The following is a 50,736-nucleotide window of genomic DNA, read 5'->3' on the forward strand; positions in this document are numbered from 1 at the left end:
GTCGACGCCGGTCAGGCGTTTCTGCCGCTTCTTGACGATCTTCGGCTCGAAGGAGCCGTCGCGGTCGCGGGGCACGGTCATCTTTACCGGTCCGACGTCGGTCAGCACTGTCTTGGAGCGTGTGCCGTTGCGGGAGTTGCCACCGTTCCTGCCCGCCGGGTCGTGCTTGTGNCACCAGCTCGTCGATCAACTGGTCGTCCACGGCCTTCACCGACGCAGCCTTCGTGGGCTCGACGGTCTCGGATCGGACACGTTCTCACTGGTCATCGATGCATCTTCCACGATCGGGAGTTACACCGAACGATTTACAGTCCCGAACTCGGACGGGTGGCGCGGAGGTTCGCCCGGCAGGCCGAGCGCGGCGAAGAGTTCGTGGCGTACTGCGCGGGCGGTGGGGCGGGCGCGGAAGGTGATCCGGCAGACCTGCTCGCCGCGGGTGCGTTCGACTTCGCGCAGGCAGACGTTGACGGCGAGGGTCTTTCCGACGCCGGCTGGGCCGTGGAGGCACATCATGGCCCTGGCCTCGATGGTGTCGGCGATGTTCTCGCTGGCGGTCAGCAGGGAGCGGGTTGTCACCACTGCGGTGTCGGGGAGCTGCGTGTAGTGGTCGGTCTGCCGTGGTGGCAGCTGGCTGGTCATCGCGTGTCTTCCGCGCTGGGCCGGGTCCGGTGTGCGGGGGGCAGGCTGGGCGGGGTGTTCCAGTCCTCGGGCGGCGGCGCGGGCGGGATCAGATCGGGGAGGGCCGGGGCGGTCATGTCGCTGTTGGCTGCAGCTTGGAGTTCCTGGTCGGCTTCGGCTGCCGTCACGGCGCCCAAGCGCTGTGGGTTTGCGGGTGTGGTGGCGGGGGCGAAACGCTGCCGGCGCAGAGCCTGAGCCTTCTTGGTCTCTTCCCGCAGGCGGCGCGCCCGTGTGGTACGGGCCCGACGCAGGGCATCGAGTTGCTCGGGTGTGGCGGCGTCGGCGAGGTGGGCGGATCCGAGGTGGTGCCCGGCAGGGTCGAAGACCTCGATCTCGTGATCGTGATGGGGCATGTATCGGATACGGACGCTGCGGCCGGCCTGACCGGCCATCCACGCGCCGAGGTAGTCACGGCCTCGCCAGCGCACCCCGTGGCTGGTCAGCTTCCGTCCCCGGCCGTCGTCCTCAACCCTGCGCGGACAAGTGACCCTGGCCAATTGCGGGTTGTCGGCCGCTTGCGCGGTCTTGACGACCAGCACCTCCTGGTAGCCCTCAGCCGTCGCCGTCAGCCGCAGATCCACATCAGGGAGCACGTCGGCGTAGGTGGCAGAAGAGTCCTCAAGCACCGGCACCGGCAGGTCTTTGCCCCAGTCCAGGGACAGCGCATGTCCCGACCGGTCCCCCAGACGAATCAGGTCTGCGCTGCCGCCGCCGGAGAACCTGATGTCCGCGACCGCTGACTTGGGCGCCACCGAGCCGTCTGCCCGGCGTTCCAACGCCGGCGGACGGTGGCCGACGTACCGGTCGACGGGCGCCGGGTGGTGGTCCGCGTGCGGGTCCGGCGCCTGGTGTGTCCCACGCGCGGCTGCCGTCACACCTTCTGCGGGCAGGTGCCCGGAGTCCTGGAGCGATACCAGCGACGCACGGCCCGCCCAACTAGGCAAGTCAAAGCCGTGTTACCGGTATTGAGGCTAGCGGGGAGTTACTCGGGGCGTGTGTGAGTTGGGAACATTCCTGACGCTCCCCTTGCCGCAGCTGACGGCATGACCGTGTGGTGCGTCGATCTGTCGGGCTCTGACGTGGCTGCAACCGACCGGCCGCACACCCCCATTGACGCCCGCACATCCCCGGTCTTGCGGAGGTGCCGGCCGTCCCGGCGAGTGGACACCTGTGCAGCATCATTCAGTCAAGGCCGGACGGCGCCTCCACCAGAGGTCGGCGAGCCCCGACGGCCCGCTCTGGTGGTTGCCGCGGTGCGCGGCCTCGGGGCCAGTGCCGCACGCAGCGCTGGGGTGAGGATGTGGCGGGTCTCGGACGGGGTGAGGGTGGCGGGGGTGGGGAGGGGGTTGAGGTAGCGGGTGTAGATGAGACCGCCGAGGATCGTCACCACGGCCGTGGCGCGGGCGGTCGCGTCCCGCCCGCCGAGAAATTCAACAAGCCGGCCCAGCAGCTCGCGTTCCAGGTATTCGCGGATCACCTCGGCAGCCTCCTCGCCCTGGGCGGTGAGCTGCAGGAAGTCGGCGTCCTCCCACAGGTCCGTCACCGAGTCGATCAGACGGTCGGGGAGGGTTGCCGGGTCGCCGCCGAGGACGTCTCCCGCAAGTGCGTTGGCGCACTGGAACTGCATCACTTCCGCGAATAGGCCCTTCTTCGAGCCGAAGTGGTACGCGATGAGAGCCGGGTCGACCCCGGCGGTTCCCGCCACCGCACGCAGGGTGGTGCCCCGGTAGCCGCGCTGCAGGAACAGCGCACGGGCCGCCGAGACGATCGACTCGCGGGTCGGCGGGTTGCCGCGGGGGCGGCCTCGGGTGCGGGCGGGGGCAGGGGCGGCGTTATTCATCAGCGTTGAGCCTGCGTTCCGTGATCGGCACAGTCAAGCGCGTTGTGGTAACCACACGAAGGGATGACCCGACGCCATGCGTATCGCAGTCTTCGGCGCCAATGGACCGACCGGCCGCCACCTCACCGACCAGGCCCTCGCTGCCGGCCATGAGGTCGTCGCCGTGACCCGCCGCCCCGGCTCCCTCCCCACGCGGCCCGGCCTCGCCGCGGCCGTCGCCGACGCCACCGACCCGGCGGCCGTCAACGCCGCGATCGGGGGCACGGACGCCGTCCTCTCCGCATTGGGCGCACGCTTCAGCAAGGAGACCATCACCACATACTCTGCGAGCGCCACGGCCATCACCGGGGCCTTGGCCCGCCACGGCATCAAGCGGTTGCTCGTCGTAAGCTCCAGCATCGCCGACCCGAACTGGCGTCCCACCGGCGCGCACTTCTTCAATCATGTGCTCGACCCGCTGGTGAACCGACGCCTCGGCCGCACCCTCCACGAGGACATGCGCCGCATGGAGGCCGTGATCCGTCAGACGGACCTAGACTGGACCCTCGTCCGGCCCTCGGGCCTCTTCGAGCACCCCGTCGTCACGGACTACCACACCGCCGAGACCAGCGCCGACGGCGTCTTCACCGCCCGTGCCGACCTCGCCGCGAGCATGCTGCGCGAGCTGGAGGAACGGCGGTACGTCCGTGCGGCCATGGGTGTCATCACCACGGCCGTGAAGCCGAACATCGCCAAGCTGATCTGGAACGAGGGCGTGAAGAAGAAGTGAGCCGGGCGACCGTCGATCTCCCGGCCGTCACACGGGCGTTCCTCACTCGCCCCCGCACGGCCACCCTCAACCACCCTCAACCACCCTCCGCACCTACGGCACCCCGCACCTCACCCCTGTCTGCTTCACCTTCGACGCGGCCACCGGCCTGGTCCGGGTGACCACCCGGGCGGGAGCGCGCAAGGCCCGGAACGTGGTGGCGGGCGGCCCGAGGGCCCGTGTCGCGCTCTGCGAGGCGGACGGCTTCCGCTGGGTAACCCTCGAAGGCCGGGCCGCCGTCACCGACGACCCCGCGCGCTTGGCCGAGGCTGTCCGCCACTACCGTCCGCTACCGCGCGGCCCCGCCCGCCCCGCTGGACACGGTCGTCGTCGAGATCGCCGTCGACCGTGTCCTGAGCCTCAACCTTTGAATCCCCGTCCTGAAGGCGAAGTGACACCGCCGTGCCCACCCTCCCGTCCTCGACTCCACCCTCCATTACCGCGGGTCCGGCGACCTTGACGGGCTGCCGTTCGTCTTCCTTCACGGCAACCCCGCCTCCTCCCACCCATGGCGGAACGTCCTGCCGGGTGTGGCCGCGCCCGGCAGCCGCCTTCTGGCCCCCGATCTCATCGGCATGGGCGACTCCGGCAAGCCCGACCTCGCCCACTCCTTCGACGTACCCCGCCCGCTACCTCGACGCCTGGTTCGACGCCCTCGGCCCTGCCCAGGCCGCGTCCCCTGTTGTCCACGACTGGGGCGGCACCCTCGCCTTCGACCGCGCCGCCCGCCGCCCGCGCCGCGTCCGCAGCCTCGCCTTCACCGAGACAATCATCTGTGCTCTTGCCGGGTGAGCAGCATTCGGCAGCAACACCGCAGCATCAGGAGAGCGAGCTGCCATGTCGGCCGAGCCGGACAGCGTCTCCCCTCAAGGACCAGTACGCGGCCAGGGTTGCCACGGACCTGGAGGCCAACACCCAGGAGCAGGCACGCATCCGCGAGCAGCTCCAGGCCGTGCAGATCCGGCTGGCCGCTCTCGAGAGCGATCACGCCCTGCTGGTGTGTGTGCACGGCACCCTCAACGGTGAATCCGCAGCCCTGGCGCCGAGTGCTGCACCCGTGCCGGAGGGCAGCGGTGGGCCCGCTTCGGCGAACGCCGCCGCGCCGGTTCCCCTGGCGCGGGCGACAAGGTCGGGCAGCACAGCGGGCACAGGCCGGAGGAAGAGGGCAGCGGCCGGGTCGCAGGCGGTGCCCACGGGACAGGGCAGCGCACCCACGCTGCGCGAGCTGGTCAAGCAGGTGTTCGCCCGGCACGAGGAGCCCCGCACGGTCCGCGAGGTCCTCACCGAGCTCGCCACAGCGCACCCCCACCGCACAGAGCAGGGTTCCCAGGTGGTGCGCAACACACTCGAAGCGCTCGTCGCGCAGGGGTTCCTGGACCGCGAACGCAAGCAGGGCTCGGTGTCCAACGCCGTCCGCAGCAATGCTCCCTCCACCGACGCGGTCGAAGCCGACACCACCGCAGCGCCCGCAGAAGCCACACCATCCAAGGCCGCAGGAACGGCCCGGTCGCCGAATCCCCCGCGGCACACCCAGGGCTGGTGCAGGTGCCGCAGGGCCCCGGTGGTTCCCGGTGCGCTCACGGCGTGGCATCGTCACCACGGCCGTGGGGGTGCTCACCGTCGACGGATGTTCTCCGCCTGCGTACCCTTCTGCCCCTGGGTCACCTCGAACTCCACAGCCTCACCCTCGGCCAGCTCCCGAACCCGGACCCGGAGATGCTGGAGTAGTGCGCGAAGACGTCCGGTCCCCCGCCGTCCTGCGCGATGAAGCCGAAGCCCTTTTCGGACTTGAACCACTTCACGGTGCCACTGGCCACGCTCGTGCCTCTCGGTCGACATCGGATCCGCACCGCGCGCACCCGCAGGTGATCGCCCCGGTCCCGCCCGGCACAGCAAAGCGCCCACGCCAGGGCGCGGGCAGGAACTGCGAACCACGGCATCCGCCAGTGACGCTACACCGCGGAACCGCCCGACACCACAGAGCAGCGATCCGCTTGGGACCTTCAGGAGCCGAAGGCCGCTCGGCCGCATCACACAACGAGCCGCCCGCGTGGGGAAGGCGCCCGACGCCCGGCGCCAGACGCCCGCTGCGCAGGACCGGCAATACGCAGTGAGGCGAGGAGCCGTTGACGCCCGGGACCGGCGACCGCCCGTCCCGGGCGGCTCCCGGCGGCCGTGTTTTCAGGCACGGGTGTGCATGCAGGCCCTCGAAGAACTCGAGGAACGCCCGGGGTGTCGGCGGGGATCCCGCGGCAGGACACCAGGGCGCGGCCGGGCCAAGCTTCGCGGCAACAAGCATGAAATATCAGCCAGGCATTCGAACATGTCCGGCCTGTATCGGGAATTGCCCACGATGGGGGGTCTCCGTCTCGGTAGACATGACTCACGAGACGGACGGGGACCCGTTGAAGGTTCGCAGGACTACAAAGCTCGGCATCATGGCGTGCTCCGTGCTGCTGCCGATCACCGCCACGTCTGTGGCGCCGACCATCGCCGAACCCCGGACTTCCATACCGGACGGCGACTACTACTGCATCACGCCGGATTCGGAAAAGGGAGGGACGAGATCGGTGGTCGTTACACGGCGGTCAATGACAGATCTGGTCGAACTGGTCGGCGCGGCGGCTCACCCAGAACGGGTCGAGCAGTACCGTGTGTGCCTGGCCAGTGGTCTCCATGGCCGGATCAAAGCACTCGCTCGCAGGTGCGTCCACTGGGTGTCCCGACGGGTGAGACGGCGACCGGGGCGACGGTCGGGCGGGGCCCCGAGGCATCGTCTCGCTTCAAGTCGTGCTGGTGCGCCGTCACCACCTGTGGTTACCTGACCCCATGACCGTGCTCGTGACCCGCCGCCACGTCGACTACGTGCGTGTCACCACCACGTGTTGTTCCGCCGTGAGCTGACGTCGCGTTCCGGCGTCTGATCCCCCCTCTTCAACGCCGCACTGCGCTGTCCGCCGCCCTACCCTCTTCCAGTCCGGACAGCAGCCCCGCGGTCTCTTCACGCACCCTGCACGACCCGCACAAGGGAGAACCATGAGCCAGCCGATCGACTCCGTCACCGCCGGCCACACCCCCGAGGACGAACCAGCCGGGCCCGACACCTCGGCCTGGTCGTTCGAGACCAAGCAGATCCACGCCGGCGCCGCTCCGGATCCGACGACCGGGGCGCGGGCGGTGCCGATCTACCAAACCACCTCGTTCGTCTTCCGCGACACCCAGCACGCCGCCGACCTGTTCTCGCTCGCCGAGCCGGGCAACATCTACACCCGTATCCACAATCCGACCCAGGACGTCTTCGAGCAGCGGATCGCCGCGCTCGAAGGCGGGGTCGCCGCCGTGGCCCTGGCCTCCGGACAGGCCGCGGAGACCCTTGCCATCCTGACGCTGGCGAGCGCGGGCGACCACATCGTCTCCAGCACGTCCCTGTACGGCGGCACGTACAACCTGTTCCGCCACACCCTGCCCAAGTTCGGCATCGAGGTGTCCTTCGTCGACGACCCGGACGACCTCGAAGCCTGGCGAGCGGCGATCCGGCCGAACACGAAGGCGCTGTTCGCCGAGACACTCGGCAATCCGCGCGGCAATGTGCTCGACGTACGGGCGGTGGCCGACGTCGCGCACGAGGCGGGTGTCCCGCTGATCGTGGACAACACCGTGCCAACCCCGTATCTGCTGCGGCCCATCGAGCACGGCGCCGACATCGTCGTCCACTCCGCGACCAAGTTCCTCGGCGGCCACGGCACCACCATCGCCGGCGTCGTCGTCGACGGGGGCACCTTCGACTTCGGCGCGCACGCCGACCGCTTCCCCGACTTCAGCGAAGCGGATCCCAGTTACCACGGCCTGCAGTACTGGCCCGCGCTCGGCCCGGGCGCCTTCGCCGTCAAACTGCGCGTGCAGCTGCTCCGCGACATCGGGCCCGCTCTCTCCCCGCACTCGGCCTTCCTGCTGCTGCAGGGCGTGGAGACGCTCAGCCTGCGCATCGAACGGCACTCCGCCAACGCCCAGGCCCTGGCCGAGTGGCTGGAACAGCGCGACGAAGTCGCCGCCGTGCACTACCCGGGCCTGGAGTCCAACCGGTGGTACGAGGCAGGGCGGCGCTATTTGCCGCGCGGTGCCGGCGCGGTCCTGGCCTTCGAACTGCGAGACGGGGTCGAGGCCGGCAAGCGGTTCGTCGATGCCGTCGAGCTGTTCAGCCATCTCGCCAACATCGGCGACGTACGCAGTCTCATCATCCATCCGGCGTCCACCACCCACAGCCAGCTGGACGATGCGCAGTTGGCGGCGACCGGCACCTCGCCCGGCCTGGTTCGTCTGTCGGTCGGCATCGAGAACCTCACCGACCTCAAGGCGGACCTGGAGGCAGGCTTCCGCGCGGCGAAGGGCGCGTCCTGAACACCGCACTGACGCCGTCCGCGGTCCCCCTCCCGCCGGCCTCCGGGGCCTGGCGGGAGGGGGACCCTCCAGGTCGCCGCCAGTGGCACGTGCGGGAGAAGCCGCTGCCGTTGGAGGCAGGAGGTGAACTGCCCGGTGTGCGGCTCGCGTTCGAAACCTGGGGGCGGCCGGCACCGGACCGCTCCAATGCCGTACTGGTGCTCCACGCGCTCACCGGCGACAGCCATGTCGCCGGACCGGCCGAACCCGGTCACCCCACCCCCGGCTGGTGGGACGGGCTCATCGGGCCGGGTCTGGCATTGGACACGGACCGCTGGTTCGTCGTCGCTCCCAACGTGCTGGGCGGCTGCCAGGGCAGTACCGGACCGTCATCGACGCGTCCCGACGGACGACACTGGGGTGGAACCTTCCCTTCTCCGACCCAGCGCGACCAGGTCGCCGCGGAAGCCGGCCTGGCTGACGCACTCGGCATCGGCCGCTGGGCCCTGGTGATCGGCGGCTCCATGGGCGGGATGCGCGCTGTGGAGTGGGCCGTGTCGTATCCGGAACGCACGAGCGCACTCCTCCTGCTCGCCACCACGGCGGCGGCAAGCGCGGAGCAGATCGCCTGGGCCAACATCCAGCTCCATGCCATCCGCAGCGACCCCCACTGGCGTGGCGGCGACTACCACGACACGGGCCGGGGTCCGCACGCGGGGCTCGGCCTGGCCCGCCGCATCGCCCACGTCACCTACCGCAGCGAGCCCGAGTTGCAGGTCCGATTCGCTCGCACACCCCAGGGTACGGAGGACCCCTGGAAGGGCGGCCGGTACCAGGTCGAGTCCTATCTCGACCACCACGCCGCCAAGCTCGTGCGCCGCTTCGACGCGGGCAGCTATGTCGTGCTGGCAGACGCCATGAACACGCACGACATCGGCCGCGGTCGCGGCGGCACGCGCGCCGCCCTGCGCCGCGTGACCGCCAGGACGCTGGTCGCCGGAGTCAGCTCGGACCGCCTGTATCCCCTCACCCAGCAGGCGGAGCTGGCCGCCGGGATCCACACAGCGGATCACCTCCGAGTGATCGAATCCCCCTATGGTCACGACGGCTTCCTCATCGAAGTGGAGCAGGTATCCGCGCTCGTACGCGAACTCGTCGAGTAGCGGCGGCCGTTCAAGTTTGTCTTCGACGGACGAGGCCGATCGGCTGCGGGCCGAACTGGGCTACGACGCGGTCGTGGTGCCCGGACCCCGGCCGATCGACGAGCAACCGGCCGCGGCGACGCCGGACGGCATCGACGTGCTGTTGGACACCGTCGGCGGTGAGCAACTGACCGCGGCTGTGCGCGCCGCGCGCCGGGGTGCCCGCTTCGTACTGGTCGGCGCGCTGTCAGGACAGCTGTCGCCGCGCCGGGACGGTGGCAGCGCCACCCGCAGAGATCGACGGACTCCGGCTCGTCAGCCAAGCTTGGACCATCCCGAGGTGACGGAGGAATGGACCAAGCGCTTCGGGGACTGGCTGCGCTCCCGCGAGATCGCCTTCCCGCATGTAAGCGCAGGCACCATCGCCGTAGTCGTCCACGGCGCAGTGCCAGGTGTCGCGACGCCCGCACGGCCCATTGCCGAGGCGCTGAGGAACGGTCGCCCAGCGTCACCCATGCACGCATCGCCGCATGCCGCGCCAGTCGCTGACCTGCCGCCTCCGCCTCGATCTCGTACGTGTCGCAGCCGCGCTCTGTTGCGCCGCCACCTGCTGACCATCCGTCAGTCCCGGCGCTGAACGTCTCGCGCCTCACCTCTTGCGCCACTCCTCGGCCAGCAACTCGTAGGACCGCACCCGGTCCGCGTGGCCGTGGGTGATCGTGGTGATCAGCAGCTCGTCGGCGAGGGTGGCCTCCTGGAGCTGTTCCAGCTGGTCGGCGACCCGGCCCGGGGAGCCGACGAACTGGGTGTCGAGGCGGTCCTGGACCAACGCCCGGTCCGCGTCGGACCATGCGTGGGCGCGCGCCTCGTCGGGCGTGGGGAACTGGATCGCGCCCTCGGCGGTACGGATGCTGCGGACCCAGAGGCCGTAGCCGGTGGCGAGTTCGCGGGCGGTCTCGTCGTCCTCGGCGACCACGACGTCCGCGGACACGCTGACGTACGGCTTGTCCAGGACGTCGGAAGGCTGGAACGCGGCGCGGTAGCCCTCCGCTGCTTCCAGCACCGTGGCCGGACTGACGTGGTAATTGGCCGCGAACCGCAGGCCATTGCGGCCCGCGACCTCGGCGCTCTCGCCGCCGCTGCTGCCCAGGATCCAGATCTCGACGTCGGCGCCCTCTCCTGGCACGACGTGGGCCTCGACGCCGTCAGCGGAGCGGTACGTGCCCGCCAGCAACGCCAGGATGTCGTCGATCTGCTCGCCGTAGTCCTGCGACTCGGCGTTCGGCAGAAGGAGAAGCTTGCGCTGGAGGGCGATGCGTGGTGAGCCGAGCAGGTGCTCGAAGGAGAACCGGGGCGGGATGCGCAGGCCGCCCGGGGCGCGGCCGTCGACCACCGGAGTCGCGGTCGGCAGCGGGGTGGCGGAGCCACCGGGCGGGCGTCCGCCGGAGCGGCCGAGGCCCACGTCGAGGCGCCCGGGGTGCAGGGCGTCGATCAGGCCGAACTCCTCGACCGTGGACAGGGCGGTGCGGTGCCCGAGCTGTACGGCACCGGAACCGAGCCGGATGGTCGAGGTCGCGGAGGCGGTCAGGGCGAGGACGACCGCGGGCGAGGTGCCGGCCACGCCCGGGTTGAGGTGGTGTTCGGCGAACCAGTAACGGGCGTACCCGAAGCTCTCGGCCTGCCGGGCCAGGTCGATGGAGTTGCGCAGCGCCTCGGTGGCGGTGGAACCGGACGAGATCGGGACCAGGTCCAGGACGCCGAGGGGGATGTCGGACATGTGCGGAGGGCTCCTCAGCGGTCGGCGGGCACGGACACGGGATCCGCGAGGACCGGGCCCCATGAAAACGGTGGATCGGGGATCTCGCGGCGCAGCACGGGCGCGATGTCCGACTGGAACAGTTCGAGGGAATCGCGGTGTTGACGATCCGTCAGTCCTCCTGCATCCGCATGCAGATGGAGCACGGTGTGCCCGAACCGTTCGTGGTAGCAGTGCACCTTCTCGATGATCTGCTGGGGGCTGCCGATCAGCGCCGAGCTACGCTCCACGAAGTCTTCCAGGGTCGAGAACACCGGCTCCAGGCCCAGCCGCTTCTGAAACTCCAGGTTCCCCTCGAACACGGGCCGGTAGTCGGCGATCGCCTCCTGGGAGGTGCGGGCCGCGTAGAGGCCCGCCGTCCCCGCACCGACCGCGATGGCAGCCGGATCGTGGCCGTAGTGCTCCCAGCGCTCGCGGTAGTAGCGGATCAACTCGGCATAGGGCTCTATGGGGTTGGTGACGTTGGCGGAGAAGAGCGGGTCTCCATGGCGGGCGGCCAGGTCGACCGACTCCTTGCTGGTCGCGCTGCCGTGCCAGACCCTGACCGGCTGCTGGAGGGGACGGGGCCAGACCTCCGCGTCCTTGAGTTCCGGGCGGAAGCGGGTCTTGGCGGTCACCTTGTCCTGGCGCCAGATCCTGCGGAACACCTCGTAGCTCTCGGCGTTGCGGTCCCACTGGTCCTCGGGGGTGACCTGGAACAGGCCCCGCTGGGCGGCCCCGTTGCCCTTGCCTATGATCAGCTCGAGTCGTCCACCGGAGAGATGGTCGAGGGTCGCGTAGTCCTCGTACGCCCGCACCGGGTCGAGGAGGCTGAGCGTGGTCACCGCGGTGAACAGCCGGATACGGGAGGTGAGGGCGGCGATGTGACTGAGGACGACGGGCGGCGAGGAGGAGATGAAGGGCCGCTCGTGCCGCTCCCCCACGCCGAAGCCGTCGAAGCCCAGCTCCTCAGCGAGGAGCGCGTTGTCGAGCACCTCGCGGAAGCGGTCCTGGGTGGGCTTTCGTACGCCCGTCACCGGGTGCGGGGCGTGCACGATCAAGGTGATGGCGAGGAACTTCATGACGCCACACGCTCGTCGCGTATCTCGTCGATGGGGGTCCCCCCGCTCGAGCGAAGCCGAGAGTGGGGCAGAGCCAGACCGAGGTGGTCGCGCAGAGTGGTGCCCGCGTACTCCGTGCGGTACACGCCGCGTTCCTGGAGCAGCGGGACGACCTGGTCGGCGAAGGGGTCGAGGCCACTCGGGGTGATGTGCGGGACGAGGATGAAGCCGTCGCTGGCGTCGGCCTGGACGAAGTCGTTGATGGTCTCGGCGACGGTGGCTGGGGAGCCGACGAAGTTCTGGCGGTTGCCCGTCTCGATGACCAGGTCGCGGATGGACCACTTGTTGGCGGAGGCGAGTTCGCGCCACTCGCGGGCCGTGGCCAGCGGGTCGCGGTACATCCGTACCTGGGCGCGGCCCCGGGCGATGGTGTGCTCGCCGAGATCCGGGGCGATGTCGGGGAGCGGGCCGTCCGGGTCGTACGCGGACAGGTCCCGGTTCCAGACGAACTCCAGGTGCTTGATGGCGGTGGCCCCGCTCACCTGCTGGCGGCGCACCTCGCGGGCCAGTTCCTCCGCCTCGGCGTCGGTGTCGCCGAGCACGAAGCTCGCGGCGGGCAGGATCAGCAGCTGGTCGCGGCCGCGGCCGTACCGGGCGAGGCGCCCCTTGACGTCGGCGTAGAAGGCCTGGCCCTCCCTCAGGGTGGCGTACCGGCTGAAGATGGCGTCGGCGCTCGACGCGGCGAACTCGCGCCCCTCGTCGGAGTCTCCGGCCTGGAAGATCACCGGACGCCCCTGCGGGCTGCGCGGGACGTTGAACTGCCCCTGGATGTCGAAGTGCCGGCCCTGGTGGACGAAGGCTCCGGCCTGCGCGTCGCGCAGGAAGGTGCCGGTCTCCCGGTCGGCGACGATGTCGTCCCCGTGCCAGGAGTCGAAGAGTTCGTTCGCCGTGGCCAGGAACTCCTTGGCGCGGGAGTAGCGCTCCTCCTGCGGGAGGAAGCCGCCGCGGCGGAAGTTCTCGCCGGTGAAGGCGTCCCAGGAGGTGACGACGTTCCAGGCGGCGCGGCCGCCGGAGAGGTGGTCGAGGCTGGCGAACTGGCGAGCCACCTCGTAGGGCTCGTTGAAGGTGGAGTTGATGGTGCCGGTCAGGCCGAGGTGCTCGGTGACGGCGGCGAGCGCGGCGAGGATCGTGAAGGTGTCGGGTCGGCCGACGATGTCCAAGTCGTATATTTTCCCGCCCTGTTCGCGCAGTCTGAGCCCCTCGGCGAGGAACAGGAAGTCGAACTTGGCGCGTTCGGCGGTCTGCGCGAAGTGGACGAAGGAACTGAACTCGATGTGGCTGCCGGCCTTCGGGTCGCTCCACACCGTGGTGTTGTTGACGCCCGGGAAGTGCGCGGCCAGATGGATCTGCTTCAGCGGCTTGCTCATGTCGGTGCGGTCCTTCCGGCTCAGGCGGTGGCTGCGGCGTAGCGGTTGGCGGGGCGGGATAGACCGAGCAGCCCGCGCAGGGTGTCGGCCTCGTACGCGCGGCGGAAGGCGCCCCGGCGCTGAAGTTCGGGGACCAGGCCCTGGGTGATCGCCGGGAGGTCGTGACCGGCGACGGCGGGACGCAGCCGGAAGCCGGACAGCCCCGACGACTGCAGCTCCTGCAGCAGATCGGCGAGTTGGGCGGGGGTGCCGGTGAAGATCGGGGCGTCGCTGGTGTACGGGTATCCCGCACGGGCGTCCAGGCGCTCCCGGCGGGCCGCAGCCTCTGCGGGATCGTGGTCGAGGAAGACCACCAGGTCGCCGAAGACGTGCAGGGTCTCGTCGGCGCGGCCGGCCGCCGTCTGCTCGGCGCGGATCTCCTCGACGATGGCACGGGCCCGACCGGCGTCGTGCGGGGTGACGTAACCGATGTCGGCGGCCTGGGCCACCAGCCGGTAGGGGATGGTCGCGTGGGCCAGGGCGCTGACGAGCGGCTGGCCCTGGGGTGGGCGGGGCGTGATCGAGGGGCCTTTGACGCTGAAGTGCCTGCCCTCGAAGTCGATGTAGTGCAGCTTGTCCCGGTCGATGAAGCGGCCGGTGGCGACGTCCCGGATCTCCGCGTCGTCCTCCCAGCTGTCCCAGAGTCGGCGCACGACCTCGACATAGTCGGCGGCCTCGTTGAAGGCGTCGGCCACCACTTCCTGCACAGCAGGCGTGTCGTAGTCCTCTATGCGGAATGGCGGGAACGTCCGGCGTCCGAAGTGCGCGGCCTCGTTCTGGCGTGCCGTGATCTGTACGCGCAGGCCCGCGCGTCCGGTGCTCACATAGTCGAGGGTGGCGATCGCCTTGGAGATGTGGAACGGCTCCGTGTGGGTGGCCACCACCGTCGGCACCACACCTATGTGGCGGGTCAGCGGGGCGACCCGGGCGGCGATGAGGACGGCGTCCAGGCGGCCGCGGACCTGGTCGGTGCGGCCGTCGGGTTCGGTGAAGGATGAGGACTGGAGGCCGAGTGCGTCCTCGATGGTCACGAAGTCGAGCAGACCGCGCTCGGCCTCGGTGACGAGATCGGTCCAGTAGGCGGCGGTGAGCAGTTCGCGGGGACGGGCGACGGGCTCGCGCCAGGCGGCCGGATGCCAGCCGGCGCCGTCGAGGGCGACGGCGAGGTGCAGAGGGGAGGGTGACGAGGACATGGGAGTGGTGCCTTCCTGATCAGCCGTGCGATGGAGCCGGCCCCGTACGAAGGGTGCGGCTGCGAGGACAACGGGTCAGGAGCAACAGAGCGCGCCGGCCACGCGCAGCAGGTCGATGTGCGGCCGGGAGTACAGGTGCAGGCGGCGGGGCCGGGCGGGTTTCACGGCTCGGTGACGGGACACGGGACGCATGTGCCTCACCTCCGCCCTTCCGGCCCGGCGGCCCGGGGGTCCTTGTCGGCCTCGCGCTCGCGGGTCCCGAAGGGGCGCCACTCACTCGCCAGGCACAACAGCACGGCTATGCCCTTTCTTCCCGCTGTCCGGCTTCTTGTTGTTCCCCGTCTTGCGTTTCCTGCTGTCCGTCCGGCGTGCGGACGAGCGCGAACCGGGTACGGCGGCGCAGGGTGAACCCGATGGACTCGTAGAGCCGGATCGCGTGGGTGTTGCTCGCGGCGGCGTGGAGGAAGGGGGTGTCGCCGCGTTCCCTGATCCCCGCCGCGACCGCACGCACCAGCCGGGTGGCCAGGCCGCGGCCGCGGTGGTCCGGGTGCGTGCAGACAGCGCTGACCTCGGTCCAGCCCGGCGGGCGGAGGCGTTCGCCGGCCAGGGCGATCAGCCGCCCGCGGTCCCGGATGCCGAGGTAGGTGCCGAGCTCGACGGTGCGGGGCAGGAAGGGGCCCGGCTGGGTGAGGGCGATCAGGCCGAGGATTTCGGGTACGTCGGCGGGCCCGAGCCGTACCGTTTCGGGTGCGGGTTCGGCGTACAGCGCGGTGTCGACCATCTGGACGCCCTCGCCGCTGTGCTCGATCTCCCACCCGCCGGGCACGGTCTGGACCGCGGTGACCGGGGTGACGGTGCCGGGTCCGACCAGTGCGGCCAGGTCGTCCCAGGCGCGGGGATCGGCGGGGTCGTCCAGGGCGGTGAACGGGGAGACGTCCGTGGGGTAGCGGGCGGCCCGGCCGACACGCTCGGCGAGATGGGCGTGCGGGCCCGTCAGCGCGGCCCAGGCGGCGTTGTCCAGGATGTGCGGTTCCGTCGGGCTCGGGGACGGGGCGTGGTGGACGCTGTTGGACATGGCGGTGCGGAGTCTCCGTATCTGGAACGCGGCGCGGCGCGGCCGGGACTGGCGGCGGATCAGGGGTTGTCGAGCGGCAGCCCGGGCGGGTTGATCTGGGAGGTGCTGACGGCCTCGTTGGAGGGCGACCGTCTTGGGCAGTTCGGCGCTGATCGACTTCACCTCGGACACCTTCAGTTCGGTCTCCTTGGCGGCTCCGTTGGAGAGTAGGCCGACGGTGACCGCCCCGGCCGACGCGCTGACGGTCTTGGTGGCGGCGTCGCTGTCGCCACCGCACGCGGCGAGCCCTGCGGCGAGGGAGGCGACGGCTGCGGACGCGGTGACGCCGCGGAGGAATCTGCTAGTGAGCGTGAGGTGCGCATGGGTGTCCTTGTCGGTTGTGCGATGAGAGTGTGGGGGGCGGTCCCGGAGGGCCGCGGGCTTGGGCAGGGGTACCGTGGGGTCGTTTTTGCGGAGCGGGGGCTGGTTCAGAGGACTTTGCTGAGGAAGTCCCTGGTCCGCCCCCGGTTCGGGCGGTCCAGCACCTCGGCAGGCGGGCCCTGTTCGACGATCCGGCCGCCGTCCATGAAGACCACCCGGTCGGCGATCTCACGGGCGAAGCCGATCCCGTGGGTGACGATGACAAGGGTGGTGCCGCCGCCGGCCGGGTTCTTGATGACGGCCAGCAGCTCGCCGACCAGCTCGGGGGCGAGGGCGGAGGTCGGCTCGTCGAAGAGGATGACGCCGGGGAGCAGGGCGAGGGCACGGGCGATGGCCACGCGCTGCTGCTGATCGCAGGACAACTGCCGGGGGTGGGCGCTGGTCTGTCGGCGAGCCCTACGCGGGCGAGCAGGTCGCGGGCCAGATCCTGGGCCTCGGGCTTGGTCAGCCCGCCGGTCGTCACCGCAGCCGCGGCCACGCTGTCCAGCACGGTCAGGTGCGGGAAGGGGGTGAAGTTCTGGAAGACGAACCCGATCCGGCTGCGCTGCGCTGGCGCTTCGCCCTCGCCGTGGACGGCGCCGAACGCGCCACACCGGAACCGGTCCACCAGCTCATCGGCATGGCCCCGTTCCAGGGCGTCAACGTCGGCCTCGACCGCAAGTCCCCGGTCTCCTGGCCGCTGTACGAGCGCCACGGCGTCTTCCCGCTGCACCTGCGCCCTCCGCTCGGTCACCTACCACCCGGGCGCCCCGCCGCCCGGACTCGCCCCAGACGGTGGCTCAGGCACTGCGGGAGGAGCAGCAGCCCCGTTCGAGTGGGGAACGTTCGGGACGGAGCCGCCGGCCAGACGTCGCTCACAACACGCCGAACAACCGTTCCGCGTTGTGCAGCGCGTGCCCCGCGACCCGCTTGCCGAGGAAAAGGCCGGCCTTGTCGGCGGAGCGCGTGTGGATGCCGGAGTAGACGCGGGCGTCCAGGTTGTCCTGGGACAGTTGGCTCCAGGCCGTGTAGGTGCGGGTCACACCGGGATCAGTGGGGCTGGTCAGCTCGAACGGCGCGGTGCGCGGTCCAGTGAGCGCCGTGAGAACTGTCTCCGCCGCGCCGGCGTAGGTGTTGTGCCCGCTGGGGTAGTCGGGGTGGGCCGGCGTGATGTGCAGCGGCGTCCACTCGGGGTCGGGGTCGATCGCACCGGTGCGGATGGCCGTGACGGGGCGCCAGCGCAGGTAGGCGTACTTGGTGTCGGCCGTGGCGATCTGCGTGTCCACCAAGGCGACGTGGAACAGGGCCACCAGCGCAGCCCGCCCCGGGGTGGAGCGCTGCGAGCGGGCCACGGCGACCCGCAGCGGCTCGGTGTAGAGCGTCAGCGAGGAGCCGAACCAGAAGGTGGCGGTCTCGGTCTGCCGCTCGGTGCGTACGGTGCTGTCCACGGCCCCGTACTCGCGGACCTCGGCCAGGTCGGCACGGTAGCGCGCGGAGTCCAGGGCGGGCGGCGCGGGCAGCCGGTACTGGTCGGGGCCGGCCAGCAGGAAGGGACGGGCGAGCCGGTTGCCGTACTGCGCGGCCGGAGCGTAGGCGGGCGGCGTCGGCTGCCACACGCCGGGAGCCGCCGGCGGCACGGTGAACGGCGCGTTCACCGAAGTCGGGTCGAGGCCGTCGCCCTCGCGGGAGGCGAGGACCCGCCGCGCCTCGCGCGCACCGGCCGCCACGCCCTTCGCCTTGGCCGGTCCGTCCGGAAAGCGGTCCAGTGTCGTGCGCAGCGCGGTGTCCAGTTCTTGGGCGCGGGACGGGACCAGGGCCACCAGGGAGTCGTGTACGGCGGACGCCAGGGCCGCATCCTGGAACGCACTCCGGTCGACGCCGGGCGGCACCTCGCGGGTGGCTCGAGCCGCCGCGAGCCAACTGATGGCCCAGGTCCTGCTGTTGGTGATCTGGGTGGCGGCGCCGGCCGCCGCGATGGTCGCGGCCGTTGCGTCGTACCAGTCCAAAGCCACGGACGGGCGCGACTTCCGTTCGTGCGCCACGGCGGCTGTGGCGGACGGGACGGTGACGGCGGCGGCCAGCAGGGCGGTCGAGCCCAGCGCCTTCAGGGCGGAGCGGCGGGTTCTGAGCGGGTTCACGGGTACTCCTTCGCGCACGTGCGGGTGACTGCTGTTGCCGGGACACACACGCCGACCTGCACGCCCTCAACGCCGCCGTCAAGGGCGGACGCAGCGTGGGGGCGGCTGCGGCGGTGTGGTGAAGGTCAGCTACACAGCTCGGCGGCGACACGCAATAGATCAACGGCGCGCCGTCGGGTGAACCGCAGAGAGATCCGCATGCCAGGGACGCTACCCACGCCCCAATTACCGGTCAACAAGCGGTGGTTGACCACTTGTGCATTGCAACGACAGCTTCGTGTCTCCGCCATGCGCCCGTTACCCGAGGGGGCGCCACGGACAAGACGGCGAAGGGTCGTCAACTGCTGCTCCGGGACAACCGGCTCCAGCAAGGTCGTGTCGTGCCACGTCGCCCAGGCCGACAACGCCGCCAGTGAGGTGTGCCTGAGGAGCCAGCGGCGAATTGCGAGCGTGCCGCGGGCGAGGCTCAGGCCGGTGGTCCGGACCGTCCCGGCGGCTCAAGGCCGACGTCGAGGCGCTGGTCGGCGCCCTGCACCAGTTGACGACGGAGAGCCGTCGTCTGAGCCAGCAGTCTTCCCAAAGCGCCGGCCTGGTCCGGATACTGCCCGGGCAGCCGAGAGGATCGGAGGCACCACACACCCGGTGGCGCGCCGCACGAGTTCACCGGCTCCACGCTGCCCTTCACCGCCACCGAGGACGACCGCCTGATCACCGGCGATCCCCGCCCGAGCACGCAGGAACGCTACGGCGACGCGGCCGCCTATGCCGCCCGGATCAGGGCCGCGGCCGAGGAACTCGTGGCCCGGCGACTGCTCCTCGACGAGGATTTCGAGCGGGCGTGACGGCGGCAGAGGACTGGTCGGCTCCCCTCCACCGCCTCGATCTGCCCAAGATCAGGAAGCCTCCCGGTGCGGCGGCGAGCAGTTCCTTCGTGTACTCCTGAACGGGGCGTGACTCGATCGCCTGGGATCCCTTCCCGCATCCCGGGGCGACACCCAATGTCGTTGTGGCAGTGTGCACGCGGTCTCCGAGCACGGCGTTTCGCCGTTGGCTCCCTGAGCGGCAGCCGGCTCGCTCCGTACGCATCGAGTGCGCGTATGGCGGCAGCCTGGGCTTCTGACGCGCCTTCAGCCGGATCTCCAGGTAGTCCGGTGCTGTTACGAGATCGCCATGAGCTTGTCAGGGGCGGGCAGGAATGCCCGTCACGCGCCTGTCGGTTGCGTCGGTATGACCATTGGCGTAGCACTCCCTCTCCAGAACCGGATCGACACCACGGTGCAGCTCGCGCGGGAGGCCCACGAGGCCGGACTGCGCTCCGCATGGTTCGGGCAGACCTTCGCGTACGACTCTCCCGCGCTCGCCGCGATCGTCGGCCGTGAGGTGCCCGGGCTGCACGTAGGGACCGCCGCGATCCCGGTCTTCGGCCGTCATCCGCTGCTCGTCTCCAGCCAGGCCCAGACGGCCCAGGCCGCCACCGGTGGCCGCTACCACCTCGGGCTCGCCCTCGGCACCAAGCACCTGACCGAAACCGGCTTCGGCATCCCGTACGAACGCCCCATCACCCGGCTCCGCGAGTTCCTCACCGCCCTGCGCCAGCTCCTGGAGACGGGCAGCGCCGACTTCCACGGCGAACTCCTGACCGCCACCACACCGCTGCCGACGACGGTGCCGGGCGCCGAACCGCCGGTGCCGCTCCTGGTCGCAGCCATGGCGCCGCAGGCACTGCGCGCTTCCGGCGAACTCGCGGACGGCATCCTGCCGTTGCTGGCCGGTCCGCGCGCGCTGGGCGAGCACATCGTCCCGGCCGTGACCGCCGCGGCCGAGGCCGCGGGCCGGCTGGCGCCCCGGATCGTGGCCTTCGTGCCCGGTGTGGTCACCGCCGACATCGAGGCCGTACGGGAGACCGCGACCGAGAAGCTCGCGTTCTACGAGCAGTTCCCCTCCTACCAACGCGTCATCGGCCTCTCCGGCGGCACCCGGGCCGCCGACCTGGCCGTCATCGGTGACGAGGAGACCGTCGCCACCGAGGTACGCCGCTACCGCGAGGCCGGCGCGACGGAGGTCGTGTTCACCGCGACGGACCTGGGCAACGAGGAGGACCGGCGCCGTACGTGGAAGCTGCTTGGAGAACTGGCGAACGGCTGAGGCACCTCGGCCCAAGTGGCGAACGGGTCAGAGGCTGGACGCGTGGCAGTTCCCGAAACCCGCCGGACGCGTGTCAGGGCCCACTCACCCCGCTCCTTGGCCCGCGACGGCGAGCACGGTCTTCCCGTGGGTGCCCCCGGCCTCGAAGAGCCGGTGGGCCTCTCGGCGACATCCGCCGGCGGGACGACGGTCGGAGAGGCGCAGGGAAGTGCTCCGGAGGCGAGCACGGACAGCGCCTTGGACAAGTGCTCGCCGATCGTGGCGGGGGAACGGCGGGCGACGTCACCGATGTTGTACCCGGCGATGCTCCGGTTGTTCTTCCACAGATCCCACACGTCCGCCGTCCAGTCCGCGTGACGCCCGAGGTCCCCGTAGACGACGACCCGACCGAAGAGGGCCAGGAGTTGCAGACTCGCCCGCCGCACCGGCTCGCCGACCGACCGGGTCCAGCACCAGGTCCACCCCGCGGCTCCCGGTGGCCTCCCGGACCGCGTCCAGGAAGTCGTCGCGGGCGAACAGCGCGTCGTAGCCCAGTGCCGCGGCCAGCTGTGCCTTCTCGGGGGAGCCCACCGTGCCGAAGACACGTGCCGCGCCGAGCGCACGTGCGGTCCGCGCCGCGGCCGAACCGACCCCGCCGGCGGTCCCATGGATCAGGACGGTCTCGCCGTCGCGCAGCCGTCCCGCGTCCGCCAGCACGCCGTAGGCCGTCGGATACACGCACGGCACCCCCGCCGCGTGCGCCAACGGGAGTCCGCTGACCGGCCGGACGAAGTCCGTGTCAGCCACCACGAACTCGGCGTATCCTCCGAAGGCCGGAAGGTAGGCGGCGACCTGCTCGCCGACAGCCGGTCCCCTCGCCCCGCTGCCGAGGGCGGCCACCGTGCCGGAGACCTCCAGCCCGGGCACGTCGTAGCCGCCGGGGCCGTCGGGCTCGCCGAACTCGCCTCGCCGGTGCTGTACCTCGGCGAAGTTCACCCCGGCGTACGCGACCTCGATCAGTACCTGGCCAGGGCCGGGCGCCGGTGTCGGCACCTGGACTTCCTCCACTTCCGGTCCACCATTCGTCTTGAATCCGTATGCACGTACATGGCACCCTCTCAATTCGACCGCTGCGCCGGAGCAAACGCCGATCATCCCAGCCCCTCCGTGAAGGCCGAGAATCTCGATCGTCAGATGCAGCACGACGTCCTCACCTTCAGGCCCAGGAACGTTCCTGGCGTCCTGTGGTCTTGCCGGAGCGACAGCACAGCGCGCCCCTGTCGGTCCCGCCCTCAGAGCAGGTCCAGGGCGTCGAAACCGTAGCTGGGACTGAGGTGGGCCCCGCCGCCCGCCGACCCGCTGATGACGTCGATGCGGAGGGTGTTGGTGCCGGGACAGCAACTGGGCGCCGGGGATGACGTATTCGCATGTGTGGTTGTTCCCGCGGTAACTGCCGACGGCCAGGCTCCGGGTGGAGGGCTCGGCGGCAGCGGCCGGGATGGCTGAGGTCCAGGTGTCGTTGACGGTGACCTGGGGCCTGCCGCCCGCCTTGGCGGTGGTGATGCCGATGCGCGGGGTGCGGTCGGCGGCGGCCTGGGCGGCGGCGAGGGTGAAGGAGGTCAGCAGGCCCTGGACGATCTCCTTGAACTGGTAGGCGGACCAGGCCGAGGGAGTCGATCTGCCGATGACGTACGTGTCGGCGGTCCAGGCGGCGGCGCGGGAGTCGGAGGGGTGGGCGTAGGTGACGAGGGAGGCGTTCTTGAAGCCGACCGGGGTGCCGTTCCAGTCGCCGATGCGCCATATCGCGGTGTCGGCAGCGGGGTCGCCGTTGATCGTGATGGTGTGCACGGTGGTGACGTCGCCCGCGGCGACCGTGACGGCCCGGGTGTGCACGGCAAGGCGCGGTCAGGTCGCGGGCCGCCATCGAGCGCGGCTCGGAGCGCCACGTCCACAGCGCTCTGCCACATTCCTGGCTCGCTGGTGTCAGAGGACTTCTTCAAGCTTGCCAGCGGCGACATCGAAGACGAATCCGCGGATGCCGTCCTTGCGGACGAGGAAAGGGTCGGCCATAATGCGTGCGATGGGCTGGCGGACGTCCGTCTCCAAGTCCGTGAAGGCTTCGGGCGCCCAGGACGGCCGGATGCCTGTCTCCTCCTGGATTCGTCCTAGAAGCCGTCGTCGGTGTTCGGCCGCCCGGGCTTAGGAGCGCTCACCCTGCAGGCCGCCACCAACAAGGACATCCCCCTGTTCATCGGCCTCGTGCTGCTGTCCGCCCTCGTGTTCGTCCCCCGAAAACCCGATGAATCCTCGCTGGACAGGCACGTTGGCGCTCGGGCGGCTGCTGGGAGTTCGCCGGAAACACCGCGGAAGCGAGGCCATGGGGCCACCGCCCGGCCGCATCCGGCAGCCGGCGCCACCCGGGACGGGAGCCCCGCCATGAGCATTGCGTCCGACCCCCGCCACCCCAGCCGAGGCGAACGCCTGGCGTTCCTCGGCCGCCTCGCGGCCGGCGTGCTCGCGGGTACCGTCCGCGCCCTGATCGACTGGATCCGCAAACCTCCCGGCGCGGCAGCCAATCAGGACGCCGGGCGGCCAGGACTGCCAGTTCGGCATGGCTGCGCGGCGAGGCGATCGACGCGTTCGTGCTGTCCCTGGCCGGGAGCTGGAGCCGGACGGCGGCCCGGAGGGACTCCCGCAAGGCGGTCTTCATCCGGCCAACGCGTTGTGCTGTCCGGCCCGGGGCTTCAGCCCCGACCGGCGCTGGTGACAGTATCCGAGCGGCGCCTTCTGACCCTCGCTCCAGGGTGCCTCGGCCTGCCGTTGTTCTCCAGGAAGCGGTAGAGACGGGCGGGCGCCGTGGCGGCGCAAGCACGAGGTCTACTCGGGGCGAATGCGGGCTTCGCCGAAGTGGCTCGCCAAGTACGCGGGTCCCGCTTGCATGGGTGGCGCGTTCTAGATGCGCCAGCTTCGGATGCGCTCAGCAGTCTGGAAGACGTCGTTGGTGTCGGCCAGGATCTCCCGCGTGAGGTCGATCAGCGCGCCGAAGGGGGCATCGATGCCCTCGCCGCTGGCATGCATGTAGGCGACCGCGGTCGCGCAGGCGAAGCGTGCGTTGGCGGCGGGCAGCGGCTTGAGCAGGGCGAGGGTGTGCATCAGGGCAGCGGCGCGCCAGGCTGGGTCAGGGCTGGTGCCCAGTCGGGGTGGGTCGACGCGGTGGCGGGCAACGGCGGCTACGAGGGCGGAGAAGTCGCCGATGACCGGTTGTTCGGGCAGGACTTCCTCGTGTCGCTGGAGGAGCCAGGGCACGTCGATGTGGAGGTGCACTGTTCTAGGCGGCCCGTCCTCGGTGGGTGGATCCGGGCTCGTCGTCGGGGAAGGCTTCGGCGAAGGCAGCGGCACTGTCCTTGAAGAAGCGGCGGAAGACTTCGGCGCCTTCTTGCAGGGCACGGTGGCGGGCGATGTCGGCGGCGGCGGCTTCGCGGACCACGGCCTTGAGCGTCATTCCGCGCTGGTTGGCGATTGCGCGCAGGTCCTCCAGCTCGCCGTCGCTGAATTCAATGTTGAGGGCAGGCATGGCCGCAGGATACCTTCCAGGTACCTGTCTATCAATAAGCGCAGGTCAGTGTAGTACCAGCTAGGTACCTGCCGGACGGCTTGAGGAGGAAGGCAGCCACCGGTGGCCGAGAGGGTGCAGCGGGCTTGGGTCCGGTCGGCCAGGTCAGGAGGGGGGCGTCCAGGCGTCCGTGGTGAGGCCCGGCCGCTGCGCGGCGCACGGTCGGCCGACGATCGGCGGACGGGGTCCGGGGCGAGACGACGGGCTCGGACGGGTTCGGGTATGCCTCGTGAGCAGCAGGCCAGCGGAGGGGTGGGCCCCGTGTGCCGGGCGGCGGCTGCAATTGTTGCGCCGCCTGGCGGGCGGTTTCCCTAGGCGGACGCGGGCGCCCGGTGCCGGTGCCGGGCGCCCGGGCGCGGGTCAGCGTGGTTGCAGGGGGATGATGAGCAGGTCGGTGATCGAGGGCCTTTGTGCGTCGGCGAGGTCGGCCAGCCAGTCCTCGATCTCCCCGCGCAGGGCTGCGGGCTTGCGGGTGATGGGCCCGTAGTCCAGCAGGGCGTGGGCGGGTTCCCACCACAGGCCGTCGTCGTACTGGTCGGTGGCGGGGAAGGTGACCGCGGTCCCATGCGGTGCCTGAGCTAAGCTGAGACAACCACGACTCCCGCTGAGCGGGCTTTGTGATCTGAGGAACTCGCTGTTGCGGTACGGTCCGGCCGTCACCGAAAGCATAGGGGTGGTCGGCCGAAAGGTTCCGACCCTTCGACATGGTGCGGTTGACGGCCGTCGTCGGGCTGGTGCTGCTTCTCCTGGTCCTCGAGGCGTGCCGCCCTTACGCCGACGCCGGGTTCACCGAGGTCGCCCTCGTCCAGATCGGCGGCGACCACCAGGAGCCGTACCTGGAATGGGCTGAGCGGAAGCTGCTGCCCGCCCTCCGCTACGAACTGTGAGAGACCGAGGACACCCGCGATGACCACGAAACGCGCCGCGATCTTCGACGTCGACGGAACGCTCGTCGACACCAACCACCTGCACGTCGTCACCTGGTGGGAGGCGTTCCGGCAGGCGGGCCATCAGGTCCCCATGCGGGAGATCCATCGGGCCGTGGGCCTCAGTGGCGGCGACCTGCTCGACCACATCCTCGGCGACGACGACCGCGACTACGACGACGACAAGCAGATCGTTGCGGCCCATCACACCCTCTACGCCACGTACTTCGAGCGGCTGCCGGCGCTGGACGCGGCGGGCGACCTGCTGCGCGCGCTGGCCGGGCGGGGCTGGACGATCGTCCTCGCGACCTCAGCGAGCGGCGCCGAACTGGCCGCGCTACGGCGGGCCGTCGACGCGGACGACGTCATCCTCGGGGCGGCCAGCGCGGACGACGTGGCCGACGGCAAACCAGCCCCCGACCCCGTCCGACAGGCCAGGGAACTCGCTGGTGTGCCCAGCGAACGGGCCGTGTTCGTCGGTGACACCGTCTGGGACATGAAGGCCGCCGTACGGGACGGAGTGCTCCCGGTGGCGGTCCTGTCCGGCGGCATTCCCCGCGTGGACCTGGAGGCCGCCGGTGCGCACGCGGTGTACCGGGACCCCGCCGACCTCCTCGCCCACCTGGACTCCGGCGTTTTCGCCGACAAGGAGTGAGGGGGAGGCGTGGGAGAGGTCAGCCGCCGGTGAGTACGGCGTCGCCCTGCGTGCGGGTGCCGTGCAGGCGGCAGCGGGCGGCGTCGAGGGCATCCTCGACGGTCCGCGTGCCGGTGGACACGCAGAGCGTGTAGGCGACGTCGTCCATCCTTCGCCGTGCGGTGGCGCCGCCGTTCTCGGCGTGCAGTGTGCACAGGGTCTCGTACTGCTCGACCAGGTCCTTCAACACCGCGGGGTGAGCCAACAGCACCAGGGGTCTCCATTCACGTGAACCTGTCATCGACGGTGCGGATACCCGCGACCCGCTTGCCCATGCCGCGAGTTGACGCGATGTGCGAGTCGGGGGCGCGTAGCCGCGCCCCGCCCCGGGTGGCGTGCCAGGAGTAGGCTTTGAGTGCGCCCAAACCCCCGGTGTTGCCAGTGCCGTATGAGCCGGTTCGATGAACCGAGGTGCGTGACGGTGGTTCCCTTCGAGGTCGCCGAACGGCGTGGACGCTGGATCCGCCCGGCGGTCGCGCTGCGGGGCGAGGCCGATCTGGAGTCCGTCCCTCAGATGCGTACGGCCATCGAGCGCTGTCTGTGCCGGCCCGGCCGGCGGATGGCTATCGACGTGTCCGCGCTCACGTTCTGCGACGTCAGCGGACTCAACGCCTTCCTGGACGGTGCCCAACACGGCGCCGACTCGGGCCGCCACCTGACACTGTGACGGCCGTCGGCCGCCCAGGTCGTACGCTTGCTCGTGCTCGCCGGCTGCGCGGAGATCCGGCTGGGACGGCGGGCGGCCCGGCAGGGCTCGGGGCGCCTGCTTGTGCGCGCCCTCCGCCGCCGGGCCCGAGGGGGCCGGTGAACTCGGCGAGCTCGGTGGACCGGTGAGATCGGTGAGCGATGACCCCGGTGCTCAGACCGTCGCGTGACCCAGCGTGTGTGCCGCCGCCGCGAGGAGCAGTTCCTAGTCCTTGGTCTGGCGGTCGGCGGGCACGAAGGACGGTTCGCCGTCCATGGTCGTGTCGTTGCTCCCGGCCAGGTCGGCCGAGCCGCCCCACAGCTCCGGCAGCACCGGCGGGAGCGCGCTGAGCACCTCGGCCGACGCGGCACGGGTGGCCATGCCCTTCGGGTCGGCGGGGAAGTCTGGCAGGGCCTCGGTCCAGCCGTCCGGCAGCCGCCGCGCTTGGAGGCGGTCCAGCAGCCCGGCCCGCTCGGGATGGGCCGCCCGGCCGGGCCACATATGCCTCATCCCACTCGGCGTGCGCCCGCCGCCCGCGCTCGGCGGCCAACCGGGTGCGGGCCAGCACGGCGTCCTCTACGACGAAGTCGTGCTCGGGGTCGAAGCTGAGCAGCCGCTTGGTCGCGGCGACTTCGTCCGCGCCGAGCGCCGAGCCGTGGGCCTTGCCGGTGCTCTGCTTGGTGGGCGCGGGCCAGCCGATCAGCGTACGCACATGATCAACGAGGGCCGCCCGTCCTCCCCCCGCGCGGCGCGTACGGCGGCCAGCAGCGCGTCCACGTCCTCGACGTACTCGCCCGTGCGCGTCCACTCGACGGTCTGCACGTGCCAGCCGTAGGCCGCGAAGCGGGCCGGGACGTCCTCGCTGAAGGCGACGTCGGTGTCGTCCTCGATCGAGATGTGGTTGGAGTCGTAGAAGACGACGAGGTTGCCCAGTTCCTGGTGGCCGGCGAGCGAGGCGGCCTCGGCGGTGACGCCTTCCATCATGTCGCCGTCGGACGCGATGACGTAGACGTGGTGGTCGAAGGGGCTGCTGCCCGGCTCGGCGTCGGGGTCGGGGTCGGGGTCGAGCAGACCGCGCTCCCTGCGGGCCGCCATCGCCATGCCGACCGCGCTGGCCAGCCCCTGGCCCAGCGGGCCGGTGGTGATCTCCACGCCGCGGGTGCGGCGGTGCTCGGGGTGTCCGGGGGTGGCCGAGCCCCAGGTGCGGTACGCCTCCAGGTCCGACAGCTCCAGGCCGTAGCCGGTCAGGTAGAGCTGGATGTGGAGGGTCAGGCTGGAGTGCCACAGGAGAGGACGAACCGGTCGCGGCCCAGCCACTGGTCGTCGGCCGGGTCGTGTCGCATGACGTTCTGGAACAGCAGGTGCTCCAGCGGGGCGAGGCTCATCGCCGTGCCGGGGTGGCCGTTGCCGACCTTCTGCACCGCGGCGGCGGCCAGTACGCGGCCGGTGTCCACCGCCCGTACGTCGACCGGGTCCCACCCGGCGTCATCCGCCACGGGCATCGTCACGGACCGGCCCGGTGAGGTCGTGTTGCCGGACTGCTCACTCGTCGTGCCGTCGCTCCTCGGAAAGGCCGGTGGTCGGTTCTGCCGTCGTGTCTGTCCTTCGTGGGCGCGTGTCTGTCATTCGTGCGCGCTGGGAACCCGCAGGGGGTCGTGGGGAGCGTCGGGCTTGGCGGCGGCGAGCTGCCCGCCCAGTTCGCCCAGCCGGTTGCGGCCGAGAGCGGAGCGGACCTGGGGGAACCACTCCTTCTCCTCCTCCTCGACGTGGTGCCGTACGTTCTCCATGAGGACCGTCATCTTGGCGTCGAAGCGCTCGTCCTCGGGGTCCAGGCCGGCCAGCTCGGACAGCATCCACAGCACGACGTGGTGCTCTTCGACGCTCTCCAGTACGTGATCGGTGGTGGCTGGCACGGCGGCGCGAGCGGCTGGGTAGAAGATCTTCTCCTCGATCCAGGTGTGGACCGTCAGCTCCTCGATCACCTTGTCGGCGATCTTCCGCTTGGTCTTGTAGGCGCGGTCCCCGGCCTGCCCGAACTCCTTGAAGAGCTTCTCGACCGTCTGGTGATCTTCCTTGAGCAGCACAATCGCGTCCATGGGCCCGCCTTTCGCGTTGCCCGGCACGTCCCGCAGAACGCGGGGCTGTTCTCGCCGGTGAAATACCGAAAGCCGATCGGCTCCCACCTTCCGGCTACCCCCGGCATCGCGTCCGACCCGCCTGAAGCGCACCTTTTGCCGGGTTCGGCTGTGGTGTCAGGGGCGATCTCCGGGGAACCCGTTCTGTACCAACGTCGTCGACTCCGAGGGCTGCAGGACCGGCGTGCTCGAATCGGTCTACGTGGACACCGCCACCGATGCTTCGGCCTGCCCACGCGTCGACGGCTGGTGTTCGTCCCCTCCCCTCGACGACGCGGTCCTCGGACTACCGGCCCGGCGCAGGCGGAGAGTGGCAACTCGCTCGCCGCTGACCTGCGGTTCAATCCGAAGTCTGAAGGTGGTGTTCCGTGGTGGTTCTCTTCCTGCTGCTCGTCCTGATCGCCCTCGTACTGGGAATCGTCGGGGTGACGGCGAACGGCCTGGGCTACCTGCTGGTGATCGGCATCGCGGTTCTCGTGGCGGCCTTGGCCCTCGTCGCCGTGCGCTGGTCCCGGCGCTCCGGCAGTCGCCCCGTTCGATAGCGGCGACAGCGCGGCAATCGGAGGACTACGTGTCCAGGAGACCGGTGCGGAGCTTGGCCAGGATGCGGCTGAGCAGGCGGGAGATCTGCATCTGGCTGACGTTCAGCTCGCTGCCGACTGCAGCCTGGGTCAGCTCCTGGCCGAAGCGCATCTGGATGATGGTCCGCTCCCGCTCGTCGAGTTGCCGGAGCAGCGGGCCGAGCGCATTCACGTCCTCGAACAGTTCCAGGGCTGGGTCGTCGTCGCCCATGGTGTCCGTGTACGTGGGCCCGCTGTCGCCGGCTTCGCTTTCGCCGCTCGGGCCGTCGATGGAGCCGGCGACGTAGCCGTTGGCGGCCACGAGACCCTCGACGACCTCGTCCTCGGTCAGACCGAGATGGGCGGCGAGTTCCTTCACGTTCGGGCTGTGGCCGAGCGTGGTGGTGAGTGATTCCTCGCCTTCGGCGAGGCGGCGCGGAGTTCTTGCAGGCGTCGAGGTACGTGGACGGCCCAGGTGGTGTCGCGGAAGAAGCGCTTCATCTCGCCGACGATGTAAGGGATCGCGAAGGAGGTGAACTCGACCTCGCGCATCACGTCGAACCGGTCGATGGCCTTGATCAGACCGATCGTGCCGACCTGGACGACGTCCTCCAGGTCGCCGTTGCCCCTGTTGCGGAACCGGCGGGCCACGAACCGGACCAGGGACACGTTTCATCTCGATCAGAGTGTTGCGGACGTACTGATACTCGCCGCTGCCCTCTTCCAGCGGGGGCAGCCGGTCCAGGAACAGCCGGGACAGCACACGGGCTTCCCTGGGGGGCGACCTTGTCGGCGTCCTCGATCCACGGCAGTGCTTCGACGACGTTCACGGAGGGCGTCATGGCGCCGCCTCAGGTGCAAAAGCAGGATGAACGCTTTCTGTGCGCTCCGACCGCATCCGTCTCGGCGAGGCCCCGCCAGTCCGTCGGGGGTTGGAACGCTCGGCACGGTGATTCCCACCAGACTACTCCTGGGCTCTCATCCGGCCGCCCCATAGGAAATCCGAATTCCCTAGAATCGCAGGAATATGCGCTCGAAATTCCAGGGCGTGAAGCCGGAAACGCGGGGCAGATGAAGGAGCGGAGGTTGATAAAACATGGTTCCCCTGCTTGTAGTTCTGCTTCTCGCGCTAATCCTTTTCGGCGCCGGTTTCGCCCTCAAGGCCCTGTGGTGGATCGCCGTCATCGTTCTGGTGGTCTGGGCGCTGGGCTTCGTGGTCCGGCCCGCTGGCAGCGACGGCCGTAAGAGCCGCTGGTACCGCTGGTAAAAAAACCCAGCTCACGGGCCCCGTCGATCACTGTCGACAGGACCCGTCGGCATGCCACGGCGGACACTGATCCGCTGAATTCACCGATCTGACCGGTAGAGGCGTATTTGCGGGGCAGGAATATCCTTGCGGCCGGAGCGATCGGTGTTTCGCAGGGAAACCCGCGGCCTCCAGCGCCTTCCGTTCCGGCCGCTTTTCGACGGGTACACGCAGGCCAAGGGCATCCGTTGTCCGGAGAGACCGGACACCAGTAAGGGAAGGGTGCGACGACATGGCGGGACCGATACTCATCACCGGTGCGGGCAGCGGCTTCGGCAAAGAGGTGGCGCTACGGCTCGCCGTGGCAGGGCACGAGGTGATCGCGGACGTGGAGATCATCGCCCAGGTCAGCGCGGTACGGGCCGAGGCCCGCCAGCGGGGTGCGGAGCTGCGGGTCGAGAAAATGGACGTGACCGACCCCGGCGACCGGGAGAACGCCTGGACTGGGGCGTCGAGGTCCTCCTCAACAACGCCGACGTGTCCGGAGGCGGCGCGACCGCCGACATCCCGGAGGAGCGGCTGCGCCGCCAGTTCGAGGTGAACGTCTTCGGTCCCGTGCTGCTCACCCAGGGCATCGCCGGGCAGATGGCGGCCCGCCGCAGCGGCCGTATCGTCTTCATGTCCTCGGTCGCCGGACTCACCGTCGACCCGTTCACCGGCGCCTACGCGGGCTCCGAGCACGCGGTGGAGGCGTTCGCCGACGCGCTGGACCAGGAACTCGCCGAGTTCGGTGTCACGGTGGCGACGATCAACCCGGCCCCTTCCTCACCGGCTTCAACGACACCATGTTCGAGACGTGGAAGGAATGGCGCGACAACCCCGCCGACCGGCTCTACGACTACACCGCACTCGCCTTCCCGCACGAGCAGTACGACCCGAACCGGTCTACGAGCGGACCGTGCAGGTCCTGCTGGGTGAGGATCGCCGCTACCGTCACCTGCTCCCCGCCGATTTGGAGCCGCAGGCCCGCGAACAGGTCGATGCCCTGTGGAACCGGCAGCTCAACGACGGGCACCGCCAGCCCCTCGGACAAAGGGCTTACGACAGCAGCCCCGGAACGCCGGTCGGGTCCTGACCGTTCCACCGACGCCCGGCGTCCTGCCGGGGCGATTGGGAGTGCCGGTACCGCGCCGACGGCAGGACGCGATACCTGAGCCGAGTGCCGGGGAGGCCGGGATGTTCGAGGGTTTCGAGACCGCGCAGGTCGATGTCGGTGAGGCTTCCGCCTTCGTGCGCTTCGGGGGTGAAGGCCCGCCGGTGGTGCTGCTGCTGCACGGTCATCCCCGCACGTCGGCGACCTGGCACTGGGTCGCACCGCTGCTCGTCCAAGCCGGTCACACCGTGGTCTGTCCCGACCTGAGGGGGTGCGGGCGTTCCAGGGGGCCGCGCTTCACGGCGGACCACGTGGGCTATTCCGAGCGGGCGGTCGCCGGGGACGTGGCGGCCGTGATGCGCCACCTCGGACATGACCGGTTCGCGCTGGTCGGGCACGACCGTGGGGGCGCTGTGGCGCTGCGTCTCACGCTCGACCACCCCGAGACCGTCTCCCAGGTGGCGTTCGTGGACTGTGTGCCCACCGCGATTGCCGCCCACTGCTGCAGGCCGTGCGCGAGAGACCGGTACACCGTCGACTCCACTGGCACGACCGCCCTCCACGGGGCGACGAACGCCACCGGCGCCTGCAGCCACCACCCGGCCACGGCCCACCCCAGACAGGCGGCCAGCGCCGCCTTGCCGGCCTGCACCGTCAGATCCCGTTCACGCCCCGGTCCCCGCCACGCCCGCCGCACCGCCGTCCCGCCGTGACGACGAACCACCCCACCCGCCCTACCCGCCCACTCCATGACACACCAAGTGCCCTGCCGGACACGGCGGATGCATACCTGTGGCGATCTTCATCGGCGGACGCCGCCGCCAGCCCCTGTCCGAGACGACACTCGACCTGGCCGACCCGGCAACCGGCCTGGTCACCGCCAGCGGCAGGTGGTCGAAGCGGAAGTCGTTGGCGGGCGGTGGCCGCGTCGCCGTAGTACGACTTGAGGAGGCTCACGAAGTAGGCCCGCATGTTGCCCCAGAGGCCCTCGCCGGTGCGGCCGGCCTTGAATGAAGGCGCTGCCGGGGCGGCCGATGGGACGTTCTGGACGGTGGTCCCTCGCTTCGTCAGGGCCCGCGTCCTGCACACGGTCCCCGGCGAAGTCGCTGTCATGACGGATATGCACTGGTCGCCCTTCACCGAAGCCCCGGGCACGCCGACGGCTCCCGTCCTGTGAGACAGAAGGGAGCCGTTGAGGTGGTGCGGGCGTGTGCCGTCGGTCGGTCAGGCGTGGCGGTGGGAGCGTCGGTTGCCGGTGACGAGGCGGAAGACGAGAAGCAGGATGAGGGAGCCGACGATCGCGGCGATCCAGGTGGAGAGGTCGAAGAATCCGTCGATGGAGTCGACGCCGAAGATCACCTTGCCGAGCCAGCCGCCGAGCAGGCCGCCGACGATGCCGATGAGCATGGTGACGATGATGCCGCCGGGGTCCTTGCCCGGCATCAGCATCTTGGCGATGGCGCCGGCGAGCAGGCCGATGATGATCCACGCGATGATTCCCATGGTGTGTCTCCGCTTCCTCTTCTTCGGACAAAGGCTGTGTCAGCTCTTCGTGTGCGCCGAACGGGCCCGAACAAACGTCCCCCTTCAGGATCCGCGACATCGCCGGTTCCTGATGCGGTCAGTAGGGCGTGGGGGCCGTCAGCGCTGGCCTTTGCGGTCGCGGTGGGTCAGTCGGTTCTGGAGGTGGGCGAGGGCGCCGGTGCGGTGGCGGTGGAGGGCAGCGCGTGCGGCGTTGGCGCCCGGGGCGCCGTGGACGCCTCCGCCGGGGTGCGCGGAGGCGGAAGCGAGGTAGAGCCTGCGTACGGGTGTTTCGGGGCGGCCGGTGCCGGGGGTGGGGCGGAAGACCAGCTGCTGGTGCAGGGCTGTGGTACCGCCGTTGATGGCGCCGCCGTGGAGGTTGGCGTTCATGCTCTCCAGCGTCGGCGGGGCGAGGATGCGCCGGGCTCTGATGAGGCCGCGGAAGCCGGGGGCGTAGCGCTCGACCTGTGTCTCGACACGGTCAGCCATGATCTCCTGTTCCCGGGAGTCCCAGGAGCCGGTGAGCTTGTCGTCTCCCGCGTCGCCCTGCACCCGGTGCGGCACGTGAGTGTAGGCCCAGGCGGATTCGGTGCCCCGGGGTGAGCGGCTGGGGTCGGCGGTGGTCATCTGGCCGAAGAGAGCGAAGGGTTCGTCTGGGACGTGGCCCGTGGCGATCTGGGCGGCGAAGCGGGTGAGGGCGTCCACGCCCTCTGCGAGGTGGACGGTTCCCGCTTGCGCGGCCTCCGGGCAGGTCCAGGGCACCGGGCCGTTCAGTGCCCAGTCCACTTTGAAGGTGGCGAAGTCCCACTGGAAGTGTTTCAGGTCGGCGAGCAGCCTCCCGGGGAGGTGTTCTTCCGCGACGAGGGAGCCGTAGAGCGCCGGCGCGGACACGTCGGCGAGGACGGCTCTGCGGGCGACTACCGCTTCGCCGCCCGCGGTGCGGACGCCGACAGCCCGGCCGCTGCGGACGACGACCTCGGTGACTCGTTCCCCGCAGCGGACGGTCCCGCCGAGATGCGTCAGTCGGCGGACAAGAGCCGAGGTGAGCGCTCCGGCGCCACTGGTCGGTACGGGAAAGCCGTAGGTCTGGCCGAGCATGGACATGAGCCAGCCGAAGCCGCCGCTGCCCGCTGCTTCCGGTGCGAGATCCGCGTGCAGGGCGTTGCCCGCGAGCAGGAGCCTGCCGCCTTCGCCGCCGAACTCCTCCTCGCCCATGCGCCGGACCGGCAGCAGCATCGTCCGCGCCTGTCGCAATCCGCCCGCCGCCCGCAGCCGCAGCGCCAGCCGGGCCCCGGCGCGGACCGGGGGGAACGGTGTGAACAGAGCGTCGAGGATGCCGGGCCGCAGCGTCTCCCAGACGTCCCGCAGCTCCTTCCACGCGGCTCCGTCCCCGGGGGCGAACGCCTCCAGGCTCGCGGCCGTCTCCTCCAGGTCGCGGCTGAGGACCGCGCAGCGGCCGTCCAGCAACGGGTGGGCCAGCACCTTCGGAGCATGGCTCCAGCTCAGCCCTTCCCGCTCCAGATGCAGGTCGGCCAGGACCGGGGAGGCGGCGGCGAGAGGATAGAAGGCGCTGAAGAGATCGCTGGCGAAGTCGGGGTCGACCCCACGGTCGTGCCGGACCGCTCCTCCCGGCTCGTCCTGGGCCTCCAGGACCTCCACGCTCCAGCCCGCGTCGGCCAGGAGGTTCGCGGCGACCAGCCCGTTGGGGCCGGCCCCGATCACTACTGCGTCCGCCATGACTCGCTCCCGGCTCGGTGGGTGGCGCCGCACCCGGTGGCGCGGCTTCCTCCAGCTCTCGGCGCTGGTTCAGGCCGTGTGCGGTCGCGGTTGCCGGGCAGCGGTGCGTGACGGGCTTTCGTCTTCCTCGCACAGTCGGGCGAGACGGGCCAGCATCGCTCGGCTGCGCACATGCTGTACCGCGTCCAGCAGGCTGTTGTGCAGGACGCCACCCGCACCGCGCAGCGGATGCTCGTCGAGGATGATCAGTGTCTGCTCACCCCAGGGCCGCAGCTCCATCGCGATCCTCGCGGTCCCCAGCGGCCCGCTGTTCGCCTCCAGTTCAAGGACGGTGGGCGGTTCGCTGCGGCGTACCACGGTCTGGTTGTGCAGGGTGAGCGGCCCGATCCTGATCTCGTAGCGGAGGGCCGCCCCCACCTCGGGCCACAGCCCCTCGTCCAGCTCGGCCCGTGAGGTACCGACGACCCAGTCCCCGTACCGTTCGACGTCGGACAGGATCTTCCAGACGTCGTCGGGAGACTTCTTGATCAAACGGTGTCGTACGGCCATGGGGTCCTCCGCCGTTCGAAATGTCTGGTTCCTTGCGTGTTCCCACCCTGGGCCCGGGTACGCACTCCCGCGCGGGGCGGCAGTGATCCCGGCGTAGCTCATCCGCACCGATCAGCAGCCCCGGACCCCGATTACCGCCGCGCGCAGCACGGACCGCGAGTGAGCTGTGCCAGGGGCCGTTGAAGTGCCCTGCGGTGCTACAGCGACTGTTCGCCCGATGGGTGTGTCAGCTGTCGTGTCGAGGGGTACCCGTGGGCGGCAGTCGATGACGACCCTGCCGAATGCCGATCGCTTTGCGCATGGCGTCACCCCTCCCACGGATCGGAACCCAATGAGCGCGAAGAAGAACCCCGTGTCGGCCGCCGCGGAGAAGGTCGTGGAGAAAGTCCGGGACGCTGTTCACGGCGGAAACGAGATTCCCGGTGCTCCGGGCACCCAGGCCCCGCCGGTGGACGAGCCGACCGACGCGCGGGAGCCGCTCCCGCCCAAGCCCGACCAGCGCGGGCCGGAAACCTACAGCCCGACCGGCCAGGAGACCGGGATCCCTCAGGAGAAGGTCGCGCAGGGCGGCGAGCGCCTCACCACCGCGCAGGGTGCGCGCCTGTACGACACCGACCACTCGCTGAAGGCCGGCCCCCGCGGCCCGGTTCTCATCCAGGACCACCACCTGCGGGAGAAGATCACCCACTTCGACCACGAACGCATCCCGGAGCGGGTGGTACATGCCCGTGGCGCCGCCGCTCACGGCGTGTTCCGGGGCTATGGCGCCGCCGCGGGGATCACCAAGGCCGCCTTCCTCGCCGAGGGCGTCGAGACGCCGGTGTTCGTCCGCTTCTCCACCGTCCTGGGCTCGCGCGGATCGGCCGACACCGTGCGCGACACCCGAGGCGTCGCGACGAAGTTCTACACCGGCGAGGGCGTCTTCGACCTGGTCGGCAACAATATCCCGGTGTTCTTCATCCAGGACGCGCTGAAGTTCCCCGATGTCATCCACGCGGGCAAGCCGCATCCGGACCGGGAGATCCCGCAGGCGCAGAGCGCGCACGACACGTTCTGGGACTTCGTCACCCTCCACACGGAGGCCACCCACCACACGCTGTGGAACATGTCTGACCGAGGCATCCCGCGTTCGTACCGGATGATGGAGGGCTTCGGAGTCCACACCTTCCGGCTCGTTAACGCCGAGGGCGCCACCACGCTGGTGAAGTTCCACTGGAAGCCGAAGCTGGGTGTGCACTCGTTGGTGTGGGAGGAAGCACAGATCACCGCGGGCGTGGACCCCGACTTCCACCGGCGTGACCTGGCCGACGCGATCGAAGCCGGCGCCTTCCCGCAGTGGGAACTCGGCGTGCAGACCTTCCCGGACACCGAGGAGCAGATGTTCGAGGGCATCGACCTGCTCGACCCGACGAAGATCGTCCCCGAGGAACTTGCTCCGGTCCGCCCGATCGGCCTGATGACCCTCAACGCCAACCCGTCGAACTACTTCGCCGAGACCGAGCAGGTCGCCTTCCACGTCGGCCATCTGGTCCCGGGCATCGACGTCACCGACGACCCGCTGCTCCAGGGACGTCTTTTCTCCTACCTCGACACCCAGATCAGCCGGCTGGGCGGACCCAACTTCGGGCAGCTCCCGATCAACCGCACGCACGCGCCCGTCAACGACATGCTGCGTGACGGTATGCACCAGACCGCCGTCCACACCGGGGTGGCCCCCTACCACCCCAACTCCCTCGACGGCGGCTGCCCGTTCCTCGCCGGCGAGGAGACCGGGGCGTACATCGAGGTTCCCGTCGAGGTCCCTGCCGCCCGCAAGGTGCGGGACGCGGCGGCCTCCTTCGACGACCACTTCAGCCAGCCCCGGCTGTTCTGGCTCAGCATGTCTCCCACCGAGCGTGAACACATCGTCGCCGCCTACACCTTCGAGCTCGGCAAGTGCTGGGAGACGGCGATCAAGGAACGGGCGCTGAAGGTGCTCGCCAACATCGACCCGGACCTCTGCGCACACGTCGCGGCCGGGCTGGGCCTTCCGGCCCCCGAGGCGAGCCTCGTTCCTGCGGTGGTCGAACCGAGCCCCGCCCTTTCCCAGCTCGGTGGCGACTGGCCGGTCGAGGGCCGGACCATCGGCATCGTCACCAGCGGTGCGGACGACCTGGACGGCGTACGGGAAGTGCGCCGCGCGGTCCTCGACGCCGGCATGGTTCCGCTGGTCATCGCACCGGCAGGCGGCGTGCTGGACCAGGACGGAGACCCGGTCACCGTCCAGCGCACCTTCACAACGGCCCGCTCCACCGAGTTCGACGCCATTCTGGTGGCCGGGGCACCGGCTCCCGCCGAAGAAGCCTACGGAGCCCGCGATGCCAAGGCCGACGACGACATGGCCGTCGTCACCGCCATCGACCCGCGTCCGCTGCTGATGGTCACCGAGGCGTACCGCCACGGCAAGGCCATCGGGGCCTGGGGCGAAGGAGTCGGCGCCTTGGAGGCGGCCGGCCTGCCCGAGGGCCCCGCCGGGGTGGTGTTCGGCACGACTGCGTCCGCCGTGCTGCAGGCAGTGACACGTCTGCTCGGCGGACACCGCGTGTGGGGCCGCTTCACCCCTGCGCTGTGAGCGGGGTGGCCTGCTACGAGCCCCTCGACAGCTCCCTTGCCTGACACCCTGAACTCGGATTCGACACGGGGGCAGTTGCTTTCCTCGCCCCCTGGTCATGAGCCTGGCCAGGGGGCGATCCGGCAGCCGGGGCTGTCACCGCCCAGACTGGCTTACGTGAGAGCCTCTCGATCACGGGTACCCGGCGTTCATGAACGTCACATCGCCGGAACCGGCCCTGCCGTCCGCTCGTGGTCGGATCTCGACGGCGATCATCGAATACCTGCGGAGTACGGGACCACTTCCGAACGGCCGGGAGATTTCTGCCGCCGCCCCGATCGGAGACGATCTCCAGCTCGCCCTGTACCTCTGCTACGAGCTGCACTACCGGGGATTCGCGGAAGTCGATGCCGACCGCGAGTGGGAGCCCGACCTGCTCAGGGTCCGGGCAGCCCTGGAGAAGCCGTTTCTCCAGGCTTTGCGTGACGCGGCGACCGTACACAAGCTCGCTGGCGAGGCACTGGACGAACTGCTGGTCGAACCAGTCGACGGCTCGGGCGTCAGCCACTTCCTGCAGGACGAGGGAGAACTGTGGCAGATACGCGAGTACGCCGCCCAGCGCTCGCTCTACCACCTCAAGGAAGCCGACCCGCACGCCTGGGTGCTGCCCCGGTTGTGGGGCCGGGCGAAGGCGGGCATGGCGGCCGTGGAGTTCGACGAGTTCGGCGCGGGCCGCGCAGATCGCGTGCACGCCCGTCTGTTCGCCGATCTCATGGCCGACCTCCAATTGGACACCGCCTACGGCCACTATCTCGACGCGGTCGGCCCCGAGGCCCTCGCCACCGTGAACCTGATGTCCCTCTTCGGCCTGCACCGCGCCCTTCGAGGCGCCCTGGTCGGACATTTCGCCACCGTCGAGATCACCTCGTCTCCGGGTTCACGTCGCCTGGCCCAAGCGATGCGGCGGACCGGCGCCGGACCGGCCGCCGAGCACTTCTACGACGAGCACGTCGAGGCCGACGCCGTGCACGAACAGGTCGTCCGCCGGGAGGTCGTAGCGGGTCTGCTCGAAGAGGAGCCGCACCTCGACGGGGATGTGGCTTTCGGCGTGGACGCCACCACGTATCTCGAAGACCGCCTCGCCGAGCACCTCCTCGGCGCGTGGCGAGCAGGGGAGTCGTCGCTGCGCATGCCGGTCTGACCGCTGTTCCGACCACGAACAGGTTCTGCGGCATCCGTGAGAACCGGAGACGACACCCCCATGACCACGGTCACTCTGCCCGGCGTCTACACCCCGCAGGACGACACCGACCTGCTCATCCGATTCCTGCGCGACGAAATCCTTCCCCCGCACGCCGAAGTCCTCGACGTGGGCACGGGAACAGGTGCCGTCGCCCTGGCGGCGGCCCGACTCGGCGCCCGCGTCACGGCGATCGACATCTCCTGGCGAGCGGCTCTCAATGCCAAGATCAACGCGCTGCTTGCGCGTCTCGCGATCCTTGTCAGACGCGGCGACCTGCTGGCTCCCGTCTCGGGCAGGTCCTTCGACCTCATCCTCTCCAACCCGCCGTACGTGCCGGCCCCGACAGCCGCGTGCCCTCGGCGGGGTGCGGCGCGGGCCTGGGACGCGGGACACGACGGCCGTCTCGTGCTGGACCGGATCTGCGAGGACGTCCCCGGACTGCTGAAGCCCGGAGGAGTGCTGCTCGTGATCCAGTCCGCGCTGAGCGACCCGGAAGAGACGCTGCGCCGGTTGCGGGCGGCAGGCTTGGACGTCGGAATCGAGGAACATCGCAGCGTCGCCTTCGGCCCCGTCCTGCGGTCCCGCAGCGGCTGGCTGCGCGACCACGGCCTGATCGAGGACGATGCCGGGAAGGAAGAGTTGGTGATCATTCGTGCCGTACGACTCTGATGAGCGACGCTGCCGCATAGTTGCCCGGCACGCGGGGCCACTCCTGGTCGAGGGCCCGGTGGACGTCACGCTGGAGCACGGCACGAGCGTCTCGTCCTACCGGTTATGTGTCGCGCTGTGCACCTACCCGTGGTGCGACACCAGTCACCGCCGGTCCGAGCCGCCCGTTCCGCACACATGGGGGCCTGGGCGGGGTTCGGCAGGGCCCGGAGTGCCGGGGGTGCCCGACGCGAGTTCCGAGGATGCGTTGCCGCGCCCGCAGTCCGCCACGGCGCGGTTGCCGGGCTCGGAGTGGATGCGGGGGTGGTTGCTGCGGCTCGGTTCGGGGGCGCCCAGCAAGTCTCAGCTGCTCGGCACCGGGCTCCGGCTCGGCAGATCGAGTCCCGGCAACGCTCGTGCCGTACGCGACCCGGCACACTGCGCCGGGCCGCGTACGGGAGGGGGTGGGGCGCTCTATGTCAGGGCGACGATGTTGCGGGCCATGCGCTCGTAGGTGCCGGTTGAGGCGGGCGTGAACAGGCGGACGTCGTACTGGGGCTGTTCGCCCGTGTCCTCGGGGCCGAAGCGGTGCACACGCAGCAGTCCGGTCGGGTGGACGGCCGTGGGCGCGTGGAGTACGTAGCGGTGCCAGATCCCGAACAGGCACAGATCGTATTCCAGGCGGCCGGGCACACGGCGGCGCTGCCCGATCACCGAGCCTTCGGTGAAGTCATCGGCTCGGCGGAGGGCGGTGGTGGTGCGGCGGATGAGGTTGACCGCGGCTTGTCCGGCGGCTTCTTTGCGTGACAGGCCGAGCTCCAGGCCGCGAAGGGAGTCCTTGGTGACTTCCTCGCGGGTGGTGTCCTGGATCAGGCGCCTGAGGAGAACGTGCGGTGTGAGACCGAGGCAGGGGGCGGCGGCGTGGGCGGCCCTGGCAACGATCGCGGCGACGTCTTTGTTGATCTTCTGGGTGTCGGTGCGGGCGGCACGCGGGGGAACTGGAGGCACAAACGGGCCCTTGCCTTCGGTGACGGGGGTGAGCGGGCCCGTATGGGGCCGAGGCTCGCGTTCGGGGCAGGAAGGTAGCCGGGGGCCCGGTTAGCCTCGCAATCCCCAGCACGGGTCGCGCTGTGGTGACGCGGGCTCGGGCGAGCAGGTGCCTGGATTTCCGCCGCAGCCCCCGGCCGGCTCTGCGCGTGATCCGCCCGGCGCGCTCCCGACATCGAGCATCTCCGGTTGCCAACGGCCACTGGAAGCCTTGCCCATAGGCATGATGGGCAGGTGAGGCCGCATGCTGCTGCCGACCGCAGGCGGTGAGTGACGGGACGCTGCAGAGCTGAGAGCATCACCCGGATGTCGGCGTGTCGGTGGACAAGAGCCAAGGCGGCCCGGTAGAGCCACCGCGCCGACATGGGCGCCGCTAGGCCGTTTCGTTTGGATCATCTTGCCGACCAGAGGAAGATGCCTGCGAGGTGGAGTCCGGCGAGGTAGACCGTGGCTGCTTTCTCGTAGCGGGTGGCGATGCCGCGCCACTGTTTCGAGCGGTTGATGCACCGCTCGACGGTGGTGCGTTGACCGTACGCCTCGCGGTCGAAGGCAGGTGGCCTGCCGCCTCGCCGGCCGCGACGCAGGCGGTGGCCGCGTTGATCAGCCGGAACGGGGATGACCGCCCGGATGCCGCGCCTGGGCAGGTGTTCGCGGATGGCGCGTAAGGAGTACGCCTTGTCGGCCAGGACCACATCCGGTCTGGTGCGGGGTCGCCCGCGGCGGCGGGGAACACGCAGGCGCGCCACCACATCCACGAAGGCGGGCGCGTCACCGGCCTGTCCGGCGGTGAGAACGAACGCCAGGGGTCGCCAGCGGGCGTCGGCCGCAAGATGGATCTTCGTACTCAGCCCGCCGCGGGAGCGGCCGATGGCATGGCCGTGCGGCTCGCGGGCCGGGTCCCTTTTTTGCGGGCCCCGGCCGCGTGCTGGTCCACCACGGAGCCTGCCCAGGGTGACGGGCCGATGTCCGGCTCCGGGCGGTGCGCGCACTGGCCGCCCGGCGTGCGGGGCGCCGGTGCGCCGCAGCGCGAGTCGGGGAAATGTCGGGCGCGCTCCTGGTGGCGGCGCGCGCTCTCGGTGGCGGCTTGTGCCAAGCGGCGCAGCTGGTCGGCGCGGTACCCGAGCGTTTCCAGGCCCGTTGCCTGTTCCTGAGGCAATTGCCTCGACCGTGAGCTGATGTTCGCTGTTGCGGCGGCAGGTGGCCACGCCGTCGTACCTGACCGGACACGGCCGTGCAGGTGGGGCTCACCAGCGGTTGCGCGGTGGTGAGCCCCACCTGTTTCAGCGTTATGGCAGTCGGCGTGGGATCCCGGTCTCGCCGGCCTCCAGGCGCCGTTGCACCGGGTTGGTGCTCAGTCGGCGTGTCGGGCCCATGACGGTGGCGTCCGGGTCCGGAACGCGGGCACGGATTCCGGACCCGTACTGGTCGGCGGCTGCCAGCACGGTCGGCGGGCCGGGCGGGGCCGGCCAGGCCTGGATCAGGTACCACTCGGTGATCTGCTCCGGCGTCAGGTCCACGGCGGTGTCCCGCCCGCGGGCGTGGATGCGCACCCGGTAGTGGCCGGGGCCGTCGAAGGAGAGCGCGGGCAGCTCCTCTTCCATGTCGGTCATCATGTTGCGCACCTCCATCTGCCCCGAGGCCGAGTTCAGGGAGATCTCGACGATCTCCTGCCATGGCCCGGGGTCCGGGGCCGGCTCGGTGCGGTGCATGGTGACCGTCACCTCCACGTCCCCGCTGTGGATGCCCGTGTGCACGTACCCTTCGCCGTCCTGCAGGTGCACCAGCCCGTTGTGATGGGCGGGCAGATCCGGGCCGAGGCTGCCCTCGTCGTCGCGGATGAGGAACTGGTGGTAGGCGGCGGAGACAGCTGCTCGGCCCTGCTCGTTCGGCTCGTTCATGGCGTGGTCCCGGCGTGTTGGGGTGGTGGGGTCAGGGTTTGATCCAGACCTGGAACTAGTCCTTGTCCAGCATGCGGTTGTACAAGTACCAGTCCTTCAGCGCACGGCCGCCGTCCTCGTTCTGGTCGGCGTCGATCATGCGCCTGCTGAACTTGCCGCCTCCGGTGTAGGCGCCCTGCCAGGTCGAGGCGAAGGGGTACTCGTCGCAAGTCTTGCCCGGCGGGCCGGGCAGGCGCTTCGGGCAGGCCTTCTCGCGGTTCTTGTCCTTCTTCTTCGTGTCCGTCAGCCGGGTCAGGAACTTCTTCGAGCCGTACTTGCCCGGCAGCTTCTTGGTGTTCTGGGCGTACTCGATGTGCTTGGCCAGCTCCGGGTACTGCCCCTTCTTGGCGTAGACCATCGCGGGGTAGTACTGCGGCATCGTGCATCCGAGCTTCTTGACGCCCGGCAACTGGGTGTCGCAGCGCACATCGACGGTGTCCAGCTCCCCCGGGGTGCTCGGCCCCGACCACTGGGCGTTGGTGAACTGCCAGGTGGCCCGGGTGAAGCCAGCGCCTCGCTTGCCCGTGGGAGCGGCCGCGAGGGTGCTGTCGAGGTGCCACTGGCCCAGGGCGTCCTTGTCCGTCTTCAGCGGCTGGGACTTGAAGCTGCCGTCCTTGACCTTGCACTTGCCCTTGCACACCGCGCTGCCCTGCACCCGGGTGCCCGCGATGCCGACCCCCCAGTCGTTGACCTTGCGGATCGCCACCTCGTCGCCCCAGGTCTTGCCCATCCGGTCGGCCCAGGTGTAGGCGTAGACGAGGAAGTTGAACCCCCCGACGGGGTCACCGTCGGCGTAGAGGGTGAACGTGCCGGGGAAGATCCCGCATGCGTCGAACCGGATCATCCACCACCGGCCGTCCGCGCCGTGGTCGTCGCACCACTTCGGCTCCGGCCACGTACCCGTGGGCCACGACACAACACGGGGTGCCGGTAAGAACCGTGTCACCAGCCGCAAACGGCGGTGATCTTGCGCGAGCATCGCTCGTGCGGGTGAGCCCGAGGCCGTACGGCTGCGGTGTGTGAGCCCACACGAGGACGATCTACGAACGTGGCCCGTACCCCGTTGGACCTGGACGAGTTGGTCGAGCACTGGACGCTGCTGAAGGACGAGCAGGTGCTTGTGTCCGGCAAGCGCGGTGCGACGCGACTGGGCTTCGCCGTCCTGCTGAAGTTCTACACGCAGTACGGCCGGTTTCCCCGGAACCGGGCAGAGCTGCCCGGTGAGGCCGTGGAGTTCGTCGCCCGGCAGGTCCAGGTCTCCGCTTCTGAGCTGGAGTCCTACGACTGGACGGGCCGCACGGTCGAGTACCACCGCGCACAGATCCGGGGACACCTCGGGTTCCGCGAGTGCAGCGTCACGGACGCGGAGAAGCTGGCGGCATATCTGGCCGAGCACGTCGCGCACAAGGAACGCAGGCCCGAGCAGGTACGGGTGGAGCTGCTGGCACGGTGCCGCGTGGAGAGCATCGAGCCGCCCACGCCCGGCCGGTGCGATCGGATCGTCGCGGCTGCCCTGCGAGCAGCCGAGGAGTCGCTGACATCCCTGATCTCCTCTCGGCTGACTGCGGAGAGCATCGAGCGGCTGGTGGCTCTGGTAGCCGCCGGCACCGACCAGGACGACGACCCTCAACCCGGCGGTGCTGAGGGTGGGGATGCCCTTCCAGTACTGGGAAAGATCAAGGAAGCGCCGGGCAACGTGAGCTTGGAGACGATGCTCACCGAGATCGACAAGGTCCTGGCGGTGCGGGCGATCGGTCTGCCGCCGGATCTGTTCATCGATGTCGCACCGAAAGTCGTGGCGGGCTGGCGAGCGCGAGCCGCGGTGGAGTCGCCTTCCCATCTGCGGACGCACCCGGTACCGCTGCGGGTGACCTTGCTGGCCGCCCTGCTGCATGAGCGGGAGCGGGAGATCACGGACACGCTGGTGGAGCTGCTGATCTCCACGGTGCACCGGATCGGGGCGCGGGCGGAGAAGAAGGTCACCGAGCAGCTGGTCAACGCGTTCAAGAAGGTGTCGGGCAAGGAGAACATCCTCTTCAAGCTCGCCGAGGCGTCGCTCGGCACGCCGGAGGGGACTGTGCGGCAGGTCGTGTTCCCGGCGGTGTCTGGGGGCGAGGCGACGCTGCGGGAGCTGGTGCACGAGTTCAAGACCCGGGGGCCGGTTTACCGGCGGACCGTGCAGACGACGCTGAAGGCGTCGTACACCAAGCACTACCGGCGCGGGCTGATCAAGCTGCTGGACGTGCTGGAGTTCCGCTCCAGCAACCACGCCCACCGGCCCGTGATCGAGGCCCTGGCGCTCGTGGCCCGGTACGCGAACGCCGGGAACACGACGTACTACCCGCTGGGCGAGACGGTGCCGGTCCACAAGGCGATGGGCGGGGACTGGGCAGAGGTCGTGCACCGCACCGACCAGCGCGGCCGGCGCCGGGTGGTGCGCATGGTCTACGAGGTCGTCGCCTTCCAGGCCCTGCGCGATCAGCTCAAGTGCAAGGAGATCTGGGTGGTCGGCGCCGACAAGTGGCGCAACCCGGATGAGGACCTGCCGCAGGACTTCGAGGTGAGGCGGGCGGAGAACTACCGGGAGCTGCGCAAGCCGCTCGACGCCTCGGCATTCATCGACGAGCTGCGCGAGCAGATGACGGCTGAGCTGACCCTGCTGAACGAGCAGATGCCCAAGCTGTCCTGGCTGGACATTGCCGAGCGCAAGTCCGGGGCGATCCGGCTGACGACGGCCGAGGCCCAGTCGGAACCGCGCAATCTGCGACGGATCAAGGCCGAGGTGCAACGCAGGTGGGGCATCGTGCCGCTGGTCGACATGCTGAAGGAAGCGGTGCTGCGGACCGGCTGCCTGGACGCGGTCACCTCCGTCTCCGGTGGCGGCAGCCTCTCGGCGGAGGTGCTGGCGGAACGCCTGCTGCTGGTGATCTACGCGTACGGCACGAACACCGGGATCAAGGCCGTGGCGTCCGGCGGCCACGGGCACACCGAGGACGAGCTGCGCTATGTACGGCGCCGGTATCTGTCCGCCGAGGCGGCCCGTGCCGTCGCCGTCCAGATCGCGAACGCCACCTTCGCCGCCCGCAGTACCGAGTTGTGGGGTCAGGGCTCGACCGCGGTCGCCTCCGACTCCACGCATGTGCGCGCCTACGACCAGAATCTGTTCACCGAGTGGCACTCGCGCTACGGCGGCCGCGGGGTGCTCATCTACTGGCATGTGGAGAAGAAGTCCCTGGCCATCCACTCCCAGCTGATCAACTGCACCGCGTCCGAGGTCGCCGCGATGATCGAGGGCGCCATGCGGCACGGCACCACCATGGACGTGGAAGCCAACTACACGGACTCGCACGGACAGTCGGAGGTCGGGTTCGGCATCACGAGACTGCTGAACTTCGACCTGCTGCCCAGGATCAAGCGGATCAACAAGGTCAAGCTGTACCGGCCGTTGGCCGGCGACCCGGACGCCTACCCACGGCTGACCCCGGCCCTGACCCGCCCGATCCGCTGGGAACTCATCGCCCAGCAGTACGACCAGATGATCAAGTACGCCACGGCGATCCCGACCCGGACCGCCTCCACCGAGGCGATCCTGCGGCGCTTCACCCGCAACGCCTCCCACCCCACCTACGCGGCGATGCTGGAGGTCGGCCGCGCTCAGAAGACCATCTTCGTGGCCCGCTACCTGCGGCTTCGGGATCTTTAGCGGGAGATCGAGGAGGGCCTGAACGTCATGGAGTCCTCCAAGGGCGCCAACAGTGTGATCGCCTACGGCAAGGGCGGGGAGATCGCCTCGAACCGGCGCGACGAGCAGGAGATGTTCGTCCTGTGCCTGCGGATCCTGCAATCCGCCCTGGTGTACGTGAACACCCTCATGCTCCAGGACGTCCTCGGCGAACCGGAGTGGGACGGCCTCCTCACCCCTGCTGACCGGCGCGGCCTCACCCCGCTGTTCTGGTCCCACGTACGCCCGTACGGCGAGGTGAACCTCGACATGGACGCTCGCCTGAACCTCGCCGCGGTCACCGTACCGACTCCTCGCCCCCCAGCTGACGCGGACAACGGTGCGACGTCCCGCACATGATCGAGCCGTACAGTCAAAGGGGTGGCCGGAGTCAGCTGCAATGACTCCGGCCACCCTCGGCGGACCACTCGCAGTTCGTTAGTTCGTCTCCGCCAGGAACTTGATCAGCCAGACGACGAACGCTTGGCTCGCCCCCGAGAGGACGCCGCGTACAGCGGCAGCGATCAAGGTGAGGCGCTCGGTTCGGGTCGTGTGGTCGCGGTGAACGGTCATGTCCTTGCCCTCCTCGGCCCTGCCCTCGGATGGGGGGCTTGAATCCACCATGTGGCTGGTGGAGGAGTGCCCGAGCGATCCCTGTCGCCGGTCCTCGACGAGCTGACCGCGCGCTGAACAGACACTGCTGGGTACGGACTGGCACACTGTTGGCCTGACGCAACCTGACAAAGGCTGACGGAGACCCTGTGGTAGGCATTCGCATGCCGGACGAGCAGCAATTGCCGCCGGGGCCGCGACGGGATTTGGCTGCTGCCTTACATGACCTGTACGCGCTGGCGGGAAAACCCGCGGCCCGCACCATCAGCGCCTGGATCCGCGATCAGGATGATCTCCCTGGCACTCTCAGTCATGAGGGCGTTAGCGCAGTGTTGCGTGGCTCTGGCACGCCCCGCTGGGCAAACCTAGAGTCTCTGGTTCGCGTCCTTGTCGAGCAGCAGCGTGTGGGCAAGGCAGATATCGACATCGTCGTCACGCGGATCCATACACTCTGGCGCATCGCTGATGGCGGCCCGCCCTCAGCGGGTGAACCTTCGCCGGCGGCTCCTGACCCCCAAGAGACTGAGCAGTACGAAGAGACTGTCTCGGATGCTGAAACTTCCCAGCCCGGGGCCGCCCCCGCGGCCAGGGCAACGAGCCAGCTACCCGGACGTCACCGCAAGGCTCGCTCATCCGATGGAAACACCCTCGACTGGGCACCGTGGAATTCAGGGATCGACAAACGGCTGTGGAGATCTTCAAGGAAGTGGGGGGCTTCGATGACCAGCCGTGACCAGGCATCTTCCGCATGGGCCCGGTTCAAGCGAACCGGCTCGCTCGCCGACCTGGACGCAGCAATCTCTGCCTTCCAGGCAGCAGCACAAACCGCTCCGCTCGATCATCTCGACCGAGCAGCGATCTTGAGCAACCTGAGTGGGGCGCTGCGGACTCGGTTCGAGCGAACCGGCTCGCTCGCCGACCTTGACCAGGCCATCGCCCTAGCTGAGCAGGCGGCTGGCGAAGGCTCGACCGATAACTCCCGGCATCCCGCGATCTTGAGCAACCTGAGTGGGGCGCTACGGGCTCGGTTCGAGCGAACCGGTAACCGCAGTGACCTTGACCGGGCCATCGCCCTGGCTGAGCGCGCGGCGAGTGAAGGTCCGATTGAGGCCTCCCGGCATCCCGCGATCTTGAGCAACTTGGCCACGATGTTGTCGGAGGTGGGGCGTTGGGAGGAGGCTCTGGCGGCCGCCGAGGAGGCGGTGCACATCCGCCGGCAGCTTGCGGAAACCAACCCCGACGCCTACGAACCCGACCTGGCACTGTCACTCAGCAACTTGGGCACGATGTTGTCGGAGGTCGGGCGTTGGGAGGAGGCTCTGGCGGCCGCCGAGGAGGCGGTGCACATCCGCCGGCAGCTTGCGGAAACCAACCCCGACGCCTACGAACCCGACCTGGCACTGTCACTCAGCAACCTTGGCAACCGCATGTCGGAGGTGGGGCGTTGGGAGGAGGCTCTGGCGGCCGCCGAGGAGGCGGTGCACATCCACCAGCAGCTTGCGGAAACCAACCCCGACGCCTACGCACCCGACCTGACCGCCTCACAGTCCAATCTCGCACGCGCCTATCTGGCAGCGGGCGATTTGTATCGAGCGACCCAGTTGTACGAGCGCACCCTGGTCGACAGTGAGCGGGTGCTGGGCCCCAACCACCCGGACACCCTGATCTCGCGGAACAATCTCGCGGGTGCCTACGAATCTGCGGGCGATTTGGGTCGAGCGATCCCGTTGTACGAGCGCACCCTGGTCGACTTTGAGCGGGTGCTGGGCCCCAACCACCCGGACACCCTGAACGCGGGCGGGAGCTTGGCTGTCTCCTACGCGCAAGCGGGACGGATCGACGAAGCCATCACGCTTCTTGAGAGGGTCACCGCCGACTTTGAGCGGGTGCTGGGCCCCGACCACCCCCACACTCTGAGTGCGCGGAACAACCTTGCCCTTTGGCGGGGCGAGGTGGGGGATGCGGCTGGTGCCGCGGCCGCATTCGCCGACCTGTTGGCCGACCGGGAGCGGGTGCTGGGCCCCGAGCACCCGGACACCCTCACTACCCGCGAAAACCTCGCTCACTGGCGAGAGCAGGTGCGGGGCGCGGCCGTTCACCAATCGACCGATTGATGAGCAAGATCGGTAAGCATGCGTCTGCGGCCGAATCGGCGCCGGATCATGCCCATAAAACGGTGCCAAAAAAGTCGGCTTGCTCAAGAACTTTGGCATGACCCTTTTCTGTACGATCTGAGGGGTGCAGCAGCCTTCGGACGACGACACCGCCGATCTCCTCGCCCCTGTTCCGGCCGTACGGACCGGCGATCTTGTTGGATACGCACGTGTGTCCACCAAGGGGCAGCTGCTCGACCGGCAGATCCGCGCGCTCACCGATGCCGGATGCAGCCGGATCTTCTCGGACAAGAAGTCTGGCAAGAACGCCGAGCGCGAAGAACTCTGGAAAGCCCTCGACTACCTGCGGCCCGGCGACACCCTCGTCGTCCCGTCGCTCGACCGGCTCGGCCGCTCCATCCAAGACCTCATCGCCATCGTGTCTGGCCTGCGCAAGCGCGGCATCGGTTTCACCTCGCTCCACGAGGCACTCGACACCACCACACCCGGCGGGCGCCTGATCTTCCACGTCTTCGCCGCCCTCGCGGAGTTCATCCGCGAACTCATCGTGCAGGGCACCAACGAGGGCCTGGACGCCGCCCGCGCCCGCGGCGCCCGCCTCGGCCGTCCGCCGGCCATGACGCCGCGGAGCAAGTACGTCACGCCCGCGACCTGCTCACCCGCCCCGAGAACACCGTGACCTCGATCGCGAAACTGCTCGGCGTCTCCCGCAACACCATCTACAACTACGTGCCCGAGCTGAAGGGCGGCCGTCAGGCGCTCGCCGAGGCGACCACAACGGCCGAGCTGCCACGGCCGGCCAAGCCCAAGGACTGATCGCCGTTTGCGGCTGGTGACACGGTTCTTACCGGCACCCCAGATCAGCCGGTTATATTCTATATATCCGGATGCTAACAGCGCGGACCAGTTCATCCCCGCATTGTCCACTGAGGACTTCTGGCGGTCAGGATGCGATGCAGACATAGCACCGATAGGCGAAGAAGCGGAACAGTGTGGCGACCCCCCAGCCGAAGATGCGCGCGACGTTGTCACTGAGGACCGGGTCGAGCCCGCCAGTATGCCTCGACACGTAGACCGTGCCGGCCGTGATGACGACACCGACGACATTCACGAAGGTGAACAGCGCCAGTTCCTGCGTCAGCTTCTCGCGGTGCTGGTGGCGGTAGGTCCATTGGCGGTTCCCGAGCCAACTGAAGATCATCGCCGCGGCGGCCGCGGCCACGGACGCCGGAAGGGCGCGGACCGCATCGGGCCGCCGCCCGCGCCGGGGAGGCCGAAGACCCGCAGGTTGTAGCCACCGTTGTCCACCACGAAGGCGAGGGCTCCGACGATCCCGAACTTGGTGACCTCGCGCCAGATACCTCTGATCGCCTGCGTCGTGGCATTCTCCCAGGATGGCCGAACTCTGGCTGTCGCGGACCAAGAGGGCACCCTGCAACTGTGGGGACCTGGTCTCCAACCAGCCCCTGGGCGCCCCCTTGACGACCCCCGGGGGAGCGATCCTGTCCCCGGCCTTCAGCCCTGACGGCAATACGGTGTACGCCGCCGGCGAGCACCTGCCGCTGCAGAAGTACAACATTTCCCCCGAACGGGTAGCCGCAGACTTGTGCAAACGCATCGGCGGTGCCCTGTCGCGTGACGACTGGCACGCGTACATCTCCGAAGCGCCCTACCGGAGGACTTGCTGACGAAACTCCTGCGACGCCTCGCGTCCGGCCGTTGTCCAGCCGGACCCCTTGGAAGCCGGCGATCAGGTGCATAGCGGGGCAGAACAGGGCCTGGGGTCTGGCCGCCATCACCGCGGCCTGCTGCCTGGCCACCACCGCCGTGTTCTGGCCCGGGTACATGAGTCCCGACAGCTTTGCGCAGCTCAAGCAGGCCACGGGCAGGGAAACGCTGACCGACTGGC

Annotated in this window: 42 protein-coding genes and 18 pseudogenes; 26 read left to right on the forward strand and 34 right to left on the reverse strand. The window is 69.8% G+C overall.

The annotated features are described in order from the left end of the window. The 3 genes and pseudogenes from IEY86_RS37025 to IEY86_RS37920 all read right to left on the reverse strand — a co-directional run. A pseudogene (locus tag IEY86_RS37025) lies at positions 1–168 on the reverse strand (transposase); the annotation flags it as partial. A gap of 123 nt (positions 169–291) precedes the next feature. Next, the gene (locus tag IEY86_RS31730) at positions 292–639 is read right to left on the reverse strand and encodes an AAA family ATPase (RefSeq protein ID WP_229698939.1); all 348 of its coding nucleotides are present in this window, start codon (positions 637–639) and stop codon (positions 292–294) included. Then, complete coding sequence (locus IEY86_RS37920) at positions 636–1,553, reverse strand: Mu transposase C-terminal domain-containing protein (RefSeq protein ID WP_189135375.1); 918 nt, start codon at positions 1,551–1,553, stop codon at positions 636–638. The genes IEY86_RS31730 and IEY86_RS37920 overlap by 4 nt, the downstream gene beginning before the upstream one ends. On the opposite strand from IEY86_RS37920, the pseudogene IEY86_RS31740 reads away from it, so the two are divergent. Then, positions 1,434–1,676, forward strand: a pseudogene (locus tag IEY86_RS31740) (ISL3 family transposase); the annotation flags it as partial. The gene IEY86_RS37920 and the pseudogene IEY86_RS31740 sit on opposite strands and share 120 nt — an antisense overlap. A gap of 188 nt (positions 1,677–1,864) precedes the next feature. On the opposite strand, the gene IEY86_RS31745 reads toward IEY86_RS31740, so the two are convergent. Next, the gene (locus IEY86_RS31745) at positions 1,865–2,518 is read right to left on the reverse strand and encodes a TetR/AcrR family transcriptional regulator (RefSeq protein ID WP_189135376.1); all 654 of its coding nucleotides are present in this window, start codon (positions 2,516–2,518) and stop codon (positions 1,865–1,867) included. A 76-nt stretch (positions 2,519–2,594) separates the two neighbouring features. Between IEY86_RS31745 and IEY86_RS31750 the strand changes: the two genes are divergently transcribed. The 3 genes and pseudogenes from IEY86_RS31750 to IEY86_RS31760 all read left to right on the forward strand — a co-directional run. Then, the gene (locus IEY86_RS31750; RefSeq protein WP_189135377.1) at positions 2,595–3,287 is read left to right on the forward strand and encodes an NAD(P)-dependent oxidoreductase; all 693 of its coding nucleotides are present in this window, start codon (positions 2,595–2,597) and stop codon (positions 3,285–3,287) included. Further along, a pseudogene (locus tag IEY86_RS31755) lies at positions 3,284–3,697 on the forward strand (pyridoxamine 5'-phosphate oxidase family protein). Before IEY86_RS31750 ends, IEY86_RS31755 begins: the two are co-directional and overlap by 4 nt. 93 nt (positions 3,698–3,790) lie before the next feature. Continuing rightward, positions 3,791–4,115, forward strand: a pseudogene (locus IEY86_RS31760) (alpha/beta fold hydrolase); the annotation flags it as partial. 825 nt (positions 4,116–4,940) lie between these two features. On the opposite strand, the pseudogene IEY86_RS31765 reads toward IEY86_RS31760, so the two are convergent. After that, positions 4,941–5,143 (reverse strand): annotated as a pseudogene (locus IEY86_RS31765) (cold-shock protein). Between the two features lie 1,219 nt (positions 5,144–6,362). On the opposite strand from IEY86_RS31765, the gene IEY86_RS31770 reads away from it, so the two are divergent. Genes IEY86_RS31770 through IEY86_RS37925 form a run of 3 tightly spaced genes read left to right on the forward strand, consistent with a single transcriptional unit; the run spans position 6,363 to position 9,482 of the window. Beyond that, complete coding sequence (locus tag IEY86_RS31770; protein WP_189135378.1) at positions 6,363–7,724, forward strand: bifunctional o-acetylhomoserine/o-acetylserine sulfhydrylase; 1,362 nt, start codon at positions 6,363–6,365, stop codon at positions 7,722–7,724. After that, positions 7,721–8,866: a homoserine O-acetyltransferase MetX gene (gene metX, locus IEY86_RS31775; RefSeq protein WP_189135406.1), complete on the forward strand. Its 1,146-nt coding sequence runs from the start codon at positions 7,721–7,723 to the stop codon at positions 8,864–8,866. The genes IEY86_RS31770 and metX overlap by 4 nt, the downstream gene beginning before the upstream one ends. 16 nt (positions 8,867–8,882) lie before the next feature. Further along, on the forward strand, positions 8,883–9,482 hold the full coding sequence (locus tag IEY86_RS37925) for a zinc-binding dehydrogenase (protein WP_308425191.1): 600 nt from the start codon (positions 8,883–8,885) through the stop codon (positions 9,480–9,482). 12 nt (positions 9,483–9,494) lie between these two features. Here IEY86_RS37925 and IEY86_RS31785 read toward each other — a convergent pair whose 3' ends face one another. The 9 genes and pseudogenes from IEY86_RS31785 to IEY86_RS31815 all read right to left on the reverse strand — a co-directional run bounded on the left by IEY86_RS31785 (position 9,495) and on the right by IEY86_RS31815 (position 17,972). After that, positions 9,495–10,622: an LLM class flavin-dependent oxidoreductase gene (locus IEY86_RS31785; protein ID WP_189135380.1), complete on the reverse strand. Its 1,128-nt coding sequence runs from the start codon at positions 10,620–10,622 to the stop codon at positions 9,495–9,497. Between the two features lie 14 nt (positions 10,623–10,636). After that, entirely contained in the window at positions 10,637–11,722 is a 1,086-nt protein-coding gene (locus tag IEY86_RS31790; RefSeq protein WP_189135381.1) for an LLM class flavin-dependent oxidoreductase, read from the reverse strand. Then, a complete protein-coding gene (locus tag IEY86_RS31795) occupies positions 11,719–13,128 on the reverse strand; it encodes an NtaA/DmoA family FMN-dependent monooxygenase (RefSeq protein WP_189135382.1) in 1,410 nt (469 codons plus the stop codon). The genes IEY86_RS31790 and IEY86_RS31795 overlap by 4 nt, the downstream gene beginning before the upstream one ends. A 20-nt stretch (positions 13,129–13,148) precedes the next feature. After that, complete coding sequence (locus tag IEY86_RS31800) at positions 13,149–14,360, reverse strand: LLM class flavin-dependent oxidoreductase (protein ID WP_189135383.1); 1,212 nt, start codon at positions 14,358–14,360, stop codon at positions 13,149–13,151. 75 nt (positions 14,361–14,435) lie between these two features. Then, positions 14,436–14,552 (reverse strand): putative leader peptide, encoded by a 117-nt coding sequence (locus IEY86_RS38290; RefSeq protein ID WP_373287119.1) that lies wholly within the window; start codon positions 14,550–14,552, stop codon positions 14,436–14,438. Between the two features lie 106 nt (positions 14,553–14,658). Then, positions 14,659–15,435, reverse strand: coding sequence for a GNAT family N-acetyltransferase (locus tag IEY86_RS31805; RefSeq protein ID WP_189135384.1), 777 nt, complete (start codon positions 15,433–15,435; stop codon positions 14,659–14,661). 126 nt (positions 15,436–15,561) lie between these two features. After that, positions 15,562–15,783: pseudogene (locus tag IEY86_RS37040) on the reverse strand (ABC transporter substrate-binding protein); the annotation flags it as partial. Between the two features lie 119 nt (positions 15,784–15,902). Beyond that, a pseudogene (locus IEY86_RS31810) lies at positions 15,903–16,405 on the reverse strand (amino acid ABC transporter ATP-binding protein); the annotation flags it as partial. Positions 16,406–16,709: 304 nt separating this feature from the next. Next, the gene (locus IEY86_RS31815) at positions 16,710–17,972 is read right to left on the reverse strand and encodes a vanadium-dependent haloperoxidase (RefSeq protein WP_189135385.1); all 1,263 of its coding nucleotides are present in this window, start codon (positions 17,970–17,972) and stop codon (positions 16,710–16,712) included. 668 nt (positions 17,973–18,640) lie between these two features. On the opposite strand from IEY86_RS31815, the pseudogene IEY86_RS38295 reads away from it, so the two are divergent. Then, positions 18,641–18,814: pseudogene (locus tag IEY86_RS38295) on the forward strand (alpha/beta hydrolase domain-containing protein); the annotation flags it as partial. A gap of 385 nt (positions 18,815–19,199) precedes the next feature. After that, a complete protein-coding gene (locus IEY86_RS31820) occupies positions 19,200–20,117 on the forward strand; it encodes a TIGR03564 family F420-dependent LLM class oxidoreductase (RefSeq protein WP_189135386.1) in 918 nt (305 codons plus the stop codon). Positions 20,118–20,399: 282 nt separating this feature from the next. Here the strand turns inward: IEY86_RS31820 and IEY86_RS37045 are convergent, their stop codons facing one another. The 5 genes from IEY86_RS37045 to IEY86_RS31850 form a co-directional block, all read right to left on the reverse strand. Next, the gene (locus IEY86_RS37045) at positions 20,400–21,989 is read right to left on the reverse strand and encodes a polysaccharide lyase family protein (RefSeq protein WP_229698940.1); all 1,590 of its coding nucleotides are present in this window, start codon (positions 21,987–21,989) and stop codon (positions 20,400–20,402) included. Between the two features lie 90 nt (positions 21,990–22,079). Then, positions 22,080–22,202 carry a carbonic anhydrase gene (locus IEY86_RS37700; RefSeq protein WP_265805965.1) on the reverse strand — a complete coding sequence of 41 codons (123 nt, stop codon included), beginning with the start codon at positions 22,200–22,202 and terminating at the stop codon, positions 22,080–22,082. Positions 22,203–23,048: 846 nt separating this feature from the next. Continuing rightward, positions 23,049–23,420: a toxin Doc gene (locus IEY86_RS31840; protein WP_189135387.1), complete on the reverse strand. Its 372-nt coding sequence runs from the start codon at positions 23,418–23,420 to the stop codon at positions 23,049–23,051. A 4-nt stretch (positions 23,421–23,424) separates the two neighbouring features. Continuing rightward, positions 23,425–23,670: a hypothetical protein gene (locus tag IEY86_RS31845; protein WP_189135388.1), complete on the reverse strand. Its 246-nt coding sequence runs from the start codon at positions 23,668–23,670 to the stop codon at positions 23,425–23,427. 399 nt (positions 23,671–24,069) lie between these two features. Then, the gene (locus IEY86_RS31850; protein ID WP_189135389.1) at positions 24,070–24,369 is read right to left on the reverse strand and encodes a hypothetical protein; all 300 of its coding nucleotides are present in this window, start codon (positions 24,367–24,369) and stop codon (positions 24,070–24,072) included. An 89-nt stretch (positions 24,370–24,458) separates the two neighbouring features. On the opposite strand from IEY86_RS31850, the pseudogene IEY86_RS31855 reads away from it, so the two are divergent. After that, positions 24,459–24,596: pseudogene (locus IEY86_RS31855) on the forward strand (LLM class F420-dependent oxidoreductase); the annotation flags it as partial. A 19-nt stretch (positions 24,597–24,615) separates the two neighbouring features. Beyond that, positions 24,616–25,290, forward strand: coding sequence for an HAD family hydrolase (locus tag IEY86_RS31860; RefSeq protein ID WP_189135390.1), 675 nt, complete (start codon positions 24,616–24,618; stop codon positions 25,288–25,290). Between the two features lie 19 nt (positions 25,291–25,309). Here the strand turns inward: IEY86_RS31860 and IEY86_RS31865 are convergent, their stop codons facing one another. Together IEY86_RS31865 and IEY86_RS31870 are read right to left on the reverse strand one after the other, a co-directional pair. Continuing rightward, positions 25,310–25,540, reverse strand: a complete 231-nt coding sequence (locus tag IEY86_RS31865; RefSeq protein ID WP_189135391.1) for a DUF5133 domain-containing protein — start codon at positions 25,538–25,540, stop codon at positions 25,310–25,312. A 13-nt stretch (positions 25,541–25,553) separates the two neighbouring features. Next, positions 25,554–25,694: a hypothetical protein gene (locus IEY86_RS31870; protein WP_189135392.1), complete on the reverse strand. Its 141-nt coding sequence runs from the start codon at positions 25,692–25,694 to the stop codon at positions 25,554–25,556. 50 nt (positions 25,695–25,744) lie between these two features. Between IEY86_RS31870 and IEY86_RS31875 the strand changes: the two genes are divergently transcribed. Next, positions 25,745–25,996: an STAS domain-containing protein gene (locus IEY86_RS31875; RefSeq protein ID WP_189135393.1), complete on the forward strand. Its 252-nt coding sequence runs from the start codon at positions 25,745–25,747 to the stop codon at positions 25,994–25,996. A gap of 252 nt (positions 25,997–26,248) precedes the next feature. On the opposite strand, the pseudogene IEY86_RS31880 reads toward IEY86_RS31875, so the two are convergent. Continuing rightward, positions 26,249–27,516 (reverse strand): annotated as a pseudogene (locus IEY86_RS31880) (thiamine pyrophosphate-binding protein); the annotation flags it as partial. A 120-nt stretch (positions 27,517–27,636) separates the two neighbouring features. Next, positions 27,637–28,110, reverse strand: coding sequence for a hemerythrin domain-containing protein (locus IEY86_RS31885; protein WP_189135394.1), 474 nt, complete (start codon positions 28,108–28,110; stop codon positions 27,637–27,639). 407 nt (positions 28,111–28,517) lie between these two features. On the opposite strand from IEY86_RS31885, the gene IEY86_RS31890 reads away from it, so the two are divergent. Beyond that, positions 28,518–28,691, forward strand: a complete 174-nt coding sequence (locus IEY86_RS31890) for a hypothetical protein (protein ID WP_189135407.1) — start codon at positions 28,518–28,520, stop codon at positions 28,689–28,691. Between the two features lie 25 nt (positions 28,692–28,716). Here IEY86_RS31890 and IEY86_RS31895 read toward each other — a convergent pair. Further along, positions 28,717–29,551 (reverse strand): annotated as a pseudogene (locus tag IEY86_RS31895) (SigB/SigF/SigG family RNA polymerase sigma factor). A gap of 254 nt (positions 29,552–29,805) precedes the next feature. Between IEY86_RS31895 and IEY86_RS31900 the strand changes: the two are divergent. The 3 genes and pseudogenes from IEY86_RS31900 to IEY86_RS31910 form a co-directional block, all read left to right on the forward strand. After that, on the forward strand, positions 29,806–29,976 hold the full coding sequence (locus IEY86_RS31900; RefSeq protein ID WP_189135395.1) for a DUF5670 family protein: 171 nt from the start codon (positions 29,806–29,808) through the stop codon (positions 29,974–29,976). 271 nt (positions 29,977–30,247) lie between these two features. Continuing rightward, positions 30,248–31,090: pseudogene (locus IEY86_RS31905) on the forward strand (SDR family oxidoreductase). 101 nt (positions 31,091–31,191) lie between these two features. Further along, a pseudogene (locus IEY86_RS31910) lies at positions 31,192–31,596 on the forward strand (alpha/beta fold hydrolase); the annotation flags it as partial. Here IEY86_RS31910 and IEY86_RS37050 read toward each other — a convergent pair. The 4 genes and pseudogenes from IEY86_RS37050 to IEY86_RS31925 all read right to left on the reverse strand — a co-directional run. Beyond that, positions 31,584–31,859: pseudogene (locus IEY86_RS37050) on the reverse strand (hypothetical protein); the annotation flags it as partial. The pseudogenes IEY86_RS31910 and IEY86_RS37050 overlap by 13 nt on opposite strands. A gap of 473 nt (positions 31,860–32,332) precedes the next feature. After that, a complete protein-coding gene (locus tag IEY86_RS31915) occupies positions 32,333–32,611 on the reverse strand; it encodes a GlsB/YeaQ/YmgE family stress response membrane protein (protein WP_189135396.1) in 279 nt (92 codons plus the stop codon). Positions 32,612–32,749: 138 nt separating this feature from the next. After that, positions 32,750–34,366, reverse strand: coding sequence for a phytoene desaturase family protein (locus IEY86_RS31920; RefSeq protein ID WP_189135397.1), 1,617 nt, complete (start codon positions 34,364–34,366; stop codon positions 32,750–32,752). A 69-nt stretch (positions 34,367–34,435) separates the two neighbouring features. Continuing rightward, positions 34,436–34,915, reverse strand: a complete 480-nt coding sequence (locus IEY86_RS31925) for an SRPBCC family protein (RefSeq protein WP_189135398.1) — start codon at positions 34,913–34,915, stop codon at positions 34,436–34,438. Between the two features lie 331 nt (positions 34,916–35,246). Here IEY86_RS31925 and IEY86_RS31930 point away from each other — a divergent pair, with 331 nt between their 5' ends. From IEY86_RS31930 to IEY86_RS37055, 4 genes and pseudogenes are all read left to right on the forward strand, one after another. Continuing rightward, positions 35,247–37,526 carry a catalase gene (locus IEY86_RS31930; RefSeq protein ID WP_189135399.1) on the forward strand — a complete coding sequence of 760 codons (2,280 nt, stop codon included), beginning with the start codon at positions 35,247–35,249 and terminating at the stop codon, positions 37,524–37,526. Positions 37,527–37,716: 190 nt separating this feature from the next. Further along, complete coding sequence (locus IEY86_RS31935) at positions 37,717–38,706, forward strand: iron-containing redox enzyme family protein (RefSeq protein WP_189135400.1); 990 nt, start codon at positions 37,717–37,719, stop codon at positions 38,704–38,706. A gap of 60 nt (positions 38,707–38,766) precedes the next feature. Then, positions 38,767–39,417, forward strand: coding sequence for a HemK2/MTQ2 family protein methyltransferase (locus IEY86_RS31940; RefSeq protein WP_189135401.1), 651 nt, complete (start codon positions 38,767–38,769; stop codon positions 39,415–39,417). Then, positions 39,401–39,571 (forward strand): annotated as a pseudogene (locus tag IEY86_RS37055) (CDGSH iron-sulfur domain-containing protein); the annotation flags it as partial. The gene IEY86_RS31940 and the pseudogene IEY86_RS37055, both read left to right, overlap by 17 nt. Positions 39,572–39,870: 299 nt before the next feature. On the opposite strand, the gene IEY86_RS31945 reads toward IEY86_RS37055, so the two are convergent. From IEY86_RS31945 to IEY86_RS31960, 4 genes and pseudogenes are all read right to left on the reverse strand, one after another. Next, entirely contained in the window at positions 39,871–40,404 is a 534-nt protein-coding gene (locus IEY86_RS31945) for a hypothetical protein (RefSeq protein WP_189135402.1), read from the reverse strand. A gap of 431 nt (positions 40,405–40,835) precedes the next feature. Then, positions 40,836–41,312: pseudogene (locus IEY86_RS31950) on the reverse strand (IS5 family transposase); the annotation flags it as partial. A 417-nt stretch (positions 41,313–41,729) separates the two neighbouring features. Further along, positions 41,730–42,341, reverse strand: coding sequence for a hypothetical protein (locus IEY86_RS31955; protein ID WP_189135403.1), 612 nt, complete (start codon positions 42,339–42,341; stop codon positions 41,730–41,732). A gap of 55 nt (positions 42,342–42,396) precedes the next feature. Then, positions 42,397–43,224, reverse strand: coding sequence for a NucA/NucB deoxyribonuclease domain-containing protein (locus tag IEY86_RS31960; protein WP_189135404.1), 828 nt, complete (start codon positions 43,222–43,224; stop codon positions 42,397–42,399). A 204-nt stretch (positions 43,225–43,428) separates the two neighbouring features. Here IEY86_RS31960 and IEY86_RS31965 point away from each other — a divergent pair. Then, positions 43,429–46,461: pseudogene (locus IEY86_RS31965) on the forward strand (Tn3 family transposase). A 78-nt stretch (positions 46,462–46,539) separates the two neighbouring features. Here IEY86_RS31965 and IEY86_RS37705 read toward each other — a convergent pair. Beyond that, on the reverse strand, positions 46,540–46,674 hold the full coding sequence (locus IEY86_RS37705) for a hypothetical protein (RefSeq protein WP_265805973.1): 135 nt from the start codon (positions 46,672–46,674) through the stop codon (positions 46,540–46,542). Between the two features lie 203 nt (positions 46,675–46,877). Between IEY86_RS37705 and IEY86_RS31970 the strand changes: the two genes are divergently transcribed. The 3 genes from IEY86_RS31970 to IEY86_RS38300 all read left to right on the forward strand — a co-directional run bounded on the left by IEY86_RS31970 (position 46,878) and on the right by IEY86_RS38300 (position 49,643). Then, the gene (locus tag IEY86_RS31970; RefSeq protein ID WP_189135405.1) at positions 46,878–48,827 is read left to right on the forward strand and encodes a tetratricopeptide repeat protein; all 1,950 of its coding nucleotides are present in this window, start codon (positions 46,878–46,880) and stop codon (positions 48,825–48,827) included. A 124-nt stretch (positions 48,828–48,951) separates the two neighbouring features. After that, complete coding sequence (locus IEY86_RS31975; RefSeq protein WP_229698941.1) at positions 48,952–49,506, forward strand: recombinase family protein; 555 nt, start codon at positions 48,952–48,954, stop codon at positions 49,504–49,506. After that, a complete protein-coding gene (locus IEY86_RS38300) occupies positions 49,503–49,643 on the forward strand; it encodes a hypothetical protein (protein WP_229698942.1) in 141 nt (46 codons plus the stop codon). The genes IEY86_RS31975 and IEY86_RS38300 overlap by 4 nt, the downstream gene beginning before the upstream one ends. Before the next feature lie 127 nt (positions 49,644–49,770). Here the strand turns inward: IEY86_RS38300 and IEY86_RS37065 are convergent, their stop codons facing one another. Beyond that, positions 49,771–50,049: a GtrA family protein gene (locus tag IEY86_RS37065; protein ID WP_229698943.1), complete on the reverse strand. Its 279-nt coding sequence runs from the start codon at positions 50,047–50,049 to the stop codon at positions 49,771–49,773. A 172-nt stretch (positions 50,050–50,221) separates the two neighbouring features. Here IEY86_RS37065 and IEY86_RS31985 point away from each other — a divergent pair, with 172 nt between their 5' ends. Together IEY86_RS31985 and IEY86_RS37070 are read left to right on the forward strand one after the other, a co-directional pair. Further along, positions 50,222–50,515, forward strand: coding sequence for a hypothetical protein (locus IEY86_RS31985; protein ID WP_189135408.1), 294 nt, complete (start codon positions 50,222–50,224; stop codon positions 50,513–50,515). 31 nt (positions 50,516–50,546) lie between these two features. Then, positions 50,547–50,736 (forward strand): annotated as a pseudogene (locus IEY86_RS37070) (hypothetical protein); the annotation flags it as partial.

It is taken from the genome of Wenjunlia tyrosinilytica, assembly GCF_014646055.1.
Classification (GTDB): Bacteria; Actinomycetota; Actinomycetes; order Streptomycetales; family Streptomycetaceae; genus Wenjunlia; species Wenjunlia tyrosinilytica.

Bases quoted from the DNA above. Each gene is read 5' to 3' on its own strand.
- IEY86_RS31730 (WP_229698939.1), bottom strand. From the start codon at position 639: ATGACCAGCCAGCTGCCACCACGGCAGACCGACCACTACACGCAGCTC.
- IEY86_RS31745 (WP_189135376.1), bottom strand. From the start codon at position 2,518: ATGAATAACGCCGCCCCTGCCCCCGCCCGCACCCGAGGCCGCCCCCGC.
- IEY86_RS31750 (WP_189135377.1), top strand. From the start codon at position 2,595: ATGCGTATCGCAGTCTTCGGCGCCAATGGACCGACCGGCCGCCACCTC.
- IEY86_RS31770 (WP_189135378.1), top strand. From the start codon at position 6,363: ATGAGCCAGCCGATCGACTCCGTCACCGCCGGCCACACCCCCGAGGAC.
- IEY86_RS31785 (WP_189135380.1), bottom strand. From the start codon at position 10,622: ATGTCCGACATCCCCCTCGGCGTCCTGGACCTGGTCCCGATCTCGTCC.
- IEY86_RS31790 (WP_189135381.1), bottom strand. From the start codon at position 11,722: ATGAAGTTCCTCGCCATCACCTTGATCGTGCACGCCCCGCACCCGGTG.
- IEY86_RS31795 (WP_189135382.1), bottom strand. From the start codon at position 13,128: ATGAGCAAGCCGCTGAAGCAGATCCATCTGGCCGCGCACTTCCCGGGC.
- IEY86_RS31800 (WP_189135383.1), bottom strand. From the start codon at position 14,360: ATGTCCTCGTCACCCTCCCCTCTGCACCTCGCCGTCGCCCTCGACGGC.
- IEY86_RS38290 (WP_373287119.1), bottom strand. From the start codon at position 14,552: ATGCGTCCCGTGTCCCGTCACCGAGCCGTGAAACCCGCCCGGCCCCGC.
- IEY86_RS31805 (WP_189135384.1), bottom strand. From the start codon at position 15,435: ATGTCCAACAGCGTCCACCACGCCCCGTCCCCGAGCCCGACGGAACCG.
- IEY86_RS31820 (WP_189135386.1), top strand. From the start codon at position 19,200: ATGACCATTGGCGTAGCACTCCCTCTCCAGAACCGGATCGACACCACG.
- IEY86_RS31845 (WP_189135388.1), bottom strand. From the start codon at position 23,670: ATGCCTGCCCTCAACATTGAATTCAGCGACGGCGAGCTGGAGGACCTG.
- IEY86_RS31860 (WP_189135390.1), top strand. From the start codon at position 24,616: ATGACCACGAAACGCGCCGCGATCTTCGACGTCGACGGAACGCTCGTC.
- IEY86_RS31885 (WP_189135394.1), bottom strand. From the start codon at position 28,110: ATGGACGCGATTGTGCTGCTCAAGGAAGATCACCAGACGGTCGAGAAG.
- IEY86_RS31900 (WP_189135395.1), top strand. From the start codon at position 29,806: ATGGTTCCCCTGCTTGTAGTTCTGCTTCTCGCGCTAATCCTTTTCGGC.
- IEY86_RS31915 (WP_189135396.1), bottom strand. From the start codon at position 32,611: ATGGGAATCATCGCGTGGATCATCATCGGCCTGCTCGCCGGCGCCATC.
- IEY86_RS31920 (WP_189135397.1), bottom strand. From the start codon at position 34,366: ATGGCGGACGCAGTAGTGATCGGGGCCGGCCCCAACGGGCTGGTCGCC.
- IEY86_RS31925 (WP_189135398.1), bottom strand. From the start codon at position 34,915: ATGGCCGTACGACACCGTTTGATCAAGAAGTCTCCCGACGACGTCTGG.
- IEY86_RS31930 (WP_189135399.1), top strand. From the start codon at position 35,247: ATGAGCGCGAAGAAGAACCCCGTGTCGGCCGCCGCGGAGAAGGTCGTG.
- IEY86_RS31935 (WP_189135400.1), top strand. From the start codon at position 37,717: ATGAACGTCACATCGCCGGAACCGGCCCTGCCGTCCGCTCGTGGTCGG.
- IEY86_RS31940 (WP_189135401.1), top strand. From the start codon at position 38,767: ATGACCACGGTCACTCTGCCCGGCGTCTACACCCCGCAGGACGACACC.
- IEY86_RS31955 (WP_189135403.1), bottom strand. From the start codon at position 42,341: ATGAACGAGCCGAACGAGCAGGGCCGAGCAGCTGTCTCCGCCGCCTAC.
- IEY86_RS31960 (WP_189135404.1), bottom strand. From the start codon at position 43,224: ATGATCCGGTTCGACGCATGCGGGATCTTCCCCGGCACGTTCACCCTC.
- IEY86_RS37705 (WP_265805973.1), bottom strand. From the start codon at position 46,674: ATGACCGTTCACCGCGACCACACGACCCGAACCGAGCGCCTCACCTTG.
- IEY86_RS31970 (WP_189135405.1), top strand. From the start codon at position 46,878: ATGCCGGACGAGCAGCAATTGCCGCCGGGGCCGCGACGGGATTTGGCT.
- IEY86_RS31985 (WP_189135408.1), top strand. From the start codon at position 50,222: ATGGCCGAACTCTGGCTGTCGCGGACCAAGAGGGCACCCTGCAACTGT.